Genomic DNA, 48,953 nt, shown 5'->3' with positions numbered 1-48,953 from the left:
GCGGGATGGAGCAGTCTGGTAGCTCGTCGGGCTCATAACCCGAAGGTCGTAGGTTCGAATCCTGCTCCCGCAACCAATTATATATGTTTGTTTTTCCTTCTCTAAATCCCCTAATATTTTCTTCATCCTAGATACTTTTCGGCATTGCTTTTTCTACTCTTATCTCTCATGCCTTATTTAGCGATATATTGGCTTTCAAATATCTTTGATCCACTGTTACTATCGTGGCTTCATTATTTTTGACTAAGCCATCTTATGATCAGACTTCACTGTACTAGTAAATTACTGCCCAAGCTCCCTGTTGATGGTAAGGGGTATTTTTCAGCATCTAATAAAAGCCGAGCAAATTCGGCGCAGATGCTAGAGGCTTTGAATCCCTTGAGTGGTTGGTATGGCAGTATGTTCGTTTTAAAAGGACGTAATTGTGTCGTCATTATCCATGAAGCAACACGCTTTCCTGTTTTTATGCCTTGTTTGGTGAAAGCGCACTTTGCTGAGTTGGAAGACCATTTTGCTAGTGCATTTGTTGCTGCTTTAGTAGAAATTGGGGCAAATGAAGAGCAAATTGAAACGGCAAAAAGGCTGCTTCAGCCATTCGTGGTCGATGCTGAAAACAAAGATGTCATGCAGATGGCATTAAATCAGGCGAAGGCATGCATTGAGCGTATGCTCTGGGATGACAGTACTTCTATTGAAAAACTAGAGGCAGCTCAGGCGAGTCGGGTGCTCAGTGATATCCCGTTTAACTTGCAGGCCAAAAAAGAAGTTGTTTGGCCAAAGAAACTAATGCTGAGATTGTTAGATGATGCTACTGGCTTGCTTAATCGAGCGTCCAATCATTCTTTTGAAGGTGATAGTAAAGTGAGTGATGCTCAGAAATCGGATAAAATTGTTTCTCTGGCCGACTTTCAGAGTCGCCGAAAATAGCAGTAAACAAAGACGTTACAGTTATAAGTACAGTTCTCTTAAATTAACTTAAATCTTCTAAGTTGATCCCCTTCTTTGACATCTCGCTTAAAATCTCTTTGGCTGCTCGAGCTCGATTATCCATTTCGTTAAGGATATGTGTAATGAGGTCGAGTAAGGAGTTCTTTTCTAAGACCGTTAGCATGCCGCATTGCTTTTGAAGGTCTGTGAGTTTGATTTCACTAACGCGAATGCGATCGAGTAGATTAAGTAGCGTGCTTTCCGTTGGTACTTTTTTGGTTTCTAGGTCATACCCGCTGGAGCGGTGACGCTTTAACCCCTTTTGCAAACGTTCAAGTTCGGGGCGTAAGTCATGTCTTTTTGCTATTGATGCGACACATTTGGATGAGGTTTGTACGACGGTCAAGCTGTAAGCTAAAGATTTTAGAATGTGTGTTAATTCGTTCATTTAGTTTTATGAATTCTCATTTGAAACATTGTGAATTAAAGGTTGGCCGCATGCGTGGGGCGTTATTGCAGAGCTTTAAATTAAGCTAGTACGAACACGTACTCTACATCTATTGGTAATACATAATATTGTTAAATAAAGGAATCGCCTAACTATTTCATGATCTTTGCATTGAATCAACACAATGGTCTACGTTAGAACTGGCCAAAAATAGTCATGGTACAGATTGAGTGTGAGCGTAATTGTTCACGGTGTCCATTTGGGGATGCCTGCTCGCATGCTTTAATTACGTTATTATAGCTCAAGAATTGGCTCTTGTTGCGAGTTCTTGTTATCGGATCTCACTAGAATCTCTGTAAGATGTTTCATGCATATGAATTGTAAGTTTAGTTAGCAGTTTCTCGGTTATGAAATAACTAGTCCGATAGCTAACGTTTGCATAAAATGACAGAAAATTTATGCATTGTATTAACGTGCCGTTGAGGAGAGCATGATGGACACGCTACTGGCGTTTTACTCCACGTATGAAGAGCAGATTTTTCTGATGGCCAAAAATGTAGTGTTGGCTTGCTTAGTGGTTGTAATGGCAACTTTTGTTTCTAAACTGGCAAGAAGAGGGGTATACGCTGGAGTAGCCCGTTTAAGTCAGAATGATGAAATAATTGCTCAGCTGTTATCGAAAATAGCAGCCTATGCTGTGTATTTGATTGGCTTGGTGATTATTCTGGATTTGTTTGGGGTAAATACAGCCAGTCTAGTTGCTTTAGTTGGTGCTGCGGGGTTAGCTGTTGGCTTAGCGTTAAAAGATACCCTGAGTAATATTGCTGCTGGTATTATGATCTTATTTCTCAAACCCATTAAGAAGGGCGAATATGTTGAATTCAATGGCTATATGGGGACAGTTTCGTTTATAGGCCTGTTTACTTCAGAGTTTGAGACGGCGGATGGCCTATATATATCAAGCCCCAACAGCAATGTTTGGAATGCGACCATTCGTAATTACAGTCGAAACAGCAAGCGTCGATTAGAAGTGACCGTTGGGATTTCTTACAAAGATTCCATAGATGTTGGTATGAAAGTGTTGCTTGAGCTCGCCTCTGAATTTAATGTCATTATGAAAGACCCAGCCCCGCAAGTGATTGTACATATGTTAGCAGATAGCTCGGTGAACCTTCAGCTTCGAGCTTGGACCACTCCCGACAAGTTTTGGGATACCTACTGGGCGCTCCAGAAGCAAGTTAAACCTCGTATTGAGGCGGCTGGCCTCACGATTCCTTTCCCTCAGCGCGATTTGCACATTATTAAAAATAACGAATTCAATGAGAATAGCCCTAAATAAGGGCTATTTTTTGCTCTAAATAAAATGCTAGGTTGTATTGATTCAAAGATTTAGGTGGAAGCTTAGTTTCATTATTTAAAATTACTATTAGATTGATCGGTAAATGATATTTTCTATATTGACTGAAAAGGCATATTGTTAAACCTACTTTAACGGTCCAGTATCAAAAATAGAGATCTTAAATGTTACAGCGCAACGCAGCACTTGTTCATCTATCCTTAATTAGTCGGGTGACAACATAGAGTGTGCGACAAAAACATAAGTATAAGGAGTTTCGACGTGAGCCAGAATAAAACTACATCGACAGGAAAATGCCCTGTCATGCACGGAAGCCACACAGAGACCGGCGATTCGGTTATGGCTTGGTGGCCAAATGCACTCAACTTAGATATCTTGCATCAACACGACACGAAAACAGATCCATTTGACGAATCATTTAATTATGCCGAAGAGTTCAAGAAGTTAGATTTAGAGAAAGTTAAGAGCGATCTTAAAGACCTGATGACAAATAGCCAATCATGGTGGCCTGCAGATTGGGGGCATTACGGTGGTCTTATGATTCGTATGGCATGGCACTCAGCGGGTAGTTACCGTGAGTCGGATGGTCGTGGTGGCTCAAACACCGGTAACCAACGATTTGCGCCACTGAATAGCTGGCCCGACAATGGCAACCTTGATAAGGCTCGTCGACTGTTGTGGCCAGTGAAAAAGAAATACGGCAACAAATTATCTTGGGCGGATTTAATGATTCTGGCTGGTAATATGGCGTATGAGTCAATGGGCTTCAAAACCTTTGGTTTTGCAGGTGGTCGTGAGGATATTTGGCATCCAGAGAAAGACGTTTACTGGGGATCGGAGAAAGAGTGGTTGGCGTCTTCAGATAATGAAAACAGCCGTTATTCAGGAGAGCGAGATCTTGAGAATCCTTTAGCGTCCGTAATGATGGGGCTGATTTATGTAAACCCTGAAGGGGTAGATGGTAATCCTGATCCTCTAAAAACAGCGCAAGATATTCGAGTCACATTCGCCCGAATGGCCATGAATGATGAAGAAACAGTTGCCTTGACCGCGGGTGGCCATACTGTTGGTAAAACGCATGGTAATGGCAATGCCGACGATTTAGGGCCAGAACCTGAGGCTGCTGATATAGAAGAGCAAGGTTTAGGCTGGAACAATAAAGTCTCCCGAGGTATTGGGCGAAATACCGTGACAAGTGGTCTAGAAGGGGCTTGGACAACAAACCCTACGCAATTTGATATGGGTTATTTCGATATGTTGCTTGATCACGAGTGGGAAAGTGTCAAAAGTCCTGCTGGTGCTTGGCAGTGGGAGCCGATCGATATTAAAGAGGAAGATAAGCCTGTCGATGTTGAGGACTCAAGTATCCGTTGCAATCCAATGATGACGGATGCGGATATGGCCATGAAAATGGATCCAGAGTACCGAAAAATCATGGATCACTTTCGAGCAAATCCAGATTACTTTAAAGATGTATTTGCTCGCGCTTGGTTTAAGTTGACTCACCGTGATATGGGACCAAAAGCGCGCTACCTAGGCGCAGATGTACCAAGTGAAGATTTGATTTGGCAGGATCCCGTTCCTGCAGTTGATTACACATTAGATGACGCGGAAATTGCCGATCTTAAGGCTAAAATCCTAGCGACCGACCTTTCTGTTGCAGAGCTAGTAGCGACGGCTTGGGACAGTGCTCGTACTTTCCGAGGATCCGATTACCGTGGGGGAGCGAATGGTGCTCGTATTCGTTTGGCACCGCAAAAAGATTGGCAAGGTAATGAGCCAGAGCGTTTGCAAAAAGTATTGTCGGTATTAGAAGTCATTCAAAAAGACTCTGCTAAACCGATTAGTATGGCAGACCTTATTGTGTTGGCTGGTAGTGCGGCTGTCGAAAAAGCGGCTTACGATGCTGATGTTCATATTAATGTGCCATTCGCGCCAGGGCGTGGCGATGCCACAGATGACATGACGGATGCGGACTCATTTGACGTATTAGAGCCTTTACATGATGGCTTTAGAAACTGGTTGAAAGAGCATTATGCCGTCCAGCCAGAAGAGATGTTGTTAGACCGAGCTCAGTTAATGGGGCTGACGGCGCCTGAAATGACAGTATTGTTGGGCGGTATGCGAGTATTGGGCGCTAACCATGGTGCTAGCAAGCAGGGTGTTTTGACCTACCGCGAAGGGGTTTTGAGCAATGACTTTTTTGTTAACTTAACCGATATGGGCAATACTTGGAAACCAACAGGGCGTAACTCATACGATATCTGTAATCGTGAAACGGGCGACGTGAAGTGGACGGCTACACGTGTTGATTTAGTGTTTGGTTCGAACTCGATTCTTCGTTCTTACGCTGAGTTCTATGCCCAAGACGATAACCAAGAAAAGTTTGTAAAAGACTTTGTTAAAACATGGGTTAAAGTCATGAATGCGGATCGTTTTGATTTAAAATAATACGTATAGAATGAGTGCATAGTTGTTCATAACTTAAACAAAAGCGTCTTAGTCTCTGGCTAAGGCGCTTTTTTAATGTTGAATGCTTGCTGAAAGTCGATAACATTGTCCCTACGCATTTTTGTTATGTAATTAATTGGATTTGTCTCATGATCGTAAAACGTACGCCACTGCATACTCGTAACATCTCCATAAATGGCTTCAAACGAGAAGATGATTTATGGGAAGTCGAAGGTGTGCTGCAGGATACCAAAGGATATCCATTTTCACTCGATGATCGTGGTGTTATCGAGGTGGGTGAGTACTTGCATCAAATGATTTTGACATTAGTCTTTGATGACACGTTTACTATTTGTGATGTACGAGCGCAAATGCATGACACTCCTTATCTAGACTGCTCCGGTGCAGCGCCGCAGTATGAGAGGCTCATTGGCCTGCAAATTAAAAAAGGCTGGATGACAGAGGCAAAGGAGGTATTGGGGCGAACTACAAGTTGCACTCATCTGACTGAAATGCTACCTGCTTTAGCTACAGCAGCATTGCAAACAGTACGGGGATATAAGTTAAATTTCGAACCTAATTATGCCTCAGGTTCAGAAGAGCGTAGCGCTGTGCGTAATACCTGCCACGGTTTTCGTGACGGCGGTCGCGCGCAGCGTCGATTATGGCCCGATACGGCCGAATAATTCAAATAAGGGTATGGTTCACTAAAGGTTGCGTTTAAATTGATTAACAGCGTTAACGACTTCCTGCGCACCTTGTTGTATGTCTTTAATAACATCGCCAGCTTCACTTGATAGTGTATGTGCTTCATTCACTTTAGTTAGGCTTTCTTTGATGAGGTTGACGGCCTGTTCCGTTAGTTTTTTGTTTTCTGATACGACGTTAATAATCTCTTCTGTGGCGATGCTCGTTCGAGAGGCCAGTTGACGCACCTCGTCTGCGACGACTGCAAATCCTCGGCCTTGCTCGCCTGCCCGAGCGGCTTCTATGGCGGCGTTAAGTGCTAAGAGGTTGGTTTGATCAGCAATGCCACGAATGCTCTCCACAAGGTCAGACACTTTTTGGGATTGCGAGTCTAATTCTACAATACCGTTGCTGGCATTGTTCATTCGATTGGATAGCTCTTCCATTGTATTGATAGTGTCATTAATAACTTGAATGCCTTTTGAAGTGTTAGCATCTGTTTCTTGAGATACGTTGTAAGCCACTTCGGAGGCTTCTGCAATCGCTGTTTCACGGTTCACTTGGTCTGTTACAACGGAAGCAAATTTAACAACTTTGTATAGCTCACCTGTTTCATCATGGATTGGGTTATAGGTGGCCTCAAGCCAAACATCGTTTCCATTTCTATCTACGCGACGAAAGCGCCCCGAAAAGAACTCTCCAGAGCTTAAACGGCGCCAGAAGTTACGGTATTCGTCTGTATCAACTTCAGTTGATGGGCAAAAAATGCGGTGATGTTGGCCGATGATTTGACTCTTACTGTAGCCCATTCCTTTCAAAAAGTTATTATTTGCATCTAGGATGATGCCATCCAAACTAAACTCAATGACAGCTTGTGAACGATCAAGTGCTGCAAGCATGTCTTGCTGTTGGCGAGAGTGAGAAATGGTTCGCGTGAGCTCGGAGCAGAAGACTTCAATTTTTTCTCCTTCCGCTGTCGACAAGGGCTGCATAATGACTCGATACCAGTGTTCATTGCCATTTTGACTGACTAATTGAATGGCGCCATGCCAGTGGTTGCCTGCTTTAAAGGCTTCCAGCATTGCGCGCGTATGCTCTTTGTCTATTGCCTTAGGTGATATATGTTTTTGAAGGGTGCTAAGCTCATCAAAGCGACAACCGAATGATTCTAGAAAGCTTGAATTGGCTTCTAAAAACTGACCTTTACGGTCAATAGAAAAGTACAGCATTGCTTCACGTAAGTCTTTTTGCACGTTGTGAAATGCGGTTAGCTCTTTTTCTTGCTCTGCAACGCGGGAGCGTAATTTGTTACCTTGAAAAAACATAGTTGATAGACCTCATAGCGTATTTGAGCAATGTGCACTTAGTAAGAGAGACCTGCACGAAGTTCGCTAATTTATGTGATCACCGTTAAAGTGATTAGGGCTTGAGCGTATCTGTAACGTTATGCTACATATTATTGATTGTGTCTAAAATTAATAGTTCATTTTACGATATATAACAATAAATTGGATTTGTGAGTGGTCGATAAATTTATTGACTTACCTTGTTTACATTTTGTTACAGAAGGTGATGTATGCAACAAATGGTCAGGCATCAATTAAGTGTCGGCTATTTAAAGCTACAAAAGTTCGAGGGGGTAAGAGTGCCCAATTTAAGAGCTTGTCTGTGCGCCTGTAGTGAGCCTAAAGTATTAATATTGTTACTGTTTTAATAATACTGTAACGTCTAAAGGCTCTAATGCAGGGTGTAGTTCAAATATTTAATTTTAGAGACTTTATGTCAGCTTCGGCCCCACTTAGCATTATCAAAGATGACCTAACTTTTTTATTAAGTGAAATAGAAAAGCACGGTGTGTACACAGAGCTACTTTTTAAAACAGGCTCCCCTGATGTCTTAACCAGTATTCGTGCTCGTCGCGGTTATGTCCAAACTCTGCGTGAAAAAATAGAACTGCACTGTGCCCGCTTGCTGGAACGTCGCAAGCTAGGGACGTCCTACTACAATCAAGTCGTCGCCGTTCGCGGTTTAGCGAATGCTTTGGCTGCCATCGCTCGGGGCTTGTTAGACACTGTCGAGGAGGGCTCTCTCGACGAACAATTTGAACATCCTGATAGTGGCAATTGCCTTAAATTTATTAAGCGAGTCAATCGCACTATTGCGTTAGTTAAGGTCGGCTTTTCTGAAGATATTAGACGCACAGGTATAAAAGTTGCTCGTCGTTCAGAAAAGCTAAAAACCTTGTATGACGACATTCAAATGGAGACCCTAAGCCAAAAAGGGCGTTTGCTTGATGTCGAATTGAAAGCTTCCATTCTATGCAATGGTTGTTTGCGTCGATTAGTGGATCAACTCTCTGATATTGCGGAAGCATTGATAAAAGTGGATCTTGGTCATGTGGCAACGCTTAAAAACTACAAGCACCTTAAGCACGTTACCTCAGAACTCAATTACGATCTGAATGATGTCAAAGTGCGTCGTTTAGCATTAACGCGATCCGGCAGCGCGATCGCTTCAGTATCGCATCAGAATGCGGCGGGACAACATGTACTGGCGGTATACAAAGAAGGGGATCGAACTAAAATCGACGAAGAGGTTCAAGGTGTTCAAAATTGGCGTAACGTGAACCCCAAACTGGCCCCTGATGTTTTGGTGAAAACCCAATCTGATGGCGAAACCTCTGCTTTGTTGATAGAACACATTCCTGGAAAAACGCTGGAGTCGTTGCTTCGTGAAGGAAAAGAGAAGGCGCTGGAAAAAGCACTGAAAACACTGTTTAAGACACTCAATGATACGTGGCAGGCGACCTTAACGAGTGAGCATTCACGTGCGGATTTTATGCAGCAGTTACGTAAGCGTATCAAAGACAGCGCTGGCGTACACCCAGAGTATTTTACGCCTGAGCAACGAATCTGCGGTTTAGTACGTCCCAGCTTTTATGACATTGTCGATAGAGTTGAAGCGAAAGAAAGCCGTTGGCCTTCACCTTTTTCGGTTTTGATTCACGGTGACTTTAATGTTGATAATTTAATATACGACGATGTTGAAGAGCGTATTTACTTTATTGATTTACATCGATCTACCTATTTTGACTATGTACAAGACATTTCAGTGTTGATGGTTTCGATCTATCGTTTACAAATACTCGAAAAAAATAAACGTAAAGTGATGATGGATTGTGCCAAAGACATATATAAATTTGCTCAGTGCTTCGCAAAGCGACATAACGATGACAATTTTGATCTCAGGCTGGCAGCGGGTTTAGCTCGCTCATTTGCCACCTCCACTCGGTTTGTGTTGGATAAAAAATTGTCAACCAGAATGTATTTGAGGTCTCGCTACTTACTAGAAATGCTGGCCACTTTACCTATCGAAAAAGAAGCAAAGTTTAAGCTTCCACTTAAGGAGTTATACAGTGAATAAGCCCAAAATTGGGGTGGTAGGAATCCCAGGCAAATGGTCTACAGAAGTGCTTGCGGATCGTTTGGAAGCGTTAACGGGTTTTCGTGCCGTCATTGACATGGCTGACGTAGAGTTGCGCTTAGATACGAATCAATTGATGCACGGCGATTTAGACCTGGCCCAATTAGATGGCGTCATTGTTAAAAAAATCAGTGAAGTATATGCACCTAGTGCTGAGGACCGCATACTTATTATTTCGCATATCGAAAAACTGGGCGTGCAAGTATTCAGTTCACCGAAAGCAATTGGCAAATTGATTAACCGACTAAGCGGCACATTAGCCTTGCAGCAAGGCGGTGTGCCAATGCCGAAAACACGCGTGACAGAAAGTTTAGATCAGGCGTTGGCGGCCGTTTATGAGTTTGGCTCGGTCATTTTGAAACCTCTGTACTCAACCAAAGCGCGTGGTATGGAAATGCTTACAGCGGATCAGGATGAGGCTGAGTTACGCCAAATGCTTACTGCATACCGCGAGCAGAATAGCTTGTACTACATTCAGCAAACGGTAAAGCTCGATGGACGAGACCTTGGTATGGTGTTTTTAGGAGGCGAGTACTTCTGTACCTATTCGCGTGTGGGGAATAAAGAGTCGTGGAATACTACGATTCATAGTGGTGGTCATTATGAGTTATTTGAACCGACAGAAGCATTGATTGAATTGGGCCGCAAAGCTCAGGCATGTTTTGATTTAAGCTTTACGACAGTTGACATTGCGTTGACTGACCAAGGTCCTGTTGTGTTCGAGGTGTCTGCTTTTGGCGGCTTTAAAGGGGCCTTAGAAGGGTGTGAGCTTGATGCGCCGGGTGCTTACGCAGACTATGTAGTGGCGCAAATTAATCAGCGAGGTGTGGTGTAATGTTGCAGGATCTTTTTAACCCAACGCAATTAATTGCAGCTCAGGATCAGTGTGATTATCAGCGCATCTATGGCTTTGGTGAACTGTCCGTCAAAGTAAAAAGCAATTCTGAAACTTTATTAGAAGAGTTAGACCTGTATTACAAGAGTTACGTGAGCTCGAGAAACGACGAATCGGGCAAAACACTTTATGTGATCAATCAAGAAAACATCGGCCATGAGCATGATTGGTTAGATGTGCCGCGTGAAGCCGGTAAGCAGGGTAGAAAAGAAGGTTACCTTGAGAATGCTGAAGGTGGTCGTTGGATTAAAAAATTCAAAACTGGTTTAGCGTTGCTTCAGCATCAATCAACGCCTACTGTTGTTGGTGAATGTGAACAGCAGTTAGCTCAGATTGTTAATTTTATTAATAATCAGTGTTTGAACCATTATCTAAGTAAAGGCTTCGAGCTAGGTCATGCCGCTGCGTTCAGTCGTGACGGAAAGGTGACGGCGATTGCTGCAGGTTCAGGTGGTGGTAAGTCCACGCTTATGTTGCGTTGTTTGGAAGATGAAACACGCCATTTCTTAACGAACGATCGTTTGTTGTTTAAAAATGAAGACGGCAAGGTTGCTGCCGTGGGCATTGCTAAGCTGCCTCGTGTTAATCCCGGTACGCTATTAAATGCGCCGCGCTTAAAACATATCTTACCTGTGCAGCGTCAGACTGAGCTAAAGAAAATGCCCATGTCAGAGCTGTGGGGTTTAGAGGAAAAATACGATGTACAAATTGAAGATGAGTACGGTTTGGGTCGTGTTGTGCTGCAGGGGGAGCTGGTCAATCTTGTGATGCTCGATTGGGCGCTAAACTCAGATGAACCGACCGCGCTGTTATCTGTCGATCTGTCTGCTGAAGCGGAAGAGATTGATGGCTTACGTAAGCGTCCAGGGCCATTCTTTCAAGACGGCAATGGTGAGTTTTCTCAAGATTTAAATGAATTGGCGTCCTTATCTCAATATTGCCAAGCTTTGGCGCCGATTAACGTCTATCGTTTAACGGGTAAAATCGATTTTGATCGTGCGTTCAAGCTATTGGAGACACTATGAGTAAGGTTTGTGCTCTGATACGCCATGGCGCCTACCATCAGTTAAAAAACACTCCCAGTGCGATGCAGCCCTATGCCTTGACTGTGGAAGGTGAGTATGAGGTGCGTCGGCAGGCGCGCCTGTTTGGCGAATGGTTAAGTGAATCAGGGTACACATTGGACTCTATCGTGGATGCCTCTTCTTTATTGCGTGCGTGGCAAACAGCTCGTATTTATGTCGAAGAGCTAGGACAGTTTTTCAACAATACGCCCCAGGTGGTGTGTCACTCTGAGTTGTGTGAACGCAGCGTTGGCGCGGTAGCGAATCTTCCTCTTGAAGAGATTGAGCGTATTTTAGAACTTGATCCTCGTTTTGATGTAGCGCCAAAAGGTTGGAAATCTGATAGCCATTATTGTTTGCCATTTGACGGAGCAGAGTCTTTGTTGCAAGCTGGTCAGAGAGTCGCCAAACATATTATGACATGGCAAACAGATGGGACTGTGGCATCTAGTAACCGCAGCATTAAATTGATTGTGGGACACGGCGCGTCGATTAGGCATGCCGCTTTTCATCTAAATGTCATAAAATTTTGCGATATTAAGCGATTAAGTATGCACTATGGGCATCCAGTTGTTTTAGACTTTGTCGGCGATAAGGTGACTCAGCTTTTCGGGGATTGGAAACAGCGACAGACCCATGATGTTCCCGACTGATAAAACCTCTAAAAAAGGCCTGTAGCTTCGTTATGAAGAATCATTTGCCCACCATTTCTGACCTCCCTCAGCACGAGGAAATTCGTGCACGTTTGCCAAAAGACGTAGAGCTTTGGCCGCGTGAAACGTCCTCTTTTAACCATAAAGCGTTAGATACTCATCATCCATTGAACAAGTATTGGCGTAAAAAAGTTCGCTGGCCATCGCGCCCAGTGGTCTTTATTTCTGATCCTCATGCGGACGCACAAGCGTTTGAAGACTCTTTGATTGCAGTCGGCGTTGCCGATCGTAAAAAGCCAGGTTTGTGTCAACTTAAATTGACTAAGTTTGGTAAGTCTGCAGAAATTATTATAGGCGGTGACTGTTTAGATAAGGGCCCGAGTAATCTAGATTTGTTGCGCAGCGTGAAGCAACTGTATCGAATGAATGCGAAAGTTACGCTGTTAGCGGGTAATCACGACTTACGTTTACGTATGGGATTATTGGCCATAACTCGCAAAAAAGACGTGGGCAATCAGCACTTCTTTGTGCGTATGGGTAAGAAGATTGTACCGTTGTTCAAAGAGGTGTTTGAACAGTATTTAGAAGGTACAAAATGGGAAAAGAAGGTGCCAGATGAAGAAACGTGCCGTAAGAAACTGTTCCCTGACGAAGATTGGTTTAATGAGTTTCCATTTCATGCTGCGGGTTTTTTGACGGCTGAGGGGATTGATCGTGAAGTGCGTAAGATGCATACCAAAGTCGATAAGTTTGAACGGCATTGTTTAGAGGCAGGGTTAACGCTACGCCATGTTTATGCGGCCTCCATGCAATGTCAAAAACTGTTTTTAAGTCGTAAGGGGGAGTTTAGTTGGTTCTTCCGTAAGATGAAGTTAGTAGAGAAACGTGGTTCGTTCTTATTTTTGCATGCAGGCTTAGACGATGTAATGGGGCGTATGTTGCTTAAAAATGGCACGCGTTATGCCAATAAAGCTTTCCACCGTAATCTTGAGCGCCGTGATTTGTTTGGCTTCTATTACAGTGCGTTAGCCAATACGTTTCGAACAAAATACCGCGATGCGGATTTGCCTTTAACGGACCATGGTGTCAAAGCCGTTCATAAAGCCGGTATCAAAGTTGTCGTTCAAGGTCATATCAACCGTATCCAAGGTCAGCGTATTGCCATTAAAAAAGGGCTGGTGCATGTTGAGGCAGATGTGACATTGGATATTAATTCTCGTATTGCTGAAGGTTTAGAGGGAACCGGCGTCGGTGCCACTCTGATTGGTAAAAAGATTGGTATTGTCGGCATCAGCTGTGATTATCCAGCGATTAAACATTTACCTGAAAAATCACTCAAGCAAATTTACGCGTAGTAGCAGAGCATGAAGTCAAAAACAGAATTTAAACACGAAGCATTACTGGAAGCGAATGATATTCAAGGGGTGCTTGAAGCACTGTCTAACGGTTTATCGAAAGGTAAAATGGAATTCAGTGATGCGAAAGAGAGTACGCTTGAACTTCAGCCCAAAGGGCTTATGCACTTAAAGGTGACTGCTAGTGAAGAAGATGGCCGCCAGCAATTTGAAGTGAAAGTTCGATGGGAAAAGCGCCCTAAATCTTTGTCTAAGACGCCACCTAAAATTAAGTAAATGCTATTAAAGGTCGCACCAGCCTTCACGAGTACCGCCGTGATAGCTGCGTGCATGACCTGACACAATCAAGGCTTCTGACAATGATTGGTCATCTACATAGACATCCGCCAATAACCTGAAGTATTTCCCTCGCTTGATATTCCTGAGTTCAATATTTCTACCACTTTCCAAGAACGCTCTAGTGTAATCACGTGCGGCTTTTGCTTGGGCTTTTTCACTCGGGCATTTACCGCGTATTTCCGCAGCGTCAACGCCATTGACTCGGATGGGAATGTTTTTGCCGACAATATCAGGCCAGTTACTGATATCTACCCGAAAGGTATCCGCATCGTAGACGGAGTTAATACGCTCGACCTGGATGTTGCTACTAGCAACAGAAGAAAGACTGGCTAATAAACCGGTTACAACGACTGCGTAACGAATCACGGCAATTACTCCCTAATATGGTTGGTCACAGCCGTGTGATTATTCGATCCATCTATAAGCAGCAATAATAGGTTCGTTGTATTTTAAGTCAACGTGATTTGCAGTTCGCTCTATTTTTATAGAGGTTTTTAATCCTGTCTTGAGTTCCTGTCATTCAACCCATGTCATGCTTATGTTAGAGTACGCGCCGCTAGAGGTTGTTGGCACAAAGGCCAGCACGAAGAGGGAAGTCAGCGTGATTCTGACACTGCCCCCGCAACGGTAATTAAAGTTAACCTTTGTCTTATTACGCCACTGTGGTTTTTTCATGGGAAGGCGACAAAGTTGGTGATGCCGCTTTATGAGTCCGGAGACCTGCCTATAGCGCGGTGCTTGTAATACAAGCAATTTATTTACGACTGTACGGGCGAGTGCAGTGTTTATGCAGATGACATTATGACTAAACAAAATTTTTCTTTTCCAGTGTTTGCCAAAACAGCAACAGCACTGAGTATCTTGGCGGCTATTTCGCAGGCCAGTTATGCCGCAGACAATGGTGAAGCAAAACAGCTTCGCGTTGTGGTGACGGCGACGACTACCGAAATGACTGAAGCGGAGTCTTTGACGTCGGTTTCTGTGATTGACAAAGAAACCATTGAGAAACAACAGCCTCAAGAAATTACTGAGCTGCTTGCTGGCCAGCCTGGCATAGACATTGTTACAAATGGCGGGTACGGCAAAAGTACCAGCATTTACACGCGTGGATCAAACAGTACGGGTACCAAGCTATTGATCGATGGTGTGCCGATTCAGTCCCATTCTCTAGGCTCTTCGTCTTGGCAGTACTTGCCAATGGCGCAAGTCGAACGTATTGAAATTGTTCGCGGACCGAAATCATCTTTATACGGTTCAAGTGCCGCTGGTGGCGTTGTTCAAGTGTTCTTGCCTGAAGCGGGGCAAGAAAATAAGGCCAATGTATCACTGGGGGGCGGTTCTTTTAATACCAAACAAGCGGATGCAAGTGTTTCTGGCTCGTCAGGTAATGCCAGCTATCTGTTATCTGTAGGTTCATTTGATACTGATGGTGCGCAAGTAAAAGAGCAAGCAGGTGATATGGGTTACTCAAACGATAATGTTTTAGCGCGTTTTGGCTATGACTTTGAGTCGGGTGCCTATGCTAAAGCCTTTATTATGCGCGCTGAAGGCGAGTCAGATTACACGACTTCTAGTAATAGTTTGCGCAGCAATGACTATGTTAACCAAGTGATTGCACTAACTGGTGGTGTCGACATTACAGAGGATTGGCAGTCCGAAATTCAGATTCGTGAATCGCGTGATGACTATGATGTGCTAAATGACCAAGGAGCACCAACCGGTACTTATTACAACAGTCAGTCTCAAGGAGTGCGTTGGGATAATACACTGTGGTTAGACAACCATGAGTTCGTTGTGGGGGCCGAGCATATTAAAGATGAGTTTGACGGCTCATATTCGAAAGAGCGCACCAGCAACAGTGTTTTTGCACAGTCATTTTCACAATTTGGTCGAGCCAGTGTGCAGCTTAATATTCGAGCCGATCATTATGATGAATATGATACGCAAACGACGGGTGGTATTGCTTTAGGCTACCAGTTAGATGATATCTATACCGCTCGTGTGAGTGGCCGAACGTCGTTTACCGCGCCAACGTTCAACTCTATGAACGCTGAGAACTGGGGCTATACACTAGCCAATGAAATTCGCCCTGAAACCTCTGAAACGTTTGAAGTAGGTATGCGTGCGGACTATCTTCATGGCTACTGGGATGCGGCAGTCTATCAAGCGGATTATGACGACCTAATAGCATGGGATTATCCAACGGTGGGTAATATCGATAAAGCCCGTGTTCGTGGACTTGAGCTCGCGGCAGGTACAGATATTGAGCAGTGGTCATTTGCTGTGGCGGCGACCATATTGGATACTCAGAATCAAAGCGAAGGCGCCAATAAAGGTAATCGCTTGGTTCGTCGTGCGCACAAAAGTGCTCGCATTGATGTTGATCGACAGTTTGAAAATGCTTCTTTAGGCTTCACTGTAGCAAGCTATGGTGAACGTTATGATGATGCGGAAAATCAGTCGCTACTACCTGGGTATGGCTTACTTAACTTACGTGCAAGTTATGACTTTGCGCAGGATTGGAATGCTAAATTAACGGTTAAAAACGCTATGGACAAAGCGTATCAAACAGCGGAAGGATACAGTAATCCAGGTCGAGGTGTATTCCTGACCGTTAATTATTCGGCATTTTAATGGCTACTGATAAGCAGACATGTTTTCTGCAATTATGCTTAACTGCGTTAGCCGTTTTAATTAGCCAATCACTTTGGGCGCAAAGTGGTGATATTCGATGTGTTGAGGATGATAGGTTTCGTCAAGTATGCCTTGAACAACCGGCTCAACGCATCGCGGCATTATCACCTGGGGCAACGGAGTTGATTTATGCCGCTGGAGGGGGCGATCAAGTCGTTGCTGTCGTGTCATACAGTGATTATCCGCCCGAGGCCAAGCAAGTCACGTCAGTGGGCAGTCATACGAGGTTGGATTTAGAGCGCTTAGTCAGTTTGAAGCCAGATCTTGTTTTAGCTTGGCGAACAGGTAATCCAAGTGAGCAGATTGCAACCTTAGAGCGTATTGGTATGACCGTCTATTACGTCGAGCCGCATAACTTTGATGACATTGCGGATAATATCGTAGATATGGCTGTGTTGGCTGGCACTGAAGAAACCGGAAGAAAAGTAGCTCAGGAATTTCTGGAAGGGATTGATGACTTAGCTCATACCTATAAAGATGCTGACCCTGTAGCAACGTTTTATCAGGTTTGGGACGAACCATTGATGTCGATGAATCATGCTCATTACATTAGTAAAGTTGTCGAGCTTTGTGGTGGGGTTAACGTGTTTGCGGACTCACCACGCTTGATTCCTCGTTTGAATCAAGAGGCGATATTAATAAAGAATCCAGAAGCTATAATTGCTGGTGGAATGGGTGAACGAAATGCGCATTGGTTAGACAAATGGCGTGCGTTTCCGGAGCTTAAAGCAACGCAGCAGAATAACTTGTTTTTTGTGCCGCCATCTTTAATACAGCGCCCTACGCCAAGACTTTTAGAAGGTGCAAGAGTGATGTGTGAAAAGCTAGAAATTGCGCGACAGCATAGGGATTAATTATTAGCATGCCCCGTCGCGATCTATTTTCGCCTTTAATTCTGCTTTCACTGCTTTCTGTGTTCTGCATGGTCGTTTCGATTACACAAGGTAGTGTACAGCTGTCTTTGGGGCAGATATTAGATGTATTTCAAGGGCAGGGGACACAATTAAACCAAATACTTGTTTGGGAATTGCGTGTTCCTCGCATCATGGCGGCTTTTGCGACAGGCGGCTTATTGGCTGTAGCGGGCGCCTTGATGCAGATTTTGTTACGTAATCCTCTAGCAGATCCCTATGTATTAGGGATCTCTGGCGGCGCGTCTGTTGCAGCACTACTGGCAATATTGGCAGGAGTAACTGGGATAGTATTGTCGTCGGCTGCTTTTTTTGGAGCGGCCTTGTCTACCATATTAGTATTTGGGTTAGCTCAAGGCGATGGTCGTCCAAGTCCGATGCGATTATTGTTAACCGGCGTAGTAATCGCATCGGGTTGGGGCGCATTTATTACGTTAATGCTGGCTCTGGCACCACCGCAAAAGATCCCTGGTATGTTGTTCTGGCTAATGGGGGATTTGTCCTATGCCCAATCGCCTTGGTTAGCATGGGCAGCGCTCATACCTGTGTGCTTGGTATTGATTCCGCTTGGTCGGAGTCTAAATGTTCTGGCGTGCGGTCCTTTGCAAGCCGCTGCATTGGGATTAAATGTTAAATATTTGGAACGTTTTGTATTTGTCATTGCCAGCTTGTTAACCGCTGTTGCCGTGACAACGGCGGGTAGTATTGGTTTTGTTGGGTTGGTAGTGCCTCATATTTTAAGACTCATATTAGGTAACGATCAGCGCTTGATTTTGCCTGCTTGTGCTTTGGCTGGGGGGTGTTTGGTCACGTTAGCTGATACGGTTGCGCGGACGGTGATAGCGCCCGAACAATTGCCCGTAGGCGTTATTACGGCCTTGTTAGGAGTTCCGACGTTTTTGTACTTACTTCGTAGGGGCCGTGTCGCATGACGTTGTCAGTAGACGCTTTAGTCATTGATATCCCAAAGCGATCACCAGAACCGTTAACGGTTACCATGAATACTGGCCAAGTGTGGGGGGTGTTAGGCCCCAATGGTGTGGGTAAAACGACATTACTGCATACATTGGCAGGGTTAAAGATGCCAAGAAAAGGTCGGCTTAGATTGAATGATGCGGATTTGTCTTCTATTCATCGCATGAGTTTAGCGCAGCAAGTCGGCATCATGTTTCAGGATCATCAGGATGGTTTTCCCGCAACAGTCATGGAGACGGCATTGTTAGGGCGTTTCCCGCATCTTTCGCCTTGGGAGATGGAGACCGAGCAAGACATTAAAATTGCGCAACACTCGATAGATAGGCTGGAGTTGTCTTCGCTGGCAGGCCGCTCTGTAACACAGTTATCAGGTGGTGAGCGACAGAGAGTGGCGTTGGCGTCTCTTTTAACCCAAAACCCGAATATCTGGTTGGTCGATGAGCCAACTAACCATCTAGATCTGCATCATCAAGTCGCCGTCATGTCGTTACTCCAGGAGAAAGCGCGCGAGACTAAGTTGGTCGTTATGTCGTTGCATGATGTTAACCTAGCAGCTCGTTGGTGTTCCCATGTGATATTGCAATACCCTGATCGACCTGCTTTAGTAGGTTCGGCTGAAAGCTTATTAACACTTGAGAATCTTGAGCCGTTGTATCAGCAAAAACTTGTGCGGGGTGAGATTGAAGGGCGATTGGTATTCATGCCTTCCATTTGATCGATAGGGAGAGTTAATGTCTTGGTTACATTATTTAGGAGCTAAGTTATTTAAGTCGTCTAGACTTAAGCCAAATACGATAGTGGTTGGGATTGATACGCCTTCTTACCGGCTTGCCAGTTATTTGCAACAAGCGCATTTAGCTAATGTCGTTGCCTTTATTGACGATGAACCATGGTCCAATCGAACGGATATTTTAGGTGTGACAGTGCGTTATCCAAGTGATTTGTCTGCATTGATAGAAAGGTGGCAGGTAACCACTGTCATCGAGTTTGATGGTAATGATCTTATTCCTGATAATGTACGCGAAGAACTTAAGCGCTTATCTTTTGAATATGTGGTTTTAGACCCAGCCATTACGCCTGACCATTGGGCTCAACAGATCCAAGACTCTTTGTGAATTAAGAGAACAACTCGAGCTCTCTGTAACGCTGTTTTGCCAATTCAATGGCATCGGAAATTTGTTCAATGGGTGTCGCAGTAGAAAAATAAAAACCCTGCATCAGACCACACCCATTAGCGATTAAATATTTGGCTTGCTCGACATTTTCAATGCCTTCACAACAAGAGTTTAAGCCTAGGCTATTGGTTAGATCTAAGATGGCTTTCAGTACCGCTCGATCACGTCTGTCATTCAAAAAGTTAACGATAAACTCTCGATCAACTTTAATGGTGTCGATATCAATCCGTCCTAGATAACTAAGCGATGAGAACCCGGTACCAAAGTCATCTAGGGCAACGCTGCCACCAGCCTCTTGTACGAGTTTGAAAAACTTATTAGCGCTTTTATAGTCGTTTAGGTAGTTAGACTCTGTGATTTCGAATTGTAGGTGCCTTAAGAAATCAGGATAGTCCTCAATCATTTGTAGTAAATAGGGCTCAAACCAGTCACTGCTCATGTCGACAGATGAAATGTTGAAAGACACCACTATGTCAGTATTACTGCTGCGAATGATTTCCGGTAAATCTTTTAGAACTTTGTCCATAACCCAGCGAGTGATCTCTGAGATTTTGCCAGAGGTTTCAGCGATAGGGATGAATTCACATGGAGAAAGGCTGCCTAACGTATCATTTTCCCAGCGTATTAAAGCTTCTAAGCCACAGACTTCGCCGGCAGCTGATATTTTAGGCTGATAATAGAGTTGAAACTCATTATTACGAGCGGCGTTAACAATAGAGTTTACAATCAAAGTATGGCGATGGCTTTCTACAAGCATTTGAGGGTGAAAGCGTGTGACCGTGCCTTTAGCAAAGTGTTTTGAATGGTACATGGCAATGTCAGCGTAGTTCAATAAATCGTCGACCCGATAGCCTGAATCTTCGGTGTCTGCGACTCCGACACTGATTCCCGTCTGTATGCTCCATCGATCAATAGAAATAGGCACAGAAAAGCCGGATGTTAATTTTCGTGCAATGGCTACAGCCTCCATTTTGTCCTGTAGCTTGGGCAAGACGACCAAAAACTCATCACCCGCTAAGCGTGCGACAACTTGTTCGTGCTTTAAAAAGCTAGCAACAATTCTACCAACTTCAATCAGTAGCTTGTCACCTACATCATGACCCATACGGTCGTTCACGCTTTTAAAGTGATCGACGTCGAAATATAAAACGCCAATCAACTGATCGTTTTTACGTGCTTGATCCATTATATTGGTCAGCCAATACAATACATGACGGCGATTCGGAAGGTTTGTTAACTGGTCGTAGTTTGCTAGGTGATAGAGTGCTTCACGCTGCTCAGTCAGCTGCTGTGTTTGCTCAGCATTCAACTTGATTTCTGAGTCAATCACTTCAAGCATAGAATTGATATCCTGCCCAAGTGTATAGATCTCATCATCACCTCTCACCTGAAAGCGGTTACCGTACTCTTTAGTTCGAGTAATGTTGCGAGTGAATTTGGATAAATTCATCAATGGAACGAGTTGCTGTCGTATAGTGAGTAGCATGGCTGCCGTAGTGATAAGGAGAATCAGAATGAGCAGTGGTGAAGTCAGTCTGATAAGATCCTTTTGACTATTGTCTAAAGGTTGCAAGTACTCATGCGCAACTAATAAATAACCACCAATATTGCCTGTTTCATCAATGGGCTGTAGGGCATAAATATTACTTCCCTCTATAGAAACTCCTTGTTGAAGCTTTTTAGGATCGACCTCCGGAATAGCTAAAAGGTTCTGTGCTACTTGAGAGAACAATTTTGGTTGTATATAGACTTCTGCTTTATCCCAATTTTTACTATACAGTATCGCGTATTTCAGGTGTTCGTATCGCTCAAAACGTAGCAAGGTGCTGCGTAATAGAAAAGGGTCACTATCAACAGATAGCTGCAACAGCAGATCATCAGCCGTATTGATGGTCAATGCCTGCAAATTGGTCTTTACAGATTCGGCATAAATCGATTTATGTTCTTGCAATGAAACAATAAACACGCTCAAAGCTGAACAGACAACCGATATTATGCCAATTGTAAGAAGTTTAAAGCGGATACTAAACTTCAATGAGGTGGTTCCCTTTCCAGTGCCAATTCATCTATCGCTCAAATACAACAATGACACCCTCAGGTAATAAGGTATCGGATGAGACGTAAGCAATAGCGGCGGGTTCTTTGATGACAAAGTTTATGGCGTCAGCGATGGAGCTTAATTCCTTAGGCGGGGTACTTCGTCCAGTAAATAGAAGCTGCGCCCAATAAGACTGAATACGGTTCTCTGTTAAGCCAATAACACTAACGTTAAATGTTTTTCTGAGGGGATGTTCCACAGGTAAGGTAACGGCTTGAAAGCGTCTACTTAATGTCCCCCCCATGTAAATTTGACGGACTTCACTTGAGCTTAATGAGCTTAAATTCGTATTGCTGTTGGCAATAACTTTGACGCGGTTATCATCGGCTACTGCTAAAGGGGCTATCAAGAGAGTCACTGCTAGCAAGAAGATCGCTGTTGTTGTGTTAGTGAGTACGGTAGTGATCATTAAAATACCCACTCCACTGCGACTTGATAAAACATGGCTTCACGGTTAAAGCCATCCTTGATAGAGTCAAACATTGCGGTTTCATTCTCCGCACCATCTAGCAGTGTAACGTCTGCTTTGACGGCAAGTTTGGGGCGAATATCCCAACGTGCACCTAGGGTCCATGATTTAAGGCTGTCGACATTTCTTGATGCTGAAATAAAGTTTAAACCGTATGTGGATTGTAGTAATCCCGTATAGCGAGGATCGCTAGGGGACATACCTGCTAGTGCTTGGTTCAACTCTGATGGGAAGTCTGAATATTTTACTTTACTTTCGGCATAGGTAAGGTGAATGGTGACTGGATTGAAAATATACCCTCCGGTCACATAAAAAGTATCGATTTTCGGCATGGATGTTTTCAATTCAGGGTCGATAGTTACCCATTCTAAGCCTGCAAAGTAGTCCAAATTGTCATAGCGTACGCCGAATTGATACACATTGACTTTGCTGTCAGGTGCAAGAGCATCAACTGTGCTTGGAAAGCTGCCAAAGCTTTGAATAGCACCAGATAGTAAGTTCAGTTCAGGGATATCGAGTGATACGTCCCCTTGATGGAATGAAGCTCGAAACTCAAAATTTTCCTTTCGTAGGGTTGTTATAAAGCCGCTTAAAACATCCACATTATAGTCAGTTATACGGTTGCTTCGTTTAATCTCACCTGAGTGCTGGCCAACGTACGCTTCGAATGAAGAGTCATAGTTTTCGCCAGAATAACCCCAAGTTGCATCGATGCCTTCAAATGTTGGAAATAAAAAAAATGCCCCATACATTTGTTCTGGCGGACTAGCCCAATGGTAAGCATAACCTACGTCTATGACATCACTGTGCATAAAGAAAGGTGTACGGAGTTTACCCACTTTTAACGTTAAGTTATTTTTCGGCTGAATCGTGGCATATAGCCAATCGAGCTCAGAGTCTTTGTCTTCGTTAGTTCTAAATACACCTTGAGCGGTAAAGCTAAGGTAATCGGTCGCTTCAGCGTTTAGCTGAATGCCTAACAGAGAGTTGGTTTTTAAAGAAATGTCATCATCGTAGCCGTGAAAGTTGGTTTTATCGGTGTCGATTGTACCTGCAACAATCCGTCCAAAACTTGATACATGGAAGTTATCTGCTGTGTCTGATGCAAACACTGAGGCAGATGCCCCAAGTGAGCAAATTATGAAAGCCTTAACTACGTACATGTACTTAGTTACCATATTACTTCTGACTCATTAAGTAGACAACGCTCAAATATTATCACTTAGTTAAGTTCCAGAGGTCTTACTTGAAGTATATTTTTGTTGTTAATAGGTAACGGTGTTTAAAGAGGGCATTTTGGGGGGCGGTTAATGTGAGAGGGGGCTGATAGCCCCCTCCAGTGAATTTAATAGCCAAATAGCCGTGGTAAAAATGTAACCGTGCTTGGTACAAAGGTGATTAATATCAAAACAGCAAGCTCGACTAAAAACATTGGCATGATCTGACGAGAGATGGCCGCTAAACCTACGTTTGCAATGGAGTTAGAGACAAATAAGCAGATGCCCATAGGCGGCGTCACTAAACCAAGCATCAGTTTTTTGAAAAGTTCATATTGGTCTCCAAATTCGAGGTCAACCCGAGATCATTATTTTTGTCTTATATAGCCATGCCTTCTCACAATGGCGGATATTTTGAAATGCTATGTCGACCTAGTAATTCATTATGCCGCAGGTCGAGTCGCCATCATGTGTATGAAAAGGCAATTCTGGAGTGCTCCCGATCACTGCTAGGAATCAGGAACGCCACAAAAGTGTATTAATTCACATCTATTTAGAAATGATTTTTTAGGGCTTCTAATATTCCAAAAATGATATACAAAATAAAGTAAAATCCTGAAATTCACGATAAAAATTTATAAAACAATAGGTTGCGAGGCATTTAAGGTCGATTTGTAAGTAAAGAAAGTGTTTTTGATATTACCCGTATTCATAAAATAAATTCATATTGAAAAAAGAGGATAAAGTGCTATACCAAAATGCAATACAGTTGTCGTGAAATTGAAATAGTCAAACGCTCTCAACCTGCCAATACTTTTGGGTAAATTCGAGCGTCTCCTGGAAGTGGTTTCATCTTCAATTACCGCTGCAGAGCGCTCTTAACAATTACCATTCCCAATAATAATTAGATACAAGAGAGCAGTAGTATGATTATAGATTGCCATGGCCATTACACGACTACGCCGCCTGCTGTGGGTGAATACAGAGACAAGCAGAAAGCGGATGTAGCGCGTGATCCTTCTTCTGTTGGTGAAAAAGGAACGATGCATATTTCCGATGACGAAATTCGTGAAAGCATCATTAATAATCAGCTTCGACTGCAACAAGAGCGTGGTACTGATCTCACGATTTTTTCCCCTCGTGCGAGTTGGATGGGACACCATATTGGCAATGAACATACCAGTCAATATTGGACGGAGCATCAAAATGATCTGATTCGCCGTGTTTGCGATCTCTTTCCTGAAAACTTTGTACCTGTGGCACAGTTACCACAATCGCCCGGTGTTGACCCTGCGAAGTCAGTGCCAGAAATCGTTCGTACAGTTGAAGAGATGGGCTTTATTGGTATCAACCTTAATCCTGACCCAAGTGGCGGTCACTGGAATGGTTCTCGTCTATCGGATCGCTCTTTCTATCCTATTTATGAAAAAATGTCAGAGCTCGACATTCCCGCAATGATTCACGTATCAGCTGCGTGCAATAGCTGTTTCGATACAACAGGTTCTCACTACCTAGGTGCGGATACGACAGGCTTCCAGCAACTGATGATGTCAGACGTATTCAAAGACTTTCCTGATCTGAAAGTCATCATTCCTCATGGTGGTGGTGCCGTGCCTTATCATTGGGGGCGTTTCCGTGGTTTGGCGTTGGATAAAGGCTTTGAGCTTGAGGAACGCGTACTAAACAACATTTACTTTGATACCTGCGTTTATCATCAACGCGGTATTGATTTACTGCTTGATATTATTCCTACGAAAAACATTTTATTTGCGTCTGAAATGATTGGTGCTGTGCGCGGTATTGATCCTGAGACGGGTCATTACTTCGATGATACTAAGCGCTATATAGACAACAACACGGTACTAAGTGATGCCCAAAAACAAGATATTTTTGAGCATAACACGCGTCGTGTTTTCAGCCGTTTAAAAGTTTAATGCTAAGGAGTCTCCCATGAGAGAGAACATCGTAGTTCAACATATTGAACGCGCAGATCAGACTGTTATCGATGGTTTAGCGCAGTGTGGTGTTGCAACCATTCATGAAGCACAAGGGCGAGTTGGATTATTGGCGGATTACATGCGTCCGATTCAACAAGATGTTGCCGTTGCTGGGTCTGCCATCACCATCTCTGGTGCGGCGGGCGACAATTGGATGATGCACGTTGCTATTGAGCAATGTCAGGCTGGTGACATGATGGTTTTTGCCCCAACGTCGCCCTCGAATCACGGTTTTTTTGGTGATTTATTAGCGACATCTGCACAGTCCCGAGGTGTTGTTGGGTTAATCATTGACGGGGGAGTACGCGATACTCGCGACTTGCGTCAAATGCATTTCCCTGTTTGGTCAAAAGCCGTGTTTTCACAAGGCACTATTAAAGAAACACTTGGTTCAGTCAACGTACCAATTGTATGCGCCGATCATTTAGTTAATCCCGGAGACGTGATTATTGCGGACGATGATGGTGTAGTCGTAGTGCGACGTGAAAGTGCGAAGAATGTTCTTGAATTGTCGCGTCAACGTATGGCCAAAGAAGAAGAGAAACGTCTACGCATGGCCAATGGTGAGCTTGGCTTAGATATTTATGAAATGCGGTCGCGTCTAGAAGAAAAAGGTCTGAAGTATGTCTAAGGGCATTGAGTGCATGTGGATGCGCGGAGGCACGTCTAAAGGCGCTTACTTTGTTGCAGATGCGTTGCCAGCTGATCCGCAAGCCCGCGCTGATGTGCTGTTGCGCGTCATGGGATCTCCCGATGCTCGGCAGATCGACGGCATGGGGGGGGCAGACCCCCTTACGTCAAAAGTAGCGGTTGTACAAAAATCTGATCGTGACGACGCCGATGTGGATTATTTATTTCTACAAGTGTTTGTCGATCAAGCCATTGTGACGGATGCTCAGAATTGCGGCAATATCTTAGCCGGTGTAGGGCCTTTTGCTATTGAGCGCGGTTTAGTTGAATCGGTTGAGGGGGAGACTGAAGTACGCATTTATATGCAGAATACAGGACAGATCTCAATTGCTCGAGTACAGGTGAAAGAAGGTGAAGTCGTTTACGAGGGTGATGCACGTATAGATGGGGTGCCTGGGTTTTGTGCACCAGTACCAATCACTTTTAAAGATACGGCTGGATCTAGCTGCGGTGCGCTGTTACCTACAGGTAATACGGTTGACATTATCAATGGCGTTGAAGTAACTCTGATAGATAATGGTATGCCATGCGTTGTGATGCGTGCTTCAGATATGGGGATATCTGGTAATGAAGCGCGTGAAGTGCTTGAAGCAAATCTTGAATTACGTGACAAGCTTGAGGCTATAAGGCTACAAGCTGGTCCCTTGATGAATCTTGGTGACGTGACAGAAAAGTCTGTTCCCAAAATGACCATGGTATCAAAAGCTTCAAATGGTGGTGCAATTTCTACGAGAACGTTTATTCCGCACCGTTGTCATGCCTCTATTGGTGTATTAGGTGCGGTCAGCGTGGCAACGGCGGCGGTTTTAGATGGGACTCCTGCGAGAGACATGGCTACGTATGAAAAGGGACGACAAATGACGTTAGATGTGGAGCACCCAACTGGTTGTATGACCGTTGTGTTGGATCGGGATGCCAATGGACAGGTGATGTCCGCGGCGTTACTGAGAACCGCACGGAAGTTGTTTGACGGCAAAGTGTTTGTACACGAAAACGGTCTTTAACCCGTTCTTTCATTAAAAAGAATAACGATAGGTAGCTAAAGATGGACAAAGATTATCTTCCATTTCATCCAAATCCAAGCAAGCCAACATATCAAGCTCCGGCAGGTGCCGTTGATGCTCATTGTCACGTGTTTGGTCCTGCGGATAAATTTCCATATCACCCAAAGCGTAAATACACGCCCTGTGATGCCTCAGAAGATCAGTTGTTTGCACTGCGTGATCACCTTGGTTTCTCTCGTAATGTCATTGTGCAAGCATCTTGCCACAGCACGGATAACGCCGCCTTACTTGATGCCTTGCAAACAGCAGGAGGGTTAGCGCGCGGTGTGGCATTTATTGATGATTCCTTCACGATTGATCAGTTGCAAACAATGCATGACGCTGGGGTACGTGGTGTACGTTTTAACTTTGTTAAGCGTCTTGTTGATAGTACGCCAAAAGACGTTTTTCTAAGCATAGCGGAAAAGGTTAAAACTCTCGGATGGCATATTGTTGTGTACTTTGAGGCGCCAGACTTGGAAGAATTAATTCCATTCTTAAACGAACTGGGTACAACTATTGTCGTTGATCATATGGGGCGTCCAGATGTAGCCAAGGGTGTTGATCATCCAGATTTCGAGCGCTTTCTAGGTTTTATGGCAGACAATGAAAATGTCTGGTGTAAGGTGAGCTGTCCTGAGCGACTCACCCTGCAAGCTCCGGACTACTCTGATGTTGTTCCTTTTGCCAAAACTTTGGTTGAGAGATTTCCTGAACGAGTGTTGTGGGGTACTGACTGGCCTCACCCAAACATGAAATCGCATGTGCCTGATGACGGCCATTTAGTGGATGTGATTCCAATGATTGCGCCCACCACTGAGCTGCAGCAAAAGCTGTTAGTGGATAATCCAATGCGTTTGTACTGGGCATAATTCAGAACAGACAGAATAAGAATAAGAGGTCATTATGGCGACTAATGAGACAAGAGAATTTCCTGGTACCTATCTGTTTGATAGCAAAATGGCTAAAAAAGGGTACGGCTTAAACAAAATGTGTTACTCGTTTAATAATCAAGAGGCACGTGATGAATTTAATGCAGATCCTGACGCTTACTGTGACAAATTCAATTTGAGTGATGCTCAGAAAGTAGCGATTAAAGAGAAAGACATCATAGCGATGCTTAGAGAGGGAGGCAGTATTTATTATTTGGCCAAATATGCGGGCTTGCTAAAATTAAACATGCAAGATATTGGCGCCCTGCAAACAGGTATGAGTGTGGATGAATTCAAAGACATGCTTGTTAAAAATGGTCGAGGAGACGTGTAATGGCAAACATCATTGGTGGAATCACAACTTCGCACATCCCTGCGATCGCAAACGCAATGGCAAATGGCCTAGAAGAGACGCCTTATTGGAAGCCTTTCTTTGATGGCTACCCACCTGTGCGTGATTGGTTGAACGAGAAAAAACCTGACGTCATTATCTTATTTTATAATGATCATGGGCTTGAGTTCTTTATAGATAAAAAACCAACGTTTGCTATTGGTGTGGCAGATGAATATCACAACGCTGATGAAGGTTGGGGGATTCCAACGATTCCACCTGTTACGGGTGAATCGGAGTTATCTTGGCACATTGCCAACAGCTTAGTTGAAGATGGCTTTGATATGACCATTTGCCAAGAAATGAAAGTAGATCATGGTCTAACTGTGCCTTTGAACCTTATGTGGCCGGGCTATAATTACGGGCATGTTAAAGTTATTCCTGTTTGCATCAACTGCGAACAGCATCCAATGCCGCAACCGAAACGTACCTTTGTTCTAGGTCAGGCTATTGGACGTGCTGTCGCGTCATTCGAAGAGGATCTGAATGTCGTGGTATTTGGTACGGGAGGTATGTCTCATCAACTTGATGGCGAACGAGCAGGCATTATCAATCGTAAGTTTGATATAGAATGTCTTGATAAATTGGTGACTGACCCCGAAGATTTAACTAAATACTCAAATTTAGATTTGGTTGAGATTGCTGGCGCTCAAGGCGTTGAGCTGAATATGTTGCTTGCAATGCGTGGTACATTGATTGGCCAAGTGAAAGAGTTGCACCGTAACTATCACGCTCCGATATCTAACACTGGATCTGGGCTGATGTTGTTAGAGCATACGATGCCCGAGAAATAACCTTCACGTAATTTTTGTGTTTAATTGAGAAAACCTAAAAAGCCATAACAGTGTTATGGCTTTTTAGGTTTATAGATTTTAATACTATAGGTTTTATTATTTTAATAATTGTCTATTTTCACAAAATAAACTTCGAAGTTAGGCTCTTGGGAAAGCAGTGTTGATGTCTTGCGCACACTTTTAGGGTGGTTGAAAAGTGATCAAAATGGTGTGGGTGGTTTGTATCATCAATTGGATGATGATCGATCAGATTTTATTAATACACTGTTTTATTCTGTATGGATGAAATAGTTGATGAGTCAAAACTACTAACACAATTTACTAATTTTTTTTGCAAAAAAGCAGATACTCAAGGTGTAGAATTGAGCACCAATAGCGATTAGCCGCTAATGACGCAATATAGTCGAGTCGATCTATAATTTTTCGAAGATAAAATAGGTAAAACATATCATCAATGCTAAAGCGTACTTGATGTACGCTTTATGTCTTCATAAATACATTCTCAAATTTCAGTCTGGAATCAGCCTGGTAAACAATTACTGTTTCTAGAGATACCTTATCTAAGGACACGTTTATGCAACACATCGGTCTAATTGGGCAAAATATTTCTGCTTCTCGTTCTCCATCTCTACATAATATGCTCGGTAAATTGAAGAGCTTCCCCGTTAGCTATGAGCTACAAGAATTAGACTCGCCAGAAGTCAGTGTATTTCAAGAGCGATTATCTTCAATAATTGATAAAGGTTTTATTGGTACGAATGTAACGTTTCCTTTTAAGCAAGTTGCGGTAGACAGCGCTGATGAAGTAAGTGATTCAGTTCAAAAAGTAGGCTCAACAAATACGCTATTGTTTAAGAATGGTAAAATACGTGCGTTTAATACTGATTTTACCGGTTTTATCCGTGGTTATCGTAAACGTTTAGGGGACCTTTCTGCTGGGAAGGTTTTGATGATTGGCTCGGGAGGAGTGGCTCGTGCTGTTGCGTTTGGGCTTTTTGAAGTGGGCGCGTCAGAATTGTTTATTTCAGACCTTAATACCGCAGGTGCGCAAGCGCTGGCCCAGTCTTTAAATGCGATTGGGTATAAGGCGACCGTTGTTGCAAAAGATTCGGTTGAAGCTATCGCTAAGCAAGTTGACGGACTTGTGAACTGCACACCTGTAGGTCATTACAAAACCCAAGGTAACCCATTAGCAGCATCTGCATTTGGTGGTCAGAAATGGGCCTTTGATGCCGTTTATACACCGATTGACACCGAGTTTTTAAAAGCAGCGAATCATGCGGGCCTAAAAATAGTTTCAGGTTTCGACCTGTTTTTTTATCAAGGCTTGGATGCCTTTGAAATTTTTACAGGGGTCGAAGTTCAAGATGTGACGCCTGTTCTGAAGCAATTCCGCGAAAAATATGATGTGGTAAGTACGCTTATCTAAGTCAATATATTGTTTGCCAAAACGCAGCATTTGCTGCATTTTTTGTTTTATGTATTCCTTTTTTGGTAGGTGTTGGGCGCTATATTTCATTCGTTTGTTATCCCTTGTATAGGCTAATATTTAGGACATTAAGCTGACTATTTATAAGAAATTTTGGCTGTTCTTGTATATTAATAACAATATATGTAAAGGGGGTTTAATGAAGACTGCATTAGCTACCGTATCCATCTCAGGAACCTTGCGAGAGAAAATGGAGGCTGCATCCAAGGCTGGTTTTCAGGGCGTTGAGATCTTTGAAAACGATTTGACGCAGTACTCAGGGTCACCGTCTGATGTGAGTAAAATGGCTCGTGATTTAGGCTTAGAGATCATTGCGTTACAACCATTTCGTGATATGGAAGGCAACCCTAGAGATATTCAAAAAAAACGCATTGAGATGCTGAAGCGTAAGATGCAGGTTGCGCATGAGTTAGGTACGAATCGCTTGTTGATGTGCTGTAATGTTCAGCCTTATGCCTCACCAGATCGCGATTTATGTGCCGCCGACTTACGTGATTTGGCTGAAATCGCTGCAAGTGAAGAGTTAATTCTAGGTTATGAAGCATTAGCATGGGGTCGCCATATTGCCGATTATGACGACGCTTGGGATTTAGTGCAGCGCGCGGATCATCCTAGTCTTGGGATTAACCTTGATACGTTTCATATGTTTTCGCGTGGCAATACATTGGATTGTCTGCGTGATGAGATACCAGTTGATAAAATTGCGTTAGTGCAAGTTGCTGATGCTCCAATAATGCCTCGTACCGATTACTTGACTTATAGTCGTCACTCTCGGTGTTTTCCTGGTCAAGGTGATATGCCAGTGGTTGAGTTTGTGCAGGTGTTGAAAGACAAAGGCTTCGATGACTACCTTTCTCACGAGATTTTCAATGATGAGTTCCGCTCATCTGACCCTGTTGCAAAAGCAATCGACGGTATGCGTTCATTGATATGGCTGGATGATCAAACTGCTCCAAAACACGGCATTGTGAAAGATGATATTGACGCTACAGCATCTATTATAGATGTGGAGTTTATTGAGTTTGCGGTAGAAGGGAGTTCTGGCGATGAACTTATTAAAACCTTATCGCAGCTTGGTTTTGCAGAAACCCACAAGCACGTTTCAAAAAATGTGTCTTTGATGCGCCAAGGCGATATTAATTTAATTCTCAACAAAGAGCCGCGAAGCTCATGAATACCATGAAAAGCATGGCGTATCTGTATGTGCTTTAGGCTTCGCGACAGAAAACGTAAAGCACACGCTTGATGTTGCTGAGCACTACAAGGCTGAGCGATTTGAGAATCAAGCTGGTCCAGGTGAGCTTAATATCCCAGCAATTCGAGGCGTGGCTGATAGTTTAGTTTACCTAGTTAATCGCGGCACGGGTTATCGCTTCTTTGATGTAGATTTTAAATCGATTAATGGCGTTCAAGGTGAGCAGGGTGTTGGGCTTGAGCGCATCGATCATATAGGTCAAACGGTTGCGAACGTAGACTTTTTGTCGACAGGCTTTTTCTATAAGTCTTTATTTGGATTTGATATTGAGCCAAGCCAAGATCTTCCGGATATACACGGCTTGGTGGTGAGCCGGACTGCAACAAATAAAGACAAGACGGTACGTATACCAATTAACATGACTAATGCTCGCTCGGCGTCAGCGGAACGTTTTCTTACTCAAACACGTGGCTCGGGGGTTCAGCAAGTTGCCTTTGCATGTAAGGATATCTTTGTTGCTGCAAAAAATATGGATCAAGAGAAAGTTCTGACCATTCCCAATAATTATTATCGCGATATTGGTGCACGCTTCGACTTGCCAGAAAAGCTGTTAATGAGCATGAAAGCGCACAATATTTTGTATGATCGCAACGATCAAGGAGAGTTTTTCCACTTTTATACAGAGCAGATACACGGTGTCTTCTTTGAGGTGGTTCAGAGGGTTGCAGGCTATGATAACTATGGCGAAGCAAATGCCTTTGTTCGCTTGGCTGCACAGGCGGAACAAGGGGAAAACTAGCGGTTACTGTTTGTGAGTGTCTTAAATTGGAGGGCGTTTAGCCCTCCAATTGTACGATCTTTATAATAGAGTGAAGAATAAGTCGGCGGGTATATTAAAACTCTTCGGTGTCGATTTCTTTCTGTTGGGCTGCGTTGTAGCGCGCGCCACTTATAGTGTTCTGATTAATCATGTCGTTTAGGTCGCTTAATTGGTCCGCAGACAGTTTAATATCAGAAGAACCTAAGTTGTCATTCATGTGGTTCGCAAAGCGGGTGCCAGGAATGGCAACTACATGATCGCCTTGGTGCAACACCCACGCGAGTGCAAGTTGTGCTGGTGTGCAGCCCATTTCTTTTGCCATTTCAATAAAGTTATTCAACAGTAAAAGGTTTTTAGGGTAGTGATCATCGTTAAAGCGCGGCATATTGAGGCGAATGTCGCCCGTTTCTAATGATTCAGCGCTCTTTACCGCGCCAGTCAAATAGCCTCGCGCCAGTGGGCTAAATGCCACAAATGTCACCCCCAGTTCTTTTGTGACTTCAAGTGTGGCAATTTCGGGGTTGCGTGTCCAAAGCGAGTATTCAGACTGTAGGGCAGTGATTGGAGCTTCTTTATGAGCGCTGCGTAAAGTATCGGCGGACACTTCGGAAAGGCCAATGGCGCCGATTTTACCCTCTTTAACTAAGTCATTCAGAGCGCCCACGCTTTCCTCAATGGCTACATTAGGGTCTTTACGATGTAGATAATACAGATTGATATACTCTGTTTTTAAGCGCTTTAAGCTGTCTTCACACTGTTGACGAATGTTCTCAGGTCGACCATTGATTTCTTTTTTACCATTAACCATCGCCATACCGCATTTGCTGGCTAAGAAAAATTCTTTACGAAGATGTTTTAGAGCTTTACCTACGAGCAGTTCATTCTTGCCTCCACCGTAGAGTGTTGCAGTATCAAAATGGCGATAACCCATCTCAAAAGCTTCTTGGAGGGCCTTAATAGCTTCTTCTTCGGCAACGGGGGAGCCGTAAGCATGAGAAAGGTTCATGCAGCCTAGGCCTATGCTAGGCGTGAGTAAATTCAAATGTTTTTCTGACATAGTCCTTGCCTTGTATAAGTGGTGTTTAGAAATGAAAAAACAGGGCACTTGGCCCTGCTTTTAGATGCTAGGTGAAAGCTAGCCCTCTAAGCACTGCTCTAGTTTGTGTAGCGTTTCCATTGCATCGATTGCTTGAGTGACGCACGCATTCGGAGCACGGCCGTCTTGGATTGCTGAGATGAATTCACGATCCTGAAGTTCAATGCCATTGTTTGAGACAGCGACGCCAGATAGATCAATTTTGTTCTCATTGCCATCGAATAGGTCATCATAGCGCGCAACATAAGTGCCATTGTCACAAATATAACGGAAGAAAGTACCAAATGGACCGTCATTATTGAAAGAAAGGGACAATGTACAAATTGCACCATTTGGCACTTTCATACCAATGCTCATATCCATGGCAATATTAAGCTCTTCATGAATAGGGCCTTGCAGAGCTTGAACTTTTGTCGCAACTTCACCGGTTTGATATTGAAATAAGTCAACCGTATGGCAAGCATGGTGCCATAAAAGATGGTCAGTCCAGGAGCGGGCTTGACCCAGCGCATTTTTATTGGAACGACGGAAAAAATAGGTTTGCACATCCATCTGTTGGACTTTTAATTCGCCCGCTGCAATTTTGTTGTGGATCCACTGATGAGAAGGATTAAAACGACGAGTGTGCCCCGCCATAGCAACCAGCCCCGTACGTTTTTGAGTTTCAACGACCTTGCGTGCGTCTTCGATGTTGTCTGCCATTGGAATCTCAGACATCACGTGCTTACCAGCTTCTAAGCATTGAATGGTTTGGGCGGCATGCATTTGTGTCGGTGTTGCTAGAATGACAGCGTCAACGTCATCAAGAGCCAACGCTTCTGCTAGATCTGTTGTATGGTGAGCAACGTCGCGCTCTTCTGCAAAAGCTTTGATTGCATCAGGTTTGGTACCGACAACCGACACAACCTCAGCACCGTCAATGGCTGCGATAGCATCCATATGCTTCATGCCGAATGCGCCTGATGCGCCTGCAATACAAATTCTCATTAGATATCTCCTAGCGATTGACTTGTTGTTCTTGGTGAGCGTTACTGCTCTAAATTAATACATTCAATCTATCATTGGCGTTTTAAATGATGTAATTCGTAAACTACAGATGGTATTCAAAAAAGAGATAATATGTTTCTATTCAAAAGTTATCTGAATTGATCGCATATTTCGCGTAGAACACTCAAGAAGTGAGACTGAGTAATAGTTGGCAACCAGTTTTTTCTTACGCAAAGGCCAATGGGGCGACGCGTATGCTCTAATGGATAAGATAAGATTTTGAGTATTCCTAACTCAATTTCGCGCTCCATCTGATGCTCAGATATTAATGTCAATCGATCACTTCCGATCAGTAATTCTCTTATTAAAATCTGTGAACTTGATTCCACAATGCGACTTGGTTGAGGGCAGTCTGCTTGATCAAAGATTGCTTCGAAGGCCGATCGTGTGGGAGTTCCATCTGCAGGAACAACCCAAGCGAACTTTTCTAAATCTTCAGCTGAAACTTGGTTAAGAGATAAAAGTGGATGACCATCGCGACAGACTATCGATAGCGGCGGGTTCCAAAGCTCTTCTTGAATAACATCGTCCGCAGGAGAAGGGTAGCGAAGAGCGCCAAGCACAATGTCTATATCGCCGTGGCGTAGATGGTGTAATAGGTCGGGGTAGGGACCTTCTATTATTTTAATATTCACATCTGGGTGCTGATCGCCAAACCGCAGAATGGACTTGGGTAAAATTGTGGTGCGTGCTAGCGGCATGCTCCCTAGAGAGATAGTGGAAACATCTTTAAACTGTAATGCATGAATTTCATACATACCTTGACGTAATTCACTGAATGCCAACTTCGCAGCTTTTGTAAGCGTCTTGGCAGCATCGGTTGAACTAATGCCGGTGTTTGTTTTATCGAAAAGTGCGATGCCAAGCAGTTTTTCAAGGTCACGGGCGGCCCTATGAACCGACGACTGTGAGACGCCAAGGTTACGACTGGCAATGCTGAAGTTTTGTACGTCGCACACAGCAACTAACGCTTTTAATTGGGTTGTGCTGATTTGAGCTAACACATTTGCAGAGAGCGTTTCTTTTAGCGATGGATCACGAAGTAACTCAGCGGCTGAATCTTTTAAGTAATCCAGCGAGCGAGTGACACGTTTTTGCCATAATATTCCGGATTCCGTGGGGTACATGCCATCGGAGTGCCGTTCAAATAAGTGGGTTTCGAGTTGCTTTTCTAATTTTGCAATGGCTTGTGTGATAGCAGGTTGAGACAAATAAATTTGCTCAGAAGCTCTAGTGATACTTTTTAGTTCGCAAACAGCCAAGAATACTCGTAAATGCCGCAAATTAGGAATTTGTAAATCCACTACTAGCTCCAGTCATACAATTTAGGTCACTATATCAAAAATGAATAGGTTTTAAAGTGGAAACGTTCGTATGGGGCATTTTCTTAGCTTCTATTCAAAATGAGCCATACTTATGAAAAATCTACTTTTTTTGCTTAAATTACGCTATTTTGGGTTCAGTATTTGTTTCTTAGGGTTGAGCATGCAGTTAAGTCGTTACTATGATGGATTAAAGTGGCTAATGTGTTCCATTGCTCTTTTATATGGGACTAGCATTTATGCTGCGGTAAGTATGCATGACTATTTTGCCGATGTTTGGACGTCGCATGACGGATTACCTCATAACAGTGTTAATGCTATTGCTCAAACAGAAGATGGTTACTTGTGGTTTGCAACATGGGAAGGCGTAGCCCGTTATAACGGCAAAAGCTTTAAGCTGTTTAGCCGTGACCCTGAAACAGGGTTGATTGATGCCGCCGTGCGAGCGTTGGCTCCGGCAAAAGGTAATCAGCTGTGGGTGGGTGGTGGCCGCGGTGGTATTACTGTTCGAGAACATTACAGCTGGTCGCAACAAGAGCCCGCTAAAAGTCTGGTAAACGATATATTGTTAGACGACGATTCGAATCTTTGGCTTGCAGTCGAGGGTGAGGGTGTATATTACCGACAAAAAGAAGGTGAAAATACTTATTCGGAAGATCGTTTAGTACTTAACGTTAGCACAGCACACCTTACCCAAACACGTTCAGGACTTATTTACGCTGCCACCCGTTCTGGCCTGTATCGGGTTTCTTCTAAAGGTGCGCAAAAGCTGCAAATACCCGATATTCCCAAGAACGTGCGCGTTTATTATGTTTCTGTAGATCATCGTGATCATGTATTAATCGGAACGACAAACGGTGCTTGGAGATACGATGGAAAGCAATTTATAGAGTTGCTGCCAGATCTACGCACTTCAACAATTACGGTGGTTGAAGAAGATGATGAGGGGAATATCTGGGTCGGTTCTATTGATAAAGGGTTAGCGCAGATTACGCTTCGCGGTGTTGATTTTATTGATACAAGTTCTGGTTTACCAAACAATCGGGTTATCTCTTGGTTTCAAGATTCGGAAGGCAGCATTTGGGTTGGCACTAATGGTGGCGTAATGCGATTACGTGAAGCGCCTTTTCGTAATTATTCAGCGTTAGAAGGGTTAGAAGGTAACTTTGTCCGAACGTTACTTAATATACCGGGAGACCGATTTTTAGTTGGCAGTAGCGAAGGTTTAAATTTAATAGAAGATGGGAAAGTGCTGGTAGCCAGTGAGCAACCGGCTGCGCGTCAGTCTATGCTAAGTTTAGCGAATATTTCCGATCAGTCTGTTCTAGTGGGTACGCAACGCAATGGCGTCTACCGCTGGAAGTCGGGGCTGATGACGCTCCTTTATAATAAAGATAACGGGTTGCCTGACAATGAAGTACGAGCTTTATTAGAGGATTCAAAAGGACGTGTTTGGATTGGGACGGTTAATGGCTTAGTGATGTTTGAGCAAGACGGTACTCGTACTGTTTTTGATGAGCACAGTTCAAATTTGCCTGATAATTATATTATCGCCTTAAGTGAAGATCGACGCGGCCGGATTTGGATTGGTACAGCGGAAGGAGTCGCTGTATATGATCGTCGCAACCGTATTCTTCCTATTGATATATCAATATTTGAGCAGGCACAGTATGTGTTTGGTTTCTACATTGAACCTGGTTTTGTATGGATGGCAACTGATCGTGGTTTGCTTCGATATGACACGATCGCCAATCAACTTACTGGCGTTGGTAAACCTGAAGGGCTGCCAATCGATAAGCTATTTCAAGTTGTTTATGATCGCATGGGAAGTTTCTGGCTAACGAGTAACCGTGGTATCTGGAAAATTAGTTATGTTGAGGCCCATCGTGCTGCCTCAGGTGAAATAGCTGCCATCAATTTTGAGCATTTTGGTGATGAAGATGGCATGGGCAGTAGTCAAGCGAACGGCGGCTCAACGCCGGCAGCAGTGAGCGCTAAAAGAGGCATGTTGGGTTTTGCGACAGCGGGCGGCGTGTCTTTTATTTTGCCGACTACACTTAAACAGCTCTACCAATACAGCCTACCAATAGTCATTGAAGACGTAGAAGTCGACGGTGTATCGATCAACCCTCAACGCGATTACTCACTGCAACCTGGATCGAATCGTATACGAATTAACTTTGCTGGGCTCAGTTACATTATGCCTGAGCGTTTGCAATATCAAACCAAGTTGGTGGGGTTTGATGATGATTGGAATTATCAAGGCAGTCAAACTGTCGCCGAGTATACCAACCTACCGCCTGGGCATTATGAATTTCATGTCAGTGTTCGCTATCCCTATGGCGAATGGCATGAGTCTAAAACAAAGTACGAATTTGAACTGCAACCCTTGGTTTGGCAAAGAAGAGATGTACAAGCTTTGTTACTGATCGCCCTTGTCGCGGGTTTAACCCTTCTTATGTACTGGCGAGTGTATGCGTTGAAAAAGCGTCAACGTGATATGGCGATGCAAATTCATACTAAAACTGAAGCATTAAGGGAACAAGCGGAGCGTTTTGAGCGGTTGTCCAAAGAGGATGTTCTGACGGGCCTGTACAACCGACGTGCTTTTGATGAAAAGGTACGCAGGGACTTTATGCTATCGATTCAAGGGCTGGGTAAGTTGAATCTTGCCATTATAGATATAGATCATTTTAAACAGGTAAATGACCGATTCTCTCATATAGTTGGAGATGAAGTTATCAAGCTTATGGCTAAGTTCTTGAAGGAGTCTGTGAGTGCCCCTAACGTAGTTGCCCGCTGGGGTGGTGAAGAGTTTACGTTGTTAATTCATGGCACTGAAGAGCAAGCTTTAGCGCTTTGTAATGGGCTACTTGAAGGTGTCGCTAAACTTCATTGCCCACAGCTGAATGATGAGTTTCATTTAACTGTCAGTATTGGCTTGGCGAATGCCTTGGGCTGCCATGACTATCAAAGCCTTTTAAAGCGTGCGGATCATGCTTTGTATCAAGCTAAAAACTCAGGCCGTAATCGTATCGAGCAATATCATGAATTTCGTTGATGAGGATGCATCTTTCCTGATTTAGGTCAGGTACTGAGAATGATTCCAGCTTTAGTCTCTTTTTGTTAGAACAAATTAACTATTTAGTCTAGTCAGCAGGAGAGAACAATGATTGACAGTAGTCGTCGTAAATTTGTGAAAAAAGGGTTGTTTGGCTTGGCTGCACTGCCGTTTGGTATGGGCGCGCTTACCTCTAATGCGTTTGCTGCATTGCCAATGTTAGACCCAAATGCGCCTAATGCTAAAGCGTTAGCGTATGTGCCAGATGCTGCAAATGCTTCTTCACACGCAGCATTTAAAGCAGGTAGCGCATGCAGTAACTGTAATTTCTATAATGCAGGTTCTGGCGCTTGCCCATTGTTTGCGGGCCATGCCGTTGAAGCAAATGGATGGTGTCAGGCTTGGGTTAAAAAACCATAATGATGATTGAGTAGCTGTTATTAAAAAGCTCTTAAGCCGTGGAAGGTTTAAGAGCTTTTTAAATGCGTTTAATAGCAACGAGCTGTTTTGTTATTCGCTTTTAATGAAGCATAGACTTTTTGCGGTGCAGGCATCGCTTGCTGTAAATCGCGGATTCTTGTCTGAGGAGAAGGGTGCGTGGACAGGAATTCTGGTGTTGTGCTGTTGCCACTTTTTTGAGCCATGTTTTGCCACAGCGTCACGCTCTCACTTGGATCAAAGCCTGCTTTAGCCATTAAATCTAAACCGATATAATCAGCCTCCGATTCATGAGTTCGGCTAAATGGTAAAATAATACCGAATTGAGCCCCTAAGCCTAGTCCCTGAAATATGAGAGATTTTGTTGCAGAATCTGCACCAGCAAGTTGGTATCCCACAGATAAAGCTTGATTGGTTGCCAGTTGAGTTGAAACACGTTCATTACCATGACGTGCTAATACGTGTCCGACTTCATGCCCGATAACAGCCGCTAGCTGAGACTGATTGTCGGCGACTTCAAGCAGCCCTGTATAAACCCCAATTTTGTAACCTGGTAAAGCAAAGGCGTTGACTTGTTTGTCATTAAAAAGCACTACTTCCCAAGCTTGTTTGCGATATTCATCTGGCAATACAGAGATGATATGATCGGCAACACATTGAACCTTTTGGGTTGCTTGAGAGCTTTCTGATTTGGGTGTTTCCGCTTTCATTTCCGTAAATGATGCCACCCCCATTTCATTAAGTTGACTGTCAGGTAGCAATACAAGTTGCTTGCGGCCTGTTGGGGACGTAGCGCAGGCAACCAGCGACGCGCTAATAAGTCCAATAGTTAAGCTACGCAATAATGACGTTGTCAATTGAGTCTCCTTGTTAGCCTTGGATGTCATGAAGCAGCTCGGCCGCCTGCAGTACGATCCCTTCACCGGCCATATTGGGTGCTACGCCAACGCTTACACCATCATTTGTCATGCCGGGTAACCACACTTCAAAGAACGCCTCGTTGTTGATGTCGAGTGCGCTGAAGCCTTCATAATCCGATTTAGCCCATTCATTGGCCATTTCTTCCGTTGGCCAAACAGGTAATACTCGCTCACTACCAATAGTGATGTTCAAACAGCCTTCCGTGTCCGCTAAGGTGTAACAGGTGCCGCCACTTTTAACGTGAGCAACAAAAAGATCGTAACGGTTCTGACTGGTCTCTCTAAAAAAGCTTGTATTATCAATAGTCATAAATGTTTTCTTCAATGTGTTTAACTGATACTAACAACTACAGACTATATCTGATAGTTAAAAAAATGGGCGATCGATATAGATCACCCATTGCGTAAAAAACAAGGAAAGACCGTGATTAGCGTGGAATCTCGTCAGAAATGCCTTCTACATACCAATTTACCTGAGCTAATTCTGTATCGCTCAGGGTATGTCCTTCAGGAACAACAAGGTTTCCTTTGTTATCTTTGATGGGACCTGTGAAAGGGTGAAACTTGCCAGAGTGGATCATCTCGTATGTTTCATCAATCTTAGCTCGAACGTCTTTCGGTAAGTTGTCATTGATAGACGCTAGACTAAGCATGTCCTCTTGAAAACCACCCCAGAAGTCTTTTGGTTCATACGTGCCATCCATGACTTCTTGAGTAATTTTGATGTAGTAGGGAGCCCAGTCATCACGTACAGAGAAAACGTGCGCATTCGGGGCGAAGCTGCTTTGATCCGATGCTTGTCCAATAGCGCGCGCACCGCGCTTTTCTGCAGCAATCAGAGGAGCTGGGCTATCAGTATGCTGCAGTAATACATCCACACCTTGGTCCATCAGAGCGTTGGCTGCATCTGTTTCTTTGCCTGGATCATACCAAGAATTCACCCAAACGATTTTCATAGTGACTTCAGGGTTGACGCTTTTCGCCGCCATGTAAGAAGCGTTAATGTCACGAATAACTTCAGGGATAGGGAAGGATCCAATGTAGCCAATGGTATTGGACTTGGTTAGCATGCCAGCAGCAACCCCTGATACGTAACGACCTTCATAAGTGCGAAGTACGTATGTGCCCATATTTTTAGAGCGTTTGTAGCCTGTTGCATGTTCGAAGGTGACGTTAGGAAAGCGTTTTGCAACTTTTAACGTAGGATTCATGAAACCAAAAGACGTGGAGAAAATCAGGTCATTACCTGCTTTTGCAAGCTGAGTGATGACTCGCTGAGCATCTGCACCTTCTGGTACGTTTTCTACATAGGTTGTTTCCACTTTGTCACCGAAGAACTCTTGAAGCTCTTTGCGGCCGCGGTCGTGTTCATAACTCCAACCTAGGTCGCCCACTGGGCCGACATAAACAAACCCAACTTTAAATGGGTCGTCTGCAGCTTGTGCAGCAGCAACGCCCGCTAGTAGGCCAAGGCCTACAAGTAAGTTTTTTAGTTTCATTATTTGCTCCTTTTGTGCCCGAAGGCGATCTACATTAAACATGATTAACTACTAAGCCATTTGACGAGGATCGAATGGTTTACCAAGAGAGCGCGGCGCGAGTAACTTTTCTTTATATTTATCTGCACTGATGATGACCATGACTATAATTGTTGCCACATAGGGCAACATCGCCAATAAGTTTGGTGAAATAGACCAACCCATCCCTTGAAGAACAAGGTGCATAATACTTGCCAACCCAAATAGATAAGCACCCAATACAATATTACCAATTCGCCATGAAGCAAATACGACGAGTGCTAACGCGATCCAACCTCGCCCAGCCGTCATATTTTCAACCCACATAGGGGTGTATACCAGTGACATATAGGCGCCGCCTAAACCAGCCATAGCGCCACCAAACATGACGGCAAGATAGCGAACTCGCAGCACTTTAATGCCAATTGCGTTGGCTGCATTTGGGTTTTCACCAACGGCTTTAATCGTTAGGCCTAATCGAGTTTTGTTTGCGACAAAAGCAATTATGATGGCAAGAAAGACAGCAATGTATACCATCACATCATGACTAAATAGAACTTTGCCTAGCACGGGTATATCTGAAAGTACTGGAATCGACAAGGGTTGAAAGCCAGTTATAGTCTGACCAACAACGCCTGAGCCGATGAAGGCGCTTAATCCTGTGCCGAAAATGGTCAGAGCCAAGCCTGTTGCAACTTGATTGGCGCCAAGATGTAACACTAAGAAACCAAAGATTAAGCTCATCACCATGCCTATGATCATGGCTCCTAGCAGCCCGAAACCTGCATTTCCAGTGCCGTAAGCGGCCATGAAACCGACCACTGCGCCCATTAACATCATACCTTCCTGCCCTAAGTTCAAGACCCCTGTTTTTTCACAAATGGCCTCGCCTAAAGCAATAAATAGAAGGGGGGTGCCCGTTTTAATGGCTGCAAAAAGTACTTGAGTAATTAGATCAATATCCACGTTTTGCTCCTAAGCCATTTTTTCGCGTAAAGGTACGATGCGGTAACGAATGAAGAAATCACACGCCAAGAGAAAGAACAACAATATCCCTTGAAACATGCCGACGACAGCAATAGGAATGCCCATTTCTATCTGAGCTAAGTCTCCACCCATATATAAAATAGCTAAGAAAATAGCTGCGACAATGGCACCTGCAGGATGAAGACGACCAAGATATGCAACGATAATAGCGGAATAACCGTACCCCGGGGAGATATTTGGCGTAAGCTGGCCAATAGGCCCCGCTACTTCGGATACGCCTGCCAATCCGGCTAGGGCACCTGCAAACAGCATAACAAACCAGCTAATTGCCTTTGCATTGTAACCTGCATAGATCGCGGCAGGTTCATCGGCACCGTAGACACGAATCTTAAATCCAAGATGTGTTTTGGCCAGCAAAAACCAAGCGAATAGTGCCAGTACAATGGCGAAGACGACGCCAAGATGCACGCGTCCGCTGTCTGAGAGTACAGGTAGTAAGGTGGCATCTGAGAACAGCGCTGACTCTGGAAAACCAAAGCCTTCCGGATCGCGTAATGGCCCATGAACCGCCCAAATTAACAAGTACAATGCAATATAGTTTAGCATTATGGTCGTAAGGATTAAGTTAGAGTTAAACTTTACCTTGAGGAGAGTAGCGATGCCTGCCCAAGCCATGCCAGAGACGATGCCACCCAATAAAGTGAGAGGCATCGCAAAAGCAGAATTCGAGTCGACGAACATTAGGGCAACAGTACTGCCTCCAAGTGCGCCCGCCAACAGTTGGCCTTCAGCACCAATGTTCCACATATTGGCGCGATAACACAGAGCTAAACCGACGGCGCACAGCAACAATGGCCCCATTTTAACCAGCATTTCACTGATATTATAAGCGTCTGATAATGGTAGTATTAGCAGTACATGCAGTGCTTGTAATGGATCTTTGTCGAGAGCCGTAAACAGCAGAGAGCCAAAGATTAACGTGAGTACAATGGCTAAAAAAGGCGATGCAAACGTCATTAGCGTGCTGGGTTCTGTTCGTGCTTGCACTTGGATCATGCGAGTGCCTCCTGTTGCTCTGATTCATTAATGAAGGTACCTGCCATCCATTGACCTATTTGATCTATAGACGTTTCTTCAGCACGAACAACGGGAGAAAGGTGACCGTCGCACACAGCAGCCATACGGTCTGCTAGCAAGAAAAGCTCATCAATATCTTCTGAAATTAATAAAATTGCGGCACCTTGATCTCGAAGTTGCAATAACGCTTGATGGATAGCAAGAGCGGCACCAACATCGACCCCCCATGTGGGGTGAGCACAGATGAGTACTTTTGGATTTTGGCCAATTTCACGTCCCATAATGAATTTCTGTAGGTTACCACCGCTTAAGCTTTTAGCTTCAGAAAACTCACCATGACATTTAACGCTGTACTGGGAGATAAGGCTTTTGGCGTACTCTTTTACGGCTTTCCAGTTCACAAGGCCGGATTGTACAAAACCACGGCTGTGTGTCAGCAATGTGTTTTCGGATAAGCTCATTTCAGGAACAGCGCCTCGCCCCAAGCGTTCTTCTGGCACATAAGCCAGTCCGTTACGTCGGCGTAGACCAGCAGATTGAGTGCCAATGTCACGGCCATCAAGTATTAATGTGTTTTTAAGAGTACGACTGTCTTCTCCGCTGATGATCGACATCAGTTCTTCTTGCCCGTTACCCGCAACACCCGCAATGCCAAGAATTTCACCTTTGTACAGCTCAAAGTTAATCTGTTTTAAGGTGGTGCCGAAAGGGTGTTTAGCGGCTAAAGAGAGGTTCTTTGCAGTAAAGACAATGTTTTCACCGAACGCTTTCTCATAGCCAGCATCTTGTTCAGCGAGGTCGCCTACCATCATTTTAGCGATCGTGGCAGGGGTTTCGTTGGCTGGCTGACAATCGCCCACGAATTTGCCGCCACGAAGAATTGTGGCGTTATGACAAATTTCCGTCACTTCATGAAGTTTGTGAGAAATAAATAAAATACTACAGCCTTCAGAAGAGAGTTTTCTCAAAACGGTGAATAACCCAGCAACTTCTTGCGGTGTTAATACTGAAGTGGGCTCATCAAGAATCAGAAGCTTTACCGATTGAACCAGACAACGCATGATTTCGACACGTTGGCGCTCTCCAATCGAAAGGGAATGGACGAATCTGTCTGGATCAACATTAAGACCGTAGGTTGCAGATAGGTCTCGAATACGTTCAGCTAAGTCACCGATTGAATGCAATTGCGATCGACTTAAACACAGCTCTATGTTTTGCGCGACAGTGAGCGTTTCAAATAATGAGAAATGTTGGAACACCATGCCAATGCCTAAGTCACGGGCCTTAGAAGGAGACTTGATCTCTACTTCGTGACCATCCCAAAGGATCTGACCAGAGTCTGGGGCAACCACGCCATAGATTGTTTTTACTAATGTACTTTTGCCTGCGCCATTTTCTCCCAATAATGCATGTATTTCACCTGGCATCAGGCGCATGCAAATTTGATCATTGGCTAGACATCCGGGGTACTGTTTAGTGATATTCAGTAGTTCTAGACGCGGGCTAGAGCTCTGGTTTTTCAATGTTTCCGACACCGTTAATTCTCTATGTGATTGGATGTTAAGCGTTTTTGGATACGCTTCTTTTTCGCCGTGCTTGGCTTTTGGCTTTCCTTTTCCGACTTATACTGAGTAGGTACTGAGTTAGTCGAATGTTTTGCAATCAATAATTGTGCCAATACAGCGTCATTAACCGAAAGGCTGTAATAAGTCGCGAAGAATACGCAATTTTGACTTGTTTGTCTGCACGGTCAGCTTTGTTGGTGTGGATTATTTCTGTTTGAAATGCATTATTCCTGATTTTATGGTCAATATTGCGCTATATTGGTGCCTGTATTGACCGATCGGTCCAGAATTAGACGTAGGCGAGTGCCGTTAGCTCGTGTAAAATGGGTTCTGGATTTTGGCTCCCAATTTTTTGATTTCTAGCGCTATGACCGTTGTCTAATAGGACAAATTTTGTCTCTGTTGAAGAAGTATTTTGCAAGGCTTGCTGAGCTCAGTGCTATAAATAGTATTGATGTCGATTTGAATCGCAAGCAAGTGGTTAACATAACCTATTTGTTTTCCATGATCGTTGGGTTGTTGTCAGCTATCGTTTTCATGGTTAACGACTGGGTTATTGAATCTACGGTTCATTTTCTCGGCGCGGCTGTTTCTTTAATGGGTTTTGTGCTGTCTATTAAAGGTTATTCCCGTACATCAAGATTACTGTTTCCAGTCGCTTGTGCGACGTATATTGTTTTTTGTACTTTTTTGTTTTACGGCTCAGACAGTCATTTTATGTGGTTGCTAGTGGTATTGGCTGCTTACTCGGTCACTGGGTTTCGAGTAGAGGGCGGTAAAGCTCAATTGCTGGTTTGCTTTTTTGCGTTAGTGACCTTTGCCTTTATTAAATTATTTGCGCCCACCACCACCCAATACGTATCTATGGATGCACGCTTGCTGATAGCGCTGTGTACATTTACGGCATCTTGTACTTTGATTGTTTTGATTGCTGGAGTGGTTGTGACCAAGTTGCGGAGGCTCAATGAGCATCTTCGTAATCTTGCTGAAGTAGATGATCTAACCAAACTCAGTAATCGTCGCAAGGTTTTGGCAGAAGCTGTTAATGTGTTTGCTGATTCGATTATCAATAATCAACGCTGCTGTTTTGCTATTCTAGATTTAGATCATTTTAAAAATATCAATGATCGTTTTGGTCACGAAGCAGGTGACACTGTTTTGAAAAGCTTCGCGCGAGTCATGGCTAATAATGCACGGCGGGGAGATTGGGTTGGTCGTTATGGCGGTGAAGAGTTTGTCATTGTTATGCCTAATACTCGTATAAAAGATGCAGTCAGTGTGATGGAGCATTTAAGAATACAAATTGCGGATTTGGCGATTCAAATCGAGGGGCATGTAGCACCGATACATGTCACAACTAGCATTGGTGTAGCTGAAATTACAGATGATACGGCACGTTACGAGCAAATCTTGGCGCGTGCAGATGAAGCGTTATACATGGCAAAAAACAATGGCCGTAACCGCGTTGAAATCAACGTAAGTTAATAAGTGAGCTAGACATAATGGATCCAATAGAAGTCGTGTTGAAGCACGATGATTTCTGGGTAGTGGTTAAGCCGGCTGATGAGAGTTTTCATTCAGAGGACGGCATGGGGTTTGCTGAACGGTTAAACCAAACCTATCCGGAGCAGACATTTTACCCACTGCATCGGCTGGATAAGATGACGTCAGGCTTAATTCTGTTTGCAACCAATAAAACGGCAGCGGCGGTCTTTGGTGATTTGTTCGCGCAGCATGCCTTAGAAAAAAGGTATATTGCTGTTTCAGTCAATAAGCCGAAGAAGAAGCAGGGGACTATTTCAGGCTCAATGTTGCCGAGCCGGCGTGGTCAATGGAAGCTTTCTGCTCAAGGTGACAATCTTGCTGTTACTCAGTTTTTTAGCTTTTCTGAATCTGGTAAACGTTATTTTTGGATACGTCCATTGACGGGTAAAACACATCAAATTCGTGTTGCGCTAAAAAGCATTGGCGCGGCAATTTTAGGTGATGAGCGTTATAGTGGCGAAGTATCAGATCGTGGCTATTTACATGCCTACTCCCTTGCGTTTGAGTGGCAAGGAGAGCCTATGTATTTTGAAAGTTGGCCTAAAGAAGGCGAACACTTTCCGGACTCGATCCGGTCGTTATATCAACAATATTTTTTCGAGCCATCTTTGTCATGGCCTAAATTCACGATTCCTAAGAAAACCATCTTGTAACTATGAAAAACGTTTTAATATATTGTCGTCCAGGGTTTGAACGAGACGCTCTAGCAGAAATTTCAGATAAAGCATCTGAGCATGGCTTTTATGGCTACGGCGTTCCCGCTGAAAACTCAGGTTATGTGTTGTATAACACAGGCGATGACCAAGGTGGAGAAGCGTTAATTCAATCTCTGTCATTTAATCATCTAATCTTTGCGCGTCAAATTATTGCGGTTAATGATGTGATTGATTTCGAAAAGGGTGGTCGGGTACAGGCACTTCTAGAGGCGGCACGAGAGCTTCCTCTTGCAGAAGATATGTGGTTTGAAACCGCGGATACGAACGAAGCTAAAGCATTAGCAGGTTTGATAAAAAAGATTGAAAAACCGTTGATGGGTGCTTGGAAAAAAGCGGGATTGCTGCGTAAAAAAGCAGTAGGTATTCGTCATCATGTCTTTTTTATGGAGGGGAACCAAGCCTACCTAGGTGTCAGTTATCAATCTTGTCGATCTGAATTTTTATCAGGTATTCGTCGATTGCGCTTCCCATCTAAGGGGCCTTCTCGTTCAACTTTGAAATTAGAAGAAGCTCTGCTGCAGTTTGTGCCAGAACAAAGACGAGAAAGAGACCTTTACGAAGGCATGCATGCTGTAGATTTGGGGGCTGCGCCAGGAGGGTGGACATACCAGTTTGTCATCAGAGGTATTCATACCTATGCGGTTGATAATGGGCCGATGCAGAAGGAGTTAATGAATACTGGACTGGTGTCGCATATGACTGAAGATGGCTTTAAGTTTAAGCCGCCAGGAAAAGTTGACTGGTTGGTATGTGACATGGTTGAACGCCCTATTTTAGTGGCGGAACTCATGGCGAAATGGTTATGTGAGGGGTGGACTCAGCGCGCCATCTTCAATTTGAAGCTGCCAATGAAGAAACGATATCAGGAAGTAGTTCAGTGTTTTGAGCTTATTGCTAGTCAATTGAAGCAGCAGGGGTTGAGATATGAGATGCAGTATAAGCATCTATATCATGACCGAGAAGAAATTACGGTTTGCGTGATGGTAAAATAACCAAATCCTAGTTTTGATAAATGGGGCGATTAAGCCTAATGCTATTCACTTAAGCGAAACAGCATTACGAGATACTGGATACCTCGTCTTTGATTGCTTTACCATGCGGGGCCTACTAGGC

The 48,953-nt window shown here is 43.9% G+C and carries 42 protein-coding genes, 3 pseudogenes and 1 riboswitch; of the genes and pseudogenes, 28 read left to right on the top strand and 17 right to left on the bottom strand.

Translation table 11 applies throughout. The annotated features are described in order from the left end of the window. Positions 1-255: 255 nt before the first annotated feature. Entirely contained in the window at positions 256-927 is a 672-nt protein-coding gene (locus tag AYW76_RS16465) for a DUF6933 domain-containing protein (RefSeq protein WP_156489101.1), read from the top strand. Positions 928-970: 43 nt separating this feature from the next. On the opposite strand, the gene AYW76_RS16460 is transcribed toward AYW76_RS16465, so the two are convergent. After that, positions 971-1,375, bottom strand: a complete 405-nt coding sequence (locus AYW76_RS16460; protein ID WP_067223177.1) for a hypothetical protein — start codon at positions 1,373-1,375, stop codon at positions 971-973. Positions 1,376-1,865: 490 nt separating this feature from the next. Between AYW76_RS16460 and AYW76_RS16455 the strand changes: the two genes are divergently transcribed. The 3 genes from AYW76_RS16455 to AYW76_RS16445 all read left to right on the top strand — a co-directional run bounded on the left by AYW76_RS16455 (position 1,866) and on the right by AYW76_RS16445 (position 5,869). Then, entirely contained in the window at positions 1,866-2,714 is an 849-nt protein-coding gene (locus AYW76_RS16455; RefSeq protein WP_197467844.1) for a mechanosensitive ion channel family protein, read from the top strand. A 279-nt stretch (positions 2,715-2,993) separates the two neighbouring features. After that, positions 2,994-5,183 carry a catalase/peroxidase HPI gene (gene katG, locus AYW76_RS16450; RefSeq protein ID WP_082866277.1) on the top strand — a complete coding sequence of 730 codons (2,190 nt, stop codon included), beginning with the start codon at positions 2,994-2,996 and terminating at the stop codon, positions 5,181-5,183. 149 nt (positions 5,184-5,332) lie between these two features. Next, the gene (locus AYW76_RS16445; protein WP_067223168.1) at positions 5,333-5,869 is read left to right on the top strand and encodes a DUF2889 domain-containing protein; all 537 of its coding nucleotides are present in this window, start codon (positions 5,333-5,335) and stop codon (positions 5,867-5,869) included. A gap of 21 nt (positions 5,870-5,890) precedes the next feature. On the opposite strand, the pseudogene AYW76_RS19710 reads toward AYW76_RS16445, so the two are convergent. Both AYW76_RS19710 and AYW76_RS19705 read right to left on the bottom strand, forming a co-directional pair. Next, positions 5,891-6,322 (bottom strand): annotated as a pseudogene (locus AYW76_RS19710) (methyl-accepting chemotaxis protein); the annotation flags it as partial. Between the two features lie 105 nt (positions 6,323-6,427). Further along, positions 6,428-7,099, bottom strand: a pseudogene (locus tag AYW76_RS19705) (PAS domain-containing protein); the annotation flags it as partial. Positions 7,100-7,649: 550 nt separating this feature from the next. Here AYW76_RS19705 and AYW76_RS16435 point away from each other — a divergent pair. The 6 genes from AYW76_RS16435 to AYW76_RS16410 are packed head-to-tail and all read left to right on the top strand — an operon-like array spanning position 7,650 to position 13,596. Then, positions 7,650-9,293: an aminoglycoside phosphotransferase family protein gene (locus AYW76_RS16435; protein WP_067223161.1), complete on the top strand. Its 1,644-nt coding sequence runs from the start codon at positions 7,650-7,652 to the stop codon at positions 9,291-9,293. Beyond that, on the top strand, positions 9,286-10,188 hold the full coding sequence (locus tag AYW76_RS16430) for a GAK system ATP-grasp enzyme (protein WP_067223157.1): 903 nt from the start codon (positions 9,286-9,288) through the stop codon (positions 10,186-10,188). The genes AYW76_RS16435 and AYW76_RS16430 overlap by 8 nt, the downstream gene beginning before the upstream one ends. Then, the gene (locus AYW76_RS16425; RefSeq protein ID WP_067223153.1) at positions 10,188-11,273 is read left to right on the top strand and encodes an HprK-related kinase B; all 1,086 of its coding nucleotides are present in this window, start codon (positions 10,188-10,190) and stop codon (positions 11,271-11,273) included. Before AYW76_RS16430 ends, AYW76_RS16425 begins: the two co-directional genes overlap by 1 nt. Further along, entirely contained in the window at positions 11,270-11,965 is a 696-nt protein-coding gene (locus AYW76_RS16420; RefSeq protein ID WP_067223150.1) for a histidine phosphatase family protein, read from the top strand. Before AYW76_RS16425 ends, AYW76_RS16420 begins: the two co-directional genes overlap by 4 nt. 32 nt (positions 11,966-11,997) lie before the next feature. Then, a complete protein-coding gene (locus AYW76_RS16415; protein ID WP_067223146.1) occupies positions 11,998-13,320 on the top strand; it encodes a metallophosphoesterase family protein in 1,323 nt (440 codons plus the stop codon). Positions 13,321-13,329: 9 nt separating this feature from the next. Further along, complete coding sequence (locus tag AYW76_RS16410; protein ID WP_067223143.1) at positions 13,330-13,596, top strand: amphi-Trp domain-containing protein; 267 nt, start codon at positions 13,330-13,332, stop codon at positions 13,594-13,596. Positions 13,597-13,602: 6 nt separating this feature from the next. On the opposite strand, the gene AYW76_RS19435 is transcribed toward AYW76_RS16410, so the two are convergent. Then, the gene (locus AYW76_RS19435) at positions 13,603-14,025 is read right to left on the bottom strand and encodes a thermonuclease family protein (protein ID WP_067223140.1); all 423 of its coding nucleotides are present in this window, start codon (positions 14,023-14,025) and stop codon (positions 13,603-13,605) included. Positions 14,026-14,202: 177 nt separating this feature from the next. After that, a riboswitch (cobalamin riboswitch) is annotated at positions 14,203-14,401 on the top strand. 59 nt (positions 14,402-14,460) lie between these two features. Here AYW76_RS19435 and AYW76_RS16400 point away from each other — a divergent pair. From AYW76_RS16400 to AYW76_RS16380, 5 genes are read left to right on the top strand one after another with little or no spacing between them, the layout of a single operon-like run. Beyond that, a complete protein-coding gene (locus tag AYW76_RS16400) occupies positions 14,461-16,293 on the top strand; it encodes a TonB-dependent receptor domain-containing protein (protein WP_067223136.1) in 1,833 nt (610 codons plus the stop codon). After that, a complete protein-coding gene (locus AYW76_RS16395) occupies positions 16,293-17,207 on the top strand; it encodes a cobalamin-binding protein (protein ID WP_067223132.1) in 915 nt (304 codons plus the stop codon). Before AYW76_RS16400 ends, AYW76_RS16395 begins: the two co-directional genes overlap by 1 nt. An 8-nt stretch (positions 17,208-17,215) precedes the next feature. Continuing rightward, entirely contained in the window at positions 17,216-18,196 is a 981-nt protein-coding gene (locus AYW76_RS16390) for a FecCD family ABC transporter permease (protein WP_067223129.1), read from the top strand. Next, positions 18,193-18,954 carry an ABC transporter ATP-binding protein gene (locus AYW76_RS16385; RefSeq protein WP_067223125.1) on the top strand — a complete coding sequence of 254 codons (762 nt, stop codon included), beginning with the start codon at positions 18,193-18,195 and terminating at the stop codon, positions 18,952-18,954. Before AYW76_RS16390 ends, AYW76_RS16385 begins: the two co-directional genes overlap by 4 nt. Positions 18,955-18,970: 16 nt before the next feature. After that, the gene (locus tag AYW76_RS16380) at positions 18,971-19,354 is read left to right on the top strand and encodes a nucleoside-diphosphate sugar epimerase/dehydratase (protein ID WP_067223122.1); all 384 of its coding nucleotides are present in this window, start codon (positions 18,971-18,973) and stop codon (positions 19,352-19,354) included. A 1-nt stretch (position 19,355) separates the two neighbouring features. Here AYW76_RS16380 and AYW76_RS16375 read toward each other — a convergent pair whose 3' ends face one another. The 4 genes from AYW76_RS16375 to AYW76_RS16360 all read right to left on the bottom strand — a co-directional run bounded on the left by AYW76_RS16375 (position 19,356) and on the right by AYW76_RS16360 (position 23,512). Beyond that, on the bottom strand, positions 19,356-21,380 hold the full coding sequence (locus AYW76_RS16375) for an EAL domain-containing protein (RefSeq protein WP_082866276.1): 2,025 nt from the start codon (positions 21,378-21,380) through the stop codon (positions 19,356-19,358). Between the two features lie 100 nt (positions 21,381-21,480). Next, positions 21,481-21,921 carry a hypothetical protein gene (locus AYW76_RS16370; protein ID WP_067223120.1) on the bottom strand — a complete coding sequence of 147 codons (441 nt, stop codon included), beginning with the start codon at positions 21,919-21,921 and terminating at the stop codon, positions 21,481-21,483. Beyond that, positions 21,921-23,144 carry a porin gene (locus AYW76_RS16365; protein ID WP_269448113.1) on the bottom strand — a complete coding sequence of 408 codons (1,224 nt, stop codon included), beginning with the start codon at positions 23,142-23,144 and terminating at the stop codon, positions 21,921-21,923. Before AYW76_RS16365 ends, AYW76_RS16370 begins: the two co-directional genes overlap by 1 nt. Before the next feature lie 182 nt (positions 23,145-23,326). Next, positions 23,327-23,512 (bottom strand): TRAP transporter large permease subunit, encoded by a 186-nt coding sequence (locus AYW76_RS16360; RefSeq protein WP_067223113.1) that lies wholly within the window; start codon positions 23,510-23,512, stop codon positions 23,327-23,329. A gap of 612 nt (positions 23,513-24,124) precedes the next feature. Between AYW76_RS16360 and AYW76_RS16355 the strand changes: the two genes are divergently transcribed. The 8 genes and pseudogenes from AYW76_RS16355 (at position 24,125) to AYW76_RS19700 (ending at position 32,528) form a co-directional block, all read left to right on the top strand. After that, positions 24,125-25,132, top strand: a complete 1,008-nt coding sequence (locus AYW76_RS16355) for an amidohydrolase family protein (protein ID WP_067223110.1) — start codon at positions 24,125-24,127, stop codon at positions 25,130-25,132. 16 nt (positions 25,133-25,148) lie between these two features. After that, entirely contained in the window at positions 25,149-25,826 is a 678-nt protein-coding gene (locus AYW76_RS16350; protein ID WP_067223107.1) for a 4-carboxy-4-hydroxy-2-oxoadipate aldolase/oxaloacetate decarboxylase, read from the top strand. Then, positions 25,819-26,889 (top strand): 4-oxalomesaconate tautomerase, encoded by a 1,071-nt coding sequence (locus tag AYW76_RS16345; RefSeq protein ID WP_067223104.1) that lies wholly within the window; start codon positions 25,819-25,821, stop codon positions 26,887-26,889. Before AYW76_RS16350 ends, AYW76_RS16345 begins: the two co-directional genes overlap by 8 nt. A gap of 41 nt (positions 26,890-26,930) precedes the next feature. Next, positions 26,931-27,800, top strand: a complete 870-nt coding sequence (locus tag AYW76_RS16340; protein ID WP_067223101.1) for an amidohydrolase family protein — start codon at positions 26,931-26,933, stop codon at positions 27,798-27,800. A 34-nt stretch (positions 27,801-27,834) separates the two neighbouring features. Next, complete coding sequence (locus tag AYW76_RS16335; protein ID WP_067037459.1) at positions 27,835-28,194, top strand: protocatechuate 4,5-dioxygenase subunit alpha; 360 nt, start codon at positions 27,835-27,837, stop codon at positions 28,192-28,194. Continuing rightward, positions 28,194-29,045: a class III extradiol dioxygenase family protein gene (locus AYW76_RS16330; protein ID WP_067223097.1), complete on the top strand. Its 852-nt coding sequence runs from the start codon at positions 28,194-28,196 to the stop codon at positions 29,043-29,045. The genes AYW76_RS16335 and AYW76_RS16330 overlap by 1 nt, the downstream gene beginning before the upstream one ends. 574 nt (positions 29,046-29,619) lie before the next feature. Then, a complete protein-coding gene (locus AYW76_RS16325) occupies positions 29,620-30,474 on the top strand; it encodes a shikimate dehydrogenase family protein (protein WP_067223093.1) in 855 nt (284 codons plus the stop codon). Positions 30,475-30,673: 199 nt separating this feature from the next. Then, positions 30,674-32,528, top strand: a pseudogene (locus AYW76_RS19700) (bifunctional sugar phosphate isomerase/epimerase/4-hydroxyphenylpyruvate dioxygenase family protein). 94 nt (positions 32,529-32,622) lie between these two features. Here AYW76_RS19700 and AYW76_RS16315 read toward each other — a convergent pair. From AYW76_RS16315 to AYW76_RS16305, 3 genes are all read right to left on the bottom strand, one after another. Beyond that, positions 32,623-33,606, bottom strand: coding sequence for an aldo/keto reductase (locus AYW76_RS16315; protein WP_067223089.1), 984 nt, complete (start codon positions 33,604-33,606; stop codon positions 32,623-32,625). 78 nt (positions 33,607-33,684) lie between these two features. After that, positions 33,685-34,632: a Gfo/Idh/MocA family oxidoreductase gene (locus AYW76_RS16310; RefSeq protein WP_067223086.1), complete on the bottom strand. Its 948-nt coding sequence runs from the start codon at positions 34,630-34,632 to the stop codon at positions 33,685-33,687. Positions 34,633-34,781: 149 nt separating this feature from the next. Continuing rightward, complete coding sequence (locus AYW76_RS16305; protein ID WP_067037471.1) at positions 34,782-35,996, bottom strand: LysR family transcriptional regulator; 1,215 nt, start codon at positions 35,994-35,996, stop codon at positions 34,782-34,784. 112 nt (positions 35,997-36,108) lie between these two features. Here AYW76_RS16305 and AYW76_RS16300 point away from each other — a divergent pair, with 112 nt between their 5' ends. After that, positions 36,109-39,075: a ligand-binding sensor domain-containing diguanylate cyclase gene (locus tag AYW76_RS16300; RefSeq protein ID WP_082866275.1), complete on the top strand. Its 2,967-nt coding sequence runs from the start codon at positions 36,109-36,111 to the stop codon at positions 39,073-39,075. Between the two features lie 108 nt (positions 39,076-39,183). Next, a complete protein-coding gene (locus AYW76_RS16295; RefSeq protein ID WP_067223082.1) occupies positions 39,184-39,495 on the top strand; it encodes a high-potential iron-sulfur protein in 312 nt (103 codons plus the stop codon). A 68-nt stretch (positions 39,496-39,563) separates the two neighbouring features. On the opposite strand, the gene AYW76_RS16290 is transcribed toward AYW76_RS16295, so the two are convergent. From AYW76_RS16290 to AYW76_RS16265, 6 genes are all read right to left on the bottom strand, one after another. Continuing rightward, positions 39,564-40,400, bottom strand: a complete 837-nt coding sequence (locus AYW76_RS16290) for a M48 family metallopeptidase (RefSeq protein ID WP_067223079.1) — start codon at positions 40,398-40,400, stop codon at positions 39,564-39,566. After that, positions 40,384-40,743, bottom strand: a complete 360-nt coding sequence (locus tag AYW76_RS16285) for a DUF2750 domain-containing protein (protein ID WP_067037477.1) — start codon at positions 40,741-40,743, stop codon at positions 40,384-40,386. Before AYW76_RS16285 ends, AYW76_RS16290 begins: the two co-directional genes overlap by 17 nt. A gap of 118 nt (positions 40,744-40,861) precedes the next feature. Beyond that, positions 40,862-41,932, bottom strand: a complete 1,071-nt coding sequence (locus AYW76_RS16280) for a BMP family ABC transporter substrate-binding protein (protein WP_067223075.1) — start codon at positions 41,930-41,932, stop codon at positions 40,862-40,864. A 51-nt stretch (positions 41,933-41,983) separates the two neighbouring features. Continuing rightward, positions 41,984-42,916 carry an ABC transporter permease gene (locus tag AYW76_RS16275; RefSeq protein WP_067223071.1) on the bottom strand — a complete coding sequence of 311 codons (933 nt, stop codon included), beginning with the start codon at positions 42,914-42,916 and terminating at the stop codon, positions 41,984-41,986. Between the two features lie 9 nt (positions 42,917-42,925). Next, positions 42,926-43,993, bottom strand: a complete 1,068-nt coding sequence (locus AYW76_RS16270; RefSeq protein WP_067223068.1) for an ABC transporter permease — start codon at positions 43,991-43,993, stop codon at positions 42,926-42,928. Next, on the bottom strand, positions 43,990-45,549 hold the full coding sequence (locus AYW76_RS16265; RefSeq protein WP_231872636.1) for an ABC transporter ATP-binding protein: 1,560 nt from the start codon (positions 45,547-45,549) through the stop codon (positions 43,990-43,992). The genes AYW76_RS16270 and AYW76_RS16265 overlap by 4 nt, the downstream gene beginning before the upstream one ends. 423 nt (positions 45,550-45,972) lie before the next feature. Between AYW76_RS16265 and AYW76_RS16260 the strand changes: the two genes are divergently transcribed. From AYW76_RS16260 to rlmM, 3 genes are read left to right on the top strand one after another with little or no spacing between them, the layout of a single operon-like run. Continuing rightward, a complete protein-coding gene (locus AYW76_RS16260; RefSeq protein ID WP_082866274.1) occupies positions 45,973-47,064 on the top strand; it encodes a GGDEF domain-containing protein in 1,092 nt (363 codons plus the stop codon). 17 nt (positions 47,065-47,081) lie between these two features. Further along, positions 47,082-47,777: a pseudouridine synthase gene (locus AYW76_RS16255; protein WP_067223062.1), complete on the top strand. Its 696-nt coding sequence runs from the start codon at positions 47,082-47,084 to the stop codon at positions 47,775-47,777. 2 nt (positions 47,778-47,779) lie between these two features. Further along, entirely contained in the window at positions 47,780-48,832 is a 1,053-nt protein-coding gene (gene rlmM, locus AYW76_RS16250; RefSeq protein ID WP_067223058.1) for a 23S rRNA (cytidine(2498)-2'-O)-methyltransferase RlmM, read from the top strand. The last annotated feature ends 121 nt before the right edge of the window (positions 48,833-48,953 follow it).

Source organism: Marinomonas gallaica, assembly GCF_001639745.1.
GTDB lineage: Bacteria > Pseudomonadota > Gammaproteobacteria > Pseudomonadales > Marinomonadaceae > Marinomonas > Marinomonas gallaica.
The sequence above is the reverse complement of the archived record's forward strand: the minus strand, read 5'-3'. Positions and strand labels throughout refer to the sequence as shown.

Bases quoted from the DNA above. Each gene is read 5' to 3' on its own strand.
- AYW76_RS16465 (WP_156489101.1), top strand. From the start codon at position 256: ATGATCAGACTTCACTGTACTAGTAAATTACTGCCCAAGCTCCCTGTT.
- AYW76_RS16460 (WP_067223177.1), bottom strand. From the start codon at position 1,375: ATGAACGAATTAACACACATTCTAAAATCTTTAGCTTACAGCTTGACC.
- AYW76_RS16455 (WP_197467844.1), top strand. From the start codon at position 1,866: ATGATGGACACGCTACTGGCGTTTTACTCCACGTATGAAGAGCAGATT.
- AYW76_RS16445 (WP_067223168.1), top strand. From the start codon at position 5,333: ATGATCGTAAAACGTACGCCACTGCATACTCGTAACATCTCCATAAAT.
- AYW76_RS16435 (WP_067223161.1), top strand. From the start codon at position 7,650: ATGTCAGCTTCGGCCCCACTTAGCATTATCAAAGATGACCTAACTTTT.
- AYW76_RS16425 (WP_067223153.1), top strand. From the start codon at position 10,188: ATGTTGCAGGATCTTTTTAACCCAACGCAATTAATTGCAGCTCAGGAT.
- AYW76_RS16420 (WP_067223150.1), top strand. From the start codon at position 11,270: ATGAGTAAGGTTTGTGCTCTGATACGCCATGGCGCCTACCATCAGTTA.
- AYW76_RS16415 (WP_067223146.1), top strand. From the start codon at position 11,998: ATGAAGAATCATTTGCCCACCATTTCTGACCTCCCTCAGCACGAGGAA.
- AYW76_RS16410 (WP_067223143.1), top strand. From the start codon at position 13,330: ATGAAGTCAAAAACAGAATTTAAACACGAAGCATTACTGGAAGCGAAT.
- AYW76_RS16400 (WP_067223136.1), top strand. From the start codon at position 14,461: ATGACTAAACAAAATTTTTCTTTTCCAGTGTTTGCCAAAACAGCAACA.
- AYW76_RS16395 (WP_067223132.1), top strand. From the start codon at position 16,293: ATGGCTACTGATAAGCAGACATGTTTTCTGCAATTATGCTTAACTGCG.
- AYW76_RS16390 (WP_067223129.1), top strand. From the start codon at position 17,216: ATGCCCCGTCGCGATCTATTTTCGCCTTTAATTCTGCTTTCACTGCTT.
- AYW76_RS16385 (WP_067223125.1), top strand. From the start codon at position 18,193: ATGACGTTGTCAGTAGACGCTTTAGTCATTGATATCCCAAAGCGATCA.
- AYW76_RS16380 (WP_067223122.1), top strand. From the start codon at position 18,971: ATGTCTTGGTTACATTATTTAGGAGCTAAGTTATTTAAGTCGTCTAGA.
- AYW76_RS16370 (WP_067223120.1), bottom strand. From the start codon at position 21,921: ATGATCACTACCGTACTCACTAACACAACAACAGCGATCTTCTTGCTA.
- AYW76_RS16365 (WP_269448113.1), bottom strand. From the start codon at position 23,144: ATGTACGTAGTTAAGGCTTTCATAATTTGCTCACTTGGGGCATCTGCC.
- AYW76_RS16360 (WP_067223113.1), bottom strand. From the start codon at position 23,512: ATGCTTGGTTTAGTGACGCCGCCTATGGGCATCTGCTTATTTGTCTCT.
- AYW76_RS16355 (WP_067223110.1), top strand. From the start codon at position 24,125: ATGATTATAGATTGCCATGGCCATTACACGACTACGCCGCCTGCTGTG.
- AYW76_RS16350 (WP_067223107.1), top strand. From the start codon at position 25,149: ATGAGAGAGAACATCGTAGTTCAACATATTGAACGCGCAGATCAGACT.
- AYW76_RS16345 (WP_067223104.1), top strand. From the start codon at position 25,819: ATGTCTAAGGGCATTGAGTGCATGTGGATGCGCGGAGGCACGTCTAAA.
- AYW76_RS16340 (WP_067223101.1), top strand. From the start codon at position 26,931: ATGGACAAAGATTATCTTCCATTTCATCCAAATCCAAGCAAGCCAACA.
- AYW76_RS16335 (WP_067037459.1), top strand. From the start codon at position 27,835: ATGGCGACTAATGAGACAAGAGAATTTCCTGGTACCTATCTGTTTGAT.
- AYW76_RS16330 (WP_067223097.1), top strand. From the start codon at position 28,194: ATGGCAAACATCATTGGTGGAATCACAACTTCGCACATCCCTGCGATC.
- AYW76_RS16325 (WP_067223093.1), top strand. From the start codon at position 29,620: ATGCAACACATCGGTCTAATTGGGCAAAATATTTCTGCTTCTCGTTCT.
- AYW76_RS16315 (WP_067223089.1), bottom strand. From the start codon at position 33,606: ATGTCAGAAAAACATTTGAATTTACTCACGCCTAGCATAGGCCTAGGC.
- AYW76_RS16310 (WP_067223086.1), bottom strand. From the start codon at position 34,632: ATGAGAATTTGTATTGCAGGCGCATCAGGCGCATTCGGCATGAAGCAT.
- AYW76_RS16300 (WP_082866275.1), top strand. From the start codon at position 36,109: ATGAAAAATCTACTTTTTTTGCTTAAATTACGCTATTTTGGGTTCAGT.
- AYW76_RS16295 (WP_067223082.1), top strand. From the start codon at position 39,184: ATGATTGACAGTAGTCGTCGTAAATTTGTGAAAAAAGGGTTGTTTGGC.
- AYW76_RS16290 (WP_067223079.1), bottom strand. From the start codon at position 40,400: ATGACATCCAAGGCTAACAAGGAGACTCAATTGACAACGTCATTATTG.
- AYW76_RS16285 (WP_067037477.1), bottom strand. From the start codon at position 40,743: ATGACTATTGATAATACAAGCTTTTTTAGAGAGACCAGTCAGAACCGT.
- AYW76_RS16280 (WP_067223075.1), bottom strand. From the start codon at position 41,932: ATGAAACTAAAAAACTTACTTGTAGGCCTTGGCCTACTAGCGGGCGTT.
- AYW76_RS16270 (WP_067223068.1), bottom strand. From the start codon at position 43,993: ATGATCCAAGTGCAAGCACGAACAGAACCCAGCACGCTAATGACGTTT.
- AYW76_RS16255 (WP_067223062.1), top strand. From the start codon at position 47,082: ATGGATCCAATAGAAGTCGTGTTGAAGCACGATGATTTCTGGGTAGTG.
- rlmM (WP_067223058.1), top strand. From the start codon at position 47,780: ATGAAAAACGTTTTAATATATTGTCGTCCAGGGTTTGAACGAGACGCT.